Source organism: Streptomyces sp. SID12501, assembly GCF_010550245.1.
Classification (GTDB): domain Bacteria; phylum Actinomycetota; class Actinomycetes; order Streptomycetales; family Streptomycetaceae; genus Streptomyces.
In genome coordinates, this window is the sequence record NZ_JAAGLU010000029.1 from 1 (window position 1) to 57,671 (window position 57,671).

Here is a 57,671-nt window from a genome sequence, read left to right on the forward strand (position 1 = left end):
CAGGCCCTGATCGCCCTCGCCCGCCGACGGGTGAACGTCCTCTGGGCAATGCTGCGTGACGGACAGTGCTACCACGGGTCACTTCCCGTCACGGCAGCAGCTTGACTTCAGCATTGGGATGTTCCTTGGGCTTTACGGATTACTGGGTGCCGTACAGAAGTTGGGGGCTGGGGCTGGGGCCGGGGCGGAGGCTGGGGCCGGGGCGGAGGCTGGGGCCGGGGCGCGGCGCCGGGCGGTCCGGCGCCGCACCGCGCCCCCCCGCCGGGCTCAGCGGCGCCGGCCGCGCCGGACCTTGAGCTCCTGGAAGCGCGGGCCGTCGCCTTCGCGGACCCGCTGCCAGGCCCTGCGGTAGAGATCGGCGACGGGTTCGGTCGGCACGATCACCCCGAGCGCGGGGTGGTCGCCGCTGACCAGGTCGTACAGCGGCAGCTTCCACTGCTCCAGCGGAAGGCGCGGGGACTTGGGGTCCACCCAGCCGCCGGGCAGGAAGAGCGAACGCCCGGCCCGGGCGCGGCCGGCCTCGACGACCAGGCCGGAGGCGGCCAGTTCGGCGCGGGCGGCCTTGAGCCGGGCAGCCCCGCCTCGATGCTGCTGCCACCCCGTCCAGCGCGCGGTGTTGCGGTCGGTCGGGTCGGGCATCGCCAGCAGCATCAGGTAGAGCACGGCGGCGTCCTCCCCGACGCCGTACTCCTTCGCCGCCTCGCCGACCAGGTCCGGCACCGACCGGGCGGGGTCCTGCGGCCACCAGGTGCCGTCCTTGTCCCGCGCCCCCGCCTCCGGGTCACCGGGATCGGCCAGAAGGGCGGTGAAACGCGGGTCACCGGCGATGCGCAGCGCCACCTCGGCCGGGAAGGGCCGCTGGTCGCCGGTGCGCAGGACGGACAGGAACGGGTCGGTCCCGGCCTCGTCCAGCAGCGCCGTACGGATTCCGGGCGCGGGCTGGTCGTCCGCCGTGGCCATGATGACGGCGCCGTAGCGCTCGTAGCCCTCGCCGGTCTCGGTGGGGGCGCCGGCCACCTTGCGGAAGTCGGACAGGCTGACGTACTGGTCGAGGTCGAGCATCAGCCCGGGGTTGGCCAGCCGGTCCCGTACGGCGGTCAGCGCGGCCGGGAGGGCGGCCCTGATCGGGTCGCCCGCCGGGAGCCGGTGGGCCAGCCAGGCGGCCAGGGTGACGGTGCTTGTCAAAGTGCCGGAGGTGAAACCGGTGGCGTCCTTGTCGACCGGGTGGACCCGGTCCCCGCTGACGTGCCAGGTCAGATCGCGGCTCAACTGCGGTTCGGCGGCCGGGTCGAGGAGCGCGGGCAGCGCCCGGCTCGGCTCCCACGATGTCCGCACGGCGCGGACGGCCTCCGAGAGCAGCGCCTCGGGGACCGCGGCCCGTCGGCCCAGCCTGGCGTTCCAGACCTGCGCGGCGGCGGCCACGTCGGGGCCCTCCGTCCACAGCCGTGCGGGTTCGGCGGGCAGCAGCGCCCGGACGACGGCCCGCCGGAAGCCCGCGTCCAGGCCGCGCAACTCGTCCTTGGCCAGGGCGGCGTCGGCCACCTTCACCCCGAGCGTCGTACGGGCTCCGGCGGTCAGGAAGTTCCGCTCGTACCTGTCCACCTGCGGCAGTCCGGCCACGATCAGCCTGGCCGTGGTCGGAGTGACCCCGGTCAGGCGGGTGAACTCCTCGGCGGCCTCGGGGAACCAGGGCGCCGCACCGCGCCCGGCCAGCTCGGTCAGGAACGCCCCGAGCCACCCGGCCTCCCGGGTCTCGCCCACCGGGGACGAGGACGCCACCGTGTAGGGCGCGGGGACCTCGAACAGTCCGGCCGGGTCGTGGAAGAGCGCCGTGAACTCGCAGCTGCCGGTGTCCGGGCGCTCCACGTCGACGAACGCCAGGAACGCGCCGCCGCCCAACCGGAGCAGACCTCGCCAGGACCCGGACCGGAAAGTGCCGTCGGCCTTGGTGAACAGGCTGCTGTCGAGACGCAGTTCGAAACGGCGCCACCGGTCCGGGTCGACCACCGCCAGGCCCTGGGCGTCCACTTCGCGCAGGAGTTCCCCCAGCGCCTCCCGGTGCTCCGGCTCGGTGGTCGCGGCAGCGGCCCGGAAAGCCGCGGCGAAGGGCAGGTCGGGAAGGGACTCCCAGTCCAGCCGTGCCGACGGCAGTTCAGGACCGTCGAGGTGCAGGCGGACCGCCGGAGCCGGCTCGGGAGCGTCCCGCAACGCCTCGCCGACGAACCGCACTTGGCGGCAGACCTGGTCGGTGTCGTCGGAGCCGTACCAGGAGTGGACGAGGCCGAGGCCGCTGAGCGCGGCGTCGAGCAACCGGTCGGCCGGACCGGCGGGCCCCTCCTCCGGCTGCCCGCCCGCGAGTTCCAGGGCGAGCCGGGCAGCCGCCGCGTCCAGCGCGGCCTGCTGGGTGGCCGCGAACCGCACCACGGCGGCGATGCCCGTCACCAGCGCGTCATGACCGACCTGCGGCAGCAGCGTACGGATCAGCGCGGGCAGCTCGTCCGGGTCCGCGGCCTCGCGCTCCCGGGCGGCGTCGGTCAGCAGCGCCGCCGCCGTGTCGCGGTCGACGCGGCGCAGCGCCTCGGAGCCCTGCGGGTCGCGGGGCCGGAGGAAGTGCCAGAAGCGCAGCGGGGGCAGCACCAGGGTGCCGGCCGCGAACGTGCCGGGCTTGTTGTCCGTCTTGGCCGTGGCCGTGACGACGCCGTCCTGGTCGATCAGCCTGAGGCTGTACGAGCCCGTGACGACGGCCACCGGCCGGTCGGCGCCGGGGAAGAGCACCGCCCGCACCGGCCGTCCGGCGTCGGCGGGCAGGACTACGGCGTTCCCGGCCGGGTCCTCGCCGCGCAGCGAGCCGTCGGGCAGCTTCACCACGCGCCAGCCCAGCAGCCCGCCGTCCGGAGCGGGCAGCACCCAGCCGGACTCGAAGGTGGTTCCCGCCGGGGCGGTGCGGGTGGCGTCGGCGAGGAAGCCGGGCAGGCTCTGCCGTCCGCGCTCACCGGTGGCCGGGTCGTACTCGTACCACCCGGCGGTCTCGCGGTCCTGGCCGTCCCAGTCCCACACCCAGTTCGAGGTGCCGTCGCTGATCACCGACCGTTCCTCGGGCACAGCGGTGTCGCCCCGGTGCACGACACCGGTGCCCGTGGTCCGGCCCCCGCCGGGCAGCGGGAGGGTGACGGCGCCGAGGTTGCCCAGATAGTTCACCTGGGTGCCCCGGGGGCCAGCGCCCTGCACGGGCTGCCGGCGGTCGGCGGAGTGGTGCCAGTAGCCGCGCAGTTCGCCGTTGGCCTCGCGGGACCGCCAGTAGACGAGCAGTTCACCGTCCACGTAGTGGCAGCCCGGATCGCCGTAGCAGTCCTTGTCCGGTATCCGCAGGTCGTGGGTGAGTACGGCACCCTCGGCGCCGAGCACCCGGACCTGCGAGGAGCCGGAGGCGATCAGATGCGGCCAGGCGTCCGCGACGACCAGGTCGTCGATGTCCTTGGCGGGTACGAGGGCGGCAGCGGCCTCCTCCCAGGCGGGCCAGCCCAGCTCGTCGAGGAGCCCGGCCCGCAGGGTCCGTACGAGGACCGGGGCGAGGTCGGTGCCGACCGCGGCGCGCACCTCGTCCTCGGCGAGGGCCAGGGTCTCACCCGGCAGCCACGTCAACCGGCCCAGGGCGTCGGGCAGTTCCGGCAGACCGACGGCGGCGAACCGCCCGGCGACCGCGCGCACCCACTCCGTCAGCATCGGCCGCCCGCCGGGGGACCGGGCCAGTACCCGCAGGGCCCGCAGACCGTCCTTGTCGTTGCCGAACCGGTCGGCCCCGCGCCGGAACGCGGGCCGGAAGCGGGCATCGGCCTCCAGCGCCACCAGATCGCGCCGGTCCTCACCCGCCGCCCACTGCTCCAGGCTCAGCCCGGCGCGCTCCTCGGGGTCGGCGACCGGCACCTCCAGCGACAGCAGCAGGTCCAGCAGATCCACGTCATCGGCCGTGACCGGCAACGTCCCACCGGAACCGGCGAGTTCGGCACGCAGCCGGTCGGCCATCCGCTCCACCAGCGGGTACAGCCCCGGCAACCGGCCGCGCCGCCGCCACCCGGAGTCACGGAACGACAGGAACCGCCCGAGCCAGCCGGCGGCCCCGTCCGCCGGGCGCTCGGCCTGCGGCATCGAGTCGTCGCACAGCCCCGCCGTGGCGCCGGACTCCTCCAGCAACTCCAGCCACAGTCCCGGCAGTTCATTGTCGTTGCTCGAAGGCATCAGCTCCAGCAGCGTCCCGCGCACCTCCGGCTCCCGCCGGGCCAGTGCCGCCAGCGCCGGACGGTGGGCCTTCCACCAGCCCGCCGCCGCCCGCAACGTGGCGGGCAGCGCCAGCAGTTCGGCCAGATACGCACCCTCCTCCGCCACCGGGTCCAGTCCCGCCGCCTTGGCCAGCTTGCGCAGATCGCCCGCCATCTGCGCGGACGGGGCCAGCCCGCCCGCCGTACGCCGCACGCACAGCCGGCGGAACCGGTGGAACGCCTCCTGCGCCGGGACCCGCGCGACCAGCTCCTTCGCGTACCCCGACAGCACCTTCACCGGCAGCGCCCCGGCGAGCGCGAACTCCAGGAACACCGCGTCCAGGCGCTCCTCGTCGACCGTCAGACCGTGCTCGGCCTCGGACCTGCGGGCGCGGGTGAACATCTGCGCCGCGTACGTGGCGTTCTCGACGCCCAGGAAGACCCGGCCGGCCTGCTCGTAGAAGGTCGGCAGGAAGTGCGGTACGGCGGCGGCCAGTTGACCGGCGAGCACCTGGTACGCGTCCAGTGCCGCCTTCGGCTTGGTCCTGGCCTGCCGTGCCACCCGGTCCAGCTCCGGTACGACGCCCAGCGCGTGGTGGCCGTCCGCCGGGTGGTGCACCAGCACCCACTCCGGGAAGCCCAGCGACTGCCGCAGGCCGAGACCGACCTCGGACGGTTCGCCGTCCGGCTCCAGGCCGAGGAAACCGGCGGCCAGGTCCTCCGCCGCACCCAGCTCGGCCGCGACCAGCCGCACCACCACCCGGCCGTCAAGCCCCGGATGCCGGTACGCACGCGCGGTCAGCGGTACCCCCCGCTCGCCGGCCCCCTCCGTACCCGGCGGCAGCACCGCCCCGGCCGTCAGCAGTTCGGCGGCCTCCGTCTGCCCGACGGTCCCCGCGTGCCCGATGGTCCCCGTGCTCATGCGTCCTTGCCCTTCTCGATCTTGCGGCCGGCGTACAGCGCCGCCGCCATGCGCATCCCCTCGGACCAGGCGACCGGGCCGACCCGGGACGGCCGCACCGTGCGGCCCTCCTCGTCACTCCAGGTCAGGCCGCCGGTCTCGGTGTCCCCGTCCCAGTACGGCTCCCCGATCCACACCGACGCCTCGACGCCGCGTCCGGCGTCCCGCACCCGGCAGGTCGCGTAGCCGCCGGACACCCGGTAGCCCAGCGAGGTGGCCCGCGCGGCCAGCCCGAACCGCGAGTCGTACGTCCCGCCCGCGAACTCCCGTATCTCGGTGACCGTTTCCGCGAGGCCCTCCGGCCTGAGCCAGGTGGCCCGGTGGATCTGCTCCACCCGCTGCGTCACGCCCAGCTCCGCCGCGAACTCCCGCAGGTCCTCCAGGTCGGGCAGCAGCACCGGGTGCGGCAGCGTCACCGTACGGGGCGACAGCCGGACCGTCTCGCCGTCCAGGTTCACCACCCGCAGCTCACCGGCGTCCGTCGCGTCCCGCAGGAAGCCCACCTCGTCCGGGTCGTCCCCGACGACCGCGAGGTCACGCAGCGCCGACTGCCACGCCTCGTCCGGCCACAGCCGGGCCAGCAGCCCGGTGGGCACCGGCAGCGACGACACCATCCAGGTGTCCACCTGCGCCACGCACGCCACCGCGTGCCGGTCCAGCCACTCGCCGAACCGCCGCAGCCGCTCCGTCTCCGGATGCTCCCGCACCGCCTTCGGCAGCGACTTCAGCTGCCGCCCCGCCGCCCGTCCGGACGTGGCCCGCGCGGCCACCCGGCCCTCCACCAGGGCGACTTCGTACCCGTCGCCCGCCGACAACCAACCCATCGGTCTCCACCCCTGACACCGTCCGGAAAACAGCACGCTTGAGCCGGTGCGTCCCGGTCTTGCTGTGACGATGCGGCGAACGCTATCGGCACCCACTGACAACCCGTCCGGCGGAGCCTCCGGCGCGCAGCGGCGAGAACTCCTCCGGCTTCCGCGAGCCGCCGGCAGATGCGCCGTTATTTGATGGCGCCGCGGCCCCGGGTACCTCTAGGGTCGGGGATGTTCGAGCGGCAATCTGCGTTTGCCGCGGGTGATCTGTGCCTGGGAGGTGTGACCGATGGCTGTCGTTGAGATGGGCGCTGCCCGCATCCGGAAGTTCATCAAGTCCACTTCTGTGGCCTCCGGCTGACCACTCTTCTCCCGCGCCGGTGAGCGCGGTGCCGGGGCCACCCTTGTGAAGGGTCACCCCTTGTCTTTCTCCTCTCTCCTGGGTTCGTCCTCGGCTTCCTCCTCCATGCATCCGCTCGTGCCGTACGGCTGGGATGCGGACTGGGAAGCCGAGTTCGCCCCGTTTGCCGAGCAGGGTCTCCTGCCCGGTCGTGTCGTACGGGTCGACCGTGGCCTGTGCGATGTCGTCACCCCGGTCGGCACTGTCCGTGCCGACACCGAGTTCGTCGTTCCCCGTGACCCGATGAAGGTGGTGTGCACGGGCGACTGGGTCGCCGTCGACCCCGAGAGCAGTGATCCGCGGTATGTGCGGACGCTGCTGCCGCGTCGCACCGCGTTCGTGCGTTCGACGTCGTCGAAGCGTTCCGAGGGCCAGGTGCTGGCCACCAACATCGATCACGTCGTCATCTGTGTGTCGCTCGCGGTCGAATTCGACCTCGGGCGGATCGAGCGGTTCCTGGCACTCGCCATGTCCAGTTCGAGTGGGGAGGCCCTGCTGCAGACGTCGGCACTCTCCCGGGAATCGGCTGCGCAGCCCGTGGTGGTACTCACCAAGGCCGACCTCGTACCGGACGCGACGACCCTCTCGTATCTCGTCCAGGACGTGGAGGCCGCCGCCCCCGGGGTGCCGGTCCTCACCGTCAGCTCCACCGACGGGGACGGCATCGACGTCCTCGCGGCGGTGGTCGCCGACGGTACGGCCGTGCTGCTCGGGCAGTCCGGCGCGGGCAAGTCGACGCTCGCGAACGCGCTGCTCGGCGTGGACGTCATGGAGGTCCAGGCCACGCGTGACGCCGACGGCAAGGGCCGGCACACCACGACCACCCGCAATCTGCTCGCCATGCCCGGCGGGGGCGTCCTCATCGACACACCGGGGCTGCGCGGCGTCGGCCTCTGGGACGCCGGTACCGGCGTCGGGCAGGTCTTCGCCGAGATCGAGGAACTCGCCGCCGGGTGCCGCTTCCAGGACTGCGCCCACACGGCGGAGCCCGGGTGCGCGGTGCTGGAGGCGCTCGACTCGGGGGTGCTGGCTCAGCGGCGGCTCGAAAGCTACCGCAAGCTGCAGCGGGAGAACCAGTACATCGTCGCCAAGACCGATGCGCGGTTGCGGGCGGAGATCCGGAAGGACTGGAAGAAGAAGGGGGCGGAGGGCAAGGCGGCGATGGAGGCGAAGCGAGGTCGCCAGCGCTAACGCTGCCGGGGTGCGCGGGGGTTGTCTCGCCCCCGCCGCCTCCTGGGGGCTGTGCCCCCAGACCACCTTCGCGCTGAACGCGCTCGTCCTGAAGCTCCCCAGAGGGGGGACCCCCAGACGGGCTGGAGATGCCGGCCGGCGTCTGAGGGGCACCGCCAGCGGTTCGAGGGTGCCCGGCAAGCCGACTGAGACGGTGGGTGGGTGGGAGATGCCGTGTCCGATAGCCGCCAGCGGCAGCCTCTCCCCGTACCGCAGACTGGACAGCGTGACCGACCAAGACACCAGGTACGCCGCCGTGCGCAGCAGGGACTCCCGTTTCGACGGCGAGTTCTTCTTCGCCGTCGAGACCACCGGTATCTACTGCCGCCCCAGCTGCCCGGCCGTCACTCCGAAGCGGCACAACGTCCGGTTCTATCCGACGGCCGCCGCCGCGCACGGCGCCGGCTTCCGGGCCTGCCGTCGCTGCCGCCCGGACGCGGTCCCCGGCTCCGCCGAGTGGAACGTCCGCGCTGACGTCGTGGGGAGGGCGATGCGCCTGATCGGCGACGGAGTCGTGGACCGGGAGGGCGTCGCCGGGCTCGCCGTACGGCTCGGATACAGCGCACGGCAGGTGCAGCGCCAGCTCACCGCCGAACTCGGGGCGGGCCCCGTCGCCCTGGCCCGGGCCCAGCGGGCGCACACCGCACGCGTGCTCCTGCAGACCACCGAGCTGCCGGTCACGGAGATCGCGTTCGCCTCCGGGTTCGCCAGCGTGCGCCAGTTCAACGACACGATCCGAACCGTGTACGCGGCGACCCCGAGCGCCCTCCGGGCGACGGCACCCCGAGTCACCGCCGCACCGACGTCCACCCCGCCCGGCATCCCCCTGCGCCTCTCCCACCGCGGTACCTACCACTCCGCCGCCGTCTTCGACCTCCTCGCCCGGGAGGCCGTCCCCGGCGTCGAGGAGGTGAGCGGCAGCCCGGGCGGCCGTACGTACCGGCGGACGCTGCGCCTCCCGTACGGCGCCGGAGTCGCCGCCGTCGAGGAGCGCGGGGCCAGGCCCCGGGGCCGTTGGCTGGACGCCCGGCTGCACCTCACCGACCTGCGGGACCTGACGACCGCCGTGCAGCGGCTGCGTCGCCTGTTCGACCTCGACTCGGACCCGTACGCCGTCGACGAGCACCTCGGCACGGACCCCCGCCTCTCCCACCTGGTCGCGCTCCGGCCCGGCCTGCGTGTCCCCGGCGCCGCCGATCCGGCCGAGCTGGCCGTGCGGGCGCTGGTGGGCAGGGCGGCGGCGGAGCGGCTCGTGACGCGGTACGGCAAGCTGCTCGACGCCCCCTCGGGCACCCTCACGCATCTCTTCCCCGAGCCGGCGGCACTGGCCCAGGCGGCCAGGGCGGACGACAGTCCCCTCGGCGCCCTCAGCGCGGCCCTCGCCGACGGCACCCTGCGGCTCGACCCCGGCGCCGACCGCGACGAAGCCCGCCGCGCCCTGCATGCCCTGCCGGGACTCGACGCCCGTACCGTCGCCGTCATCAGGGCCCGCGCCCTCGGCGATCCCGACGTCGCGCCGCCCGGCGTGGACGTGCCCGACACCTGGCGCCCCTGGCGCTCGTACGCCCTCCATCACCTCATCGCCGCAGGCGAGTGGGAGCCCACATCATGACGACACACCCCGCTGTTTCCGCGACCGTGTCCGGGCCTGGTTCCGTGACCGTCCACTGGACCGTCATCGACAGCCCCCTCGGTCGACTTCTCCTCACCGCCGGCGAGTCGGGCGCGCTGACCTCCCTCTCCGTACCCGGCCAGAAGGGCGGCCGGAGCGTGCGGGGTCCCGAGGAGGGACGGCGGCAGGACCCCGGGCCCTTCCGGGCGGCGGAGGAACAGCTCGCCGCCTACTTCGCCGGTGAACTCACCGAGTTCCGGCTGGAGTTGCGAAGCACCGGGACGGAATTCCGGCAGCGGGTCTGGGACGCCCTCGACTCGGTGCCGTACGGGGAGACCACCACGTACGGGCAGATCGCCGCGCGGATCGGGGCCCCAAGGGCCGCCGTACGGGCCGTCGGTGGAGCGATCGGCGCCAATCCGCTGCTCGTCCTGAGGCCCTGCCACCGGGTGATCGGCGCGGACGGCTCCCTCACCGGATACGCGGGTGGCCTCGAGCGCAAGCGCCACCTGCTCGGTCTGGAAGGCATCCCGCCGACCCCGTGACGGCGGCTGTCCCTCAGTCCTCCTCCAGGCCCCAGCTGTGGATACGCCTCGGATGGACGCGGATCACTTCCTCGCTGAAGTGGGGGCCCAACTCGTGCGGGCCCGTGAGGAGTTCGGCCTCGCCCCGGATGTCGACGCCGCGCACCTTCCAGGGGCTCAGGCTCACCACGTCGTCGACGACCAGCGCCACTTTCGGGTTCTTCTCGAGGTTGCGCCACTTCTTGGTGGTGCCCATCGCGTAGCCGCCGATGAGGATAGTCCCGTCGTCCTGCGGGAAGAAGCCGACGGGGTTCGCCTGCGGCTGCCCTCGGGGGTCGACAGTGGCCAGCCGTCCCAGCCGCTGGGTCTGGAGATAAGCACGCTCGGCCGCACTGAATTCGGTCATGCCCGAAGCCAAACACGGCGGCCCCGGCAGGCGCAGCGGAACACGGGTGTACGTGCGAACATACGTGCGTGCCGCCATGGGTGTGACATTGCGTTGGCGCGGCTGACCGCTCGGGGAACCATGCGCACATGACCCGCGCGATCATGGTTCGGCACACCCTCGCGGCCCTGGTGACCGCCCTGGCGCTCGCCCCGCCCGCAGCGAGAGCCAACACGGGGAGCACCCCCGCACCGCCCCCGCTTCCCTCCCTCACCCTCTCCCCGTCGCCCGTCCGGGAAACCCCCGTTCCCCGCGTCTGGACCGGGACCTGGGAGGCCGCCGCCTCCGGAACCGTCGCCGCCAGGCCCGGCGCCTCCTACCGCAACGTCCTGCACGTCAGCGTCGGCGGCAGCGAGCTGCGCGTCCGCCTGACCAACCGGCTCGGCACCCAGCCCCTCCGCCTCGGCGCCGTCACCGTCGCCCTCCAGGAACCCGGCGAACCGAAGAGCCCGGACGCGGTGCCCGGCTCGATGCGTACGGCCACCTTCGCGGGCTCCTCCACGGTGACGATCCCGGCGGGCGAGGACCGGGTCACCGACGCCGTGAAGCTCGCCGTACCGGCCGACACCAATCTGCTCGTCACGGTCCACACGCCGGGGGACTCCGGCCCGGCGACCTACCACCGTACGGCCAAGCAGACCAACTTCCTTGCCCCGAGCGGTGATCGGGCCGCAGAGGAGGATGGCGACGCCTACACCAAGACCCTCAGCTCCTGGTACTACGTCAGCGGCGTGGACGTCCTCGACGCACCCGCCGTCGGCAGCGTGGTCGCCCTCGGCGACTCCCTCACCGACGGCGGCGGCACGACCACCGACGCCAACCGTCGCTGGCCCGACCGCCTGGCCGACCGGCTCGCCGCACTGCCCCCGACCCGCCGTCTCGGCGTCCTCAACGCGGGTATCTCCGGCAACCGCGTCCTCCTCGAAGGCGTCGGCCCGCGCGCCCTGACCCGCTTCGACGCCGACGTCCTCTCCCGGACCGGGGTGCGCGCGCTGATCGTGTTCGAGGGCATCAACGACATCAACGGCACCCCCGAGCAGACCGTCCCGCGCGCCTTCGTGGAGGCCTACAAGTCGCTCGTGAGCCGCGCCCACGCCCGCGGCATCCGCGTCATCGGCGCCACCATCACGCCGTACGGCGGCCACGGCCGGTGGAGCGAGGGCCGCGAGTCCGTACGCCGGGAGGTGAACACCTTCATCCGCACCGGCGGCATCTTCGACGCGGTCGTCGACTTCGACGCCGCCGTCCGCGACCCGGCGTTCCCGCACCGTATGCGCGCCGCCTACGACCCCGGCGACCACCTCCACTTCAACGACGCCGGTATGCGGGCCATGGCCGACCTGATCAACCTGGCGGACCTCAGGAGCCTGTGAGGCGTCAGGGGGCAGGCGCCAGGTGTCTGCGAGCAACGGCATGGCCCGGCGCCGGGCCCGCGCTTTCGGCCGGACCGGCGCGGTCGTCAGGTCCGGCCGGTCGCCCCGGGCCGTGACGATCGCCGACTCGCCCTTCCGCGGGGCGAGTTCGGCCGTTCCCTCGCCGAGGTCCCGGTACCGGGTGCGAGAGAGAACCGATGCGTCAGCCCCAGAGTGTGGCGCCCAGCCACGCACCCGCGATCAGCAGACAGGTGAAGAGTTCGATGAAGACGCTGGTGCCGCCTGCCCGCATCACCCGTCGTACGGCCACCACCGCCTCGCCGTGCCGACCGAGCCGCAGCCGCTCGTGGAGATAGGCGCCGCCCACGAACCCGGGGAACGTCCCGAGCACGGGCAGCAGGAAGAAGCCGAGAAGGGCGCCGACCCCGGCGTACACCGCCATTCGGGGGGTGGCGCCACCCGCGCGCAGTCGGCGTGGGGGCAGCTGCCAGCGGACCACCTGGGACAGGAACAGGACGCCGGTCGCGCTCACCAGCACCCACCAGGAGACCGCCTGTGGATCCTTCAGCGCCCACCACAGAACCGCGGCCCACACGAGCCACGACCCCGGCACCCCGGGCAACAGAACTCCGCACAGCCCGAACAGCATGACCAGGCCGATCAGCGTGAGATCCCACGCTCCCATCTGCCCAGGGTGCCGGAGAACGCGGGAAACCGCAGGTCAGGGGGAGAGGGGGGAACGGGCTGCGGCCGGGTCGCCGGATCCCCGGGGTCGGGCTGGTCCGGCGTACCCGAGTGAGCTCATCGGTCCCGCCCCGTTGCCGAGGTGTCGCCATCGGGAACCACAGCAGAACCCCAGGAAGACCCGTCACACTCGGTCGCAGCGGACCGGCACAGGTCACCCCGGCGTCGCCGGGCGGCTCTCCCGTGGGGGGTGGGGCTGCCCGGCGACTTGTTTCGTACGTTTGTTCGGCATGTCATCCGACACGCCGTCGAACACGCCGTTCATGACGGAACACCCCGCCGGATTTTCCGGATGCCCCGTTTTCAACCGGCCCATCCGGTGGACAATTGAGGTCATGAGCCAGCAGGGGGAGAGGTCCACCGGTCACGAGGACGACTGGTGGGGGCAGCTGTACGACGACTCCACCGAGGACACCGGGCCCACGGCCGCGGGCGACTCCCTGGACGACCGGTTCGCCTCGGCGTCGGGCACCGTCGACGCCACGAAGGCCGACGCGATTCCGGTGCGGGACGGCGGAGGCGGGGTGTTCGGGCGAGAGCCCGTGCCAGGGGATGCCTTGGGTGCCTCCGGGGGCTCCGGGGCCTTTGGCGAGTGGGACGAGCCGGTAGCGGGGGCTCCGCCACAGTTGCCGCCACCGCCCTCGCGGCCCGTGCCGCCTCCGGCACCCGCATCCCCTCCGGTTTCCTCACTTCCGCCGCAGCGCGGCGGTGTCTCCTACGGGGCGCGGGACGGGGCGCAGGACGTGGCGCGGAGCAGTGGGACCGGGCAGCCCCGCGCCCCCTGGGAGCCGCCGCCCGCCATGCCTCCGGGCCCCGCGTCCTTCCCGCCCGGCCCGAAGCCGCCGGGCTTCCAGGACCGTAGGCAGCCGCCCGCGCCCGACGCCGCGTTCGTGGACGGCGACGGGGGCGGGGGCGGCGGGACGGCCCGCGAGAGCGCCCAGGGGACAGGCGCCGACATCACGGGGGCCACGGACGCCGTGTGGGACGCACCGCCGCGCTCCGCCCCGCGCGACGCCGATCCCGCCCAGGACGGCTCCCCGGCCGACTCCTCCTTCCTCCGGGCCCCGGTCCGCCGTACCCCCACCCGCCGGGACGTCTCCGCGCTGCGGCCCGAGACGGCGGAGCCGGCGGAGAGCCCCGAGCTCCCCTCCTCCGCCCTCTCCTTCGACGAGCCTCCCGCCACCGTCGGTCACGTCGGCTCAGGTCCCCCCACCTACGCCCCCGAACCCACCGCGCTGCCGCCCGCCGACCCCGACGATCTGGGAGACCTCGTCGCGGACACCGTGCTCGACGGGGCGCAGTACGGCTCCTGCACGCTCCGGGCCGTGTCGCTGCGCGGGGACTCCGCGCGGTTCCGGGGTGAGCCCCGCCGCGACTCGCTCCTCACCGCCCGCTTCGGATCGGGCGACCACGCGCTCGTCCTCATCGCGATGGCGACCGGCGCCCGTGCCACGCCCGGCGCGCACCGGGCCGCCGCCGAGGCGTGCCAGTGGATCGGCCGCGCGGTGGGACGCAGCCATGTACGGCTCGCCGAGGATCTCCGCGCCGCCCGGCGCGGCGACCTCAAGTCGGGGCTGCACCGGCTCACCGACCGCAGCCTGGGCAAGCTCCGGGCGAGCGCCGCCGAGCAGGGCATCGAACCCGAGGAGTACACCGCGGGCCTGCGGTGCCTGCTGCTTCCCGCCGACCCCGACTGCCGTACGCGCGTCTTCTTCGGCGTCGGCGCGGGCGGACTGTTCCGGCTCCGGGACGGCGAGTGGCAGGACATCGAACCGCGGGTCTCCGAGCTCCCGGCCGGTGAGCCCGTCGTCGGATTCGGTTCGCTGCCCCACGAGACCCCGGACGGGGACCGGCTCACCATGGACCTCGGGATCACCACACCTCCGAGCCCGTACGAGCCCGCCCCCGAACCGCCCCGCGAACCCTTCCGTTTCCGTGCCTCCGTCAGCCGCCCGGGTGACACGCTCCTGCTGTGCACCGGCGGTCTCGCCGAGCCGTTGCGCGGTGAGCCCGAGCTGTGCGAACACCTCACGCGGCGATGGTCGGGCGGCACCCCGCCCGGCCTCGCCGCGTTCCTCGCGGACACCCAGGTACGGGTCAAGGGATACGCGGACGACCGTACGGCCGCCGCCGTCTGGGAGGCGTAGCGGGGAGTCGCTCAGTCGGTGCGCGGGACCCACTCGCGCATCGAGTACCAGTAGCGGGGCAGCCCCTTGATGCCGCTGGTCCTGAACGGGCGGCCGGCGTCGTCGATGCGGACGGTGCCGGTGCGGCCCTGGGAGGACCAGTCGAGCTCCAGGTACCAGCGGCAGTCGCAGGTCACGGTCCGGGCGGTGACCAGCAGCACCTCCGGGTCCTCGGCGGACACGCGGTAGGGGAAGCGCACTGCCGGGATCGGCGTGCCCACGTCGTTCCCGGGCGCCGAGCGGGCGATGGGCCGGTCCTTGTCGAGGTCGACGGAGAAGGACCGGGGAGTGATCGAGCCGCCGCAGCCCTGGTCCATGGAGTACGCGGTGCCCCCGGCGGGCGCGCTCCGCCCGACCACCCGGACCCGGAGCGCCTCCAGGACCACGGCCGTCGAGGTCCGCCCCTGCACCGAGATCTCGACGTTGGTGTCGCCTCCGTGCACCGCGTGCTGGGTCGCCGCCCAGGGACCGGCGTCCTGCGCGGCCGGTGGCGGCGGGACCTCCTCCGGTGACTTGCCGATGACGTAGTCGTGGCTGCAGCCGAGCAACCAGGCCTGGGAGTTCGCGGTCCAGGTGATCGGCGCGGGGGAGACCTCGGCCGGGACCGGGGCAGAGGCCGGCGTCGAGGAGGGGGTCGGGGACGCCTTGGGCGGGGAGCGGTCGGCGGACAGGGCCGACAGGGCGCCCAGTGTGCCCAGTGTGGCGAGGAGTGTCCCGGCCACGGCCGTGGTGACCGCGATCCGCCGGTGGCGGTACCAGGGGCGCAGGGCAGCGGGACGGCCGACGGGAGCGGACACGTCCGGGGCGGCGGGCTCCGCGGGGGCGCCGTCCTCCGCATCGGAGGACGTACCCGCATCGGCGAACGTGTCCGGTTTCGCGGGCGTACGCGGTTCCATGGGAGCGGGCGGTTGCGCGGATGCATCCGGCTCCGCGGGCGTACGTGCCCGTTGTCGTGCCGCCACCGCCTGGATCCACCGGCGGTGCAGTTCCACGCGTTCCTCCGGCGACGCCCCGCACAGCGCGGCGAACCGCTCCACCGGGGCGAAGTCCAGCGGGACCGTGTCGCCGGAGCAGTAGCGGTGCAGGGTGGAGGTGTTCATGCCCAGGCGCCGGGCCAGTGAGCCGTAACTGCGGTCCGTACGCCCCTTCAGCCGCGTCAGCAGCGCCGCGAACTCCGCCACGTCGTCGTACGTCGACACACCCTTCCCCCGTCCTCAACTGATCCTCGTGTCCCGGAACGGCGTCCCAGGCACTCCATATACCTGCACGTCAGAGGGGATGGGATGGTTCCACCGTCGAGGATCGCGTGTCGGCGGTTGCGGTTGCCCCGGGTGGCGGCCGATGCTTTGGACGTCGCACCGACCGCCGCCGGACCGACCACCCGGCGCGGCGACATCCGACATCACCCAGCCATGCAGACCCGTGCACAGTCGTGCACCCAGACACGGGGGACACCCATGCCCACTCGCGATGTACACGCCACCACCGCCACCACCACCGTCACCCGGGCCACCAGGGCCGGCCTGCTCACGGCGCTGTCCGTACTCACGGCCCTGGCCGCGGCCGGACTCGCCCTCGCGGCCCCGGCCGGTGCCACGGCGAAGGCGAGCGCCCCGACCCCGCCGAAGTTCCTCTCGGCAGCCGAACTGCCGCCGCACCCCAGCTCCGCCTGGACTGCGGACCGGGTCAAGGACGGGGTGCCGGACGAGCTGAGGTTCTGCCTCGACGCGGCGCTGCCCGGCTACGACTCCCGCTACCGCGCGTTCCGTACCGACCTGGACACCAGCGCCCGCCAGCTCACGATCGTCGTCAACGACGACGCCAAGGCGAAGGCCCTGGCCACACGGCTCAACAAGGAGATCCGCTCGTGCGCGACGCGGATCGAGCAGTCCGACCCCGAGGTCGAGGCCGAGTTCAAGGACTACGGCACGCTCGCCGTCGAGGAGGGCGCGCACGTCTACGGACTGCACACCACGACCTCCTTCGGCGCCACCGACATCCGTCTGCTGTCGGTCGGCCGGGACGGCCACGCGGTCACGGTCGTGGACTGGAGCCAGCTGGGCGACTTCGGGGACGCCCCGGTGCCGGCCTTCAAGAAGACGACGACCACGGCCGTCAAGAAGCTCTACTGACCGGCCGTACCGAGCCGGCTCCACCGGCCAACAGCTCAACAGCTCACCTGACCAACAGCTCAACTGATCGTCGACTGATCACTTACGGGGAGAACACCGATATGAACCGCCGCACCATCTCGTCGCGCAAGCCCGCCCGGCGTGCCGTCGCCCTCGCCCTCGGCATCGCGGCCGTCACCGCCCTTCCGCTGGGGCTGACCGCCTCGGCCGAGGCGACTCCGGCCAAGCCCGCCGCCTCGGCGCCCCGGACGGTGACCGGCAGCCCGTCGGACAACGTGACGCGTATCGCCGACTTCTACGGCGCCTACATCGACGCCCAGAGCGGTCCCGCCGACGGCGGAAAGCTCGCGGCGGAACTCCGCAAGTACTACATCCACCCCGCCTACCTGAAGAAGCTGGTCGCCTGGGAGGCGAAGAACCACGCGGACGGTGTCCTGCGCGCCCAGAACGTCCCCGTCCGCTGGACGGTCACCGACAACGGCACCGCCGACTACACGGAGGTCGGCATCACACTCACCTGGGGCTCGGGAAGCACCGCCACTACCACCAAGCTGGTCGTCGACATGACCCGCGACCACCGGATCATCAACATCGGCACGAAGGGCATCGGCGGGAAGTGACCTACGGCGGGATCGGCAGCCCGCACTGGACAGTTCGGCCGAGTCACCGCCCTCACGCGCCCGTCCACGACTGGACGGGCGCGTGAACTGCCGCAGCGCCCGCTCCAAACGCCCCTCCAGCAGCGTCCGTCGGGTGCGACCGACGTCCTGATCCGGCCAGAAATGGTCCAACCAGCCCCGTACAACCGGTCGTTGAGAATTCGACATGACTGCCGTGTTCAGGTCGGGGGCATGGATCCCGTGAACGCGTTCGATCAGGAGGGGACAGCGAACCGGAGTGCGGGCGGGGGTCATGAAGAGGCAGGCGCGAGGAGGCGGTCCCGTGGTCATCGGGGCCTTCTCGGCGAAAACAGCGGAGGAAACGACCGAGAACGACCACAACTACGGCAACAACGACTACGACGACGGCAACAACGACGGCAACGCCATCGGCGATGACGACGGCGTGCACCGGGGGGAGGCGCCGCAAATGAGGCGCAGGCTGGGCTGTTCGGATCTACGGGAGGTACCGGAGGCCCGCAGGGCACTGCGTGAGCTGTTGCGGCACTGGGGGAGGCCCGGCAGCTCGGAGATTGCGGAACTGCTCACGAGCGAGCTGGTCACCAACGCGCTGGTCCACACCGACCGCGACGCGGTGCTGACGGCCACGGTCTCGCCGCGCGGACTACGCGTGGAGGTACGGGACTTCGTGGGCCGCAGGCCGAGGCTGCGCGCACCGGAGACCAACAACAGCACGCATGGCAGAGGCCTGGTGCTGGTGGAGTCCCTCGCCGACGCGTGGGGAGTGCGGGCGCACGGCGTGGGCAAGGCGGTCTGGTTCGAACTGAACGGGGGCGCGGCCTGAACAGGCCACGCCCCCATGTCGGTAGCGCTCGGTTCGCGCTCAACCCGTGTTCAGCGGTGTTGCTCAGCCGTACTGCTGCTCGAGGTCCCGGAGCTTGCGCTCCAGGGAGTCCAGGCGGGGCAGGGCCATCGTGTCGTCCTCCGCCGTGAGGTCGACAGTGATCGAGTCGGTGCTGCCACGAACGGGCTGGAGGGAAGGACGGGCGCGCAGAGGCAACTGCTCCGCGGAAGCGGATATGGCAGGCTCCGAGGTGACCTGGGCGGGCGCCCGCTCCACCTCGACCTGCTGACCGCCACCGCCGCCACCGCCGCCGAACGGGCCGCGGTGGCCCCGGCTGATCGCCTTGAGGTGCGCGCGCTCGGCTCGCTCCTGCTCACGCCGGCGAAGACGCGTCTGCTCCTTCTGGCGCTTGTCCTCGCGCACCTCGTCGACCGCTTCGTCCAGGCTGCGTACACCCTCCAGGAGCATCAGCGACCAGGCCTTGTACGTCTCACGGGGCGCCCGCGCCCAGCGGACCATACGGATCTGCGGCAGCGGACGCGGCACCAGACCCTGCTCGCGCAGGGCGGCCCGGCGGGTCTGCTTCAGCGCGCGGTCGAAGAGCACCGCGGCGGACAGGGACATGCCGGCGAAGAACTGCGGAGCGCCCGCGTTGGCGAGGCCCCGAGGCGCGTGCACCCAGTTGAACCAGGCGGCCGCAGCCGCGAACATCCACACCAGTATCCGGGAGCCGAGGGCCGCGTCACCGTGGCTGGCCTCGCGCACCGCGAGCACGGAGCAGAACATCGCCGCTCCGTCCAGACCGAACGGGACGAGGTACTGCCAGCCGTCGGTGAGGTTCAGGTTCTCCTCACCGAAGCCGACGAGGCCGCGGAACGAGAGCGCTGCGGCGACCGCCGCACTGCAGAAGAGGAGCAGGTAGGACGCGGAGGCGAAGATGGCTTCCTTGCGCCTGCGGCGCTCTTCGGTGCGCTCCCACGAGTCGTCCTGGCTCGCTTTCGTCCCCGAGGAGCGCTTGCCGCGCGCCAGCACCGCCACCGCCGCCAGCACGCCCAGGAGCAGTACGGCGCCCGGAAGCAGCCAGTTAAGCGATATGTCGGTCAGTCTCATCTGGGGTCCCTTGCATTGGGATAGGGCGTAACGCCCGCCATAGTGGCCCAATCCCCTCAGCCCTCAGGGGGTTTCGGGGCAAGAGGCCGCCTAAGGAGGTGCAAGGGGATGCTCAGGGCGACATTCTGCTCGAACTGCCGCTTGAGGGGCGGGAGTTGAGTTCGAATAAGACTACCCGTACGGGTGGTTCCACGGAAAGTTCCTGCGACAAGTGAGGAACTTGTGAAGTGACCGTAACGTTGGGGAGCCCCAGTCGAACGTGATCTTACGGCGGCGATCCTACGGCACGCCGTGCCCGCCGTCCGGGGAGGGGGTCGATTGCTGAGGATGCCTCAACTCGCGGCGGTGGCCGTCAGCTTGGCCACGCGGGTGTTGTCGCAGGTCCGCGGGCAGTTGTCGCACATCTCGGCCGGGCGGATCGTGTAGAAGAAGCAGCAGCTCGCCCGGTCGCGGGTGGGCAGGTCCGTGCCGTCCGGCCCGGTCGTGTCCCGGAAGCCCGCCGACCCGACGAACGGCCGGGTGGAGCCGGAGCCCGGCAGCAGCAGCTCCAGCTCTCGCCGCGCGCGGTCCGCTTCGCCGACGACCTGCCCTATGTAGTGCAGGCCCTCCACGACGTCGTCGGTCACCACGCCCCACAGGGCCCGGCCGCGCCGTCGCATCCGCGGTCCGAAACCGCCGAGCAGGGGCTCCAGGTGCTCGGTGAGCGCCGCCCGCACCTCCCCGCGCAGTTCCTCCTCGTCACCGACGACCCGGGCGCCGGGCAGGGCCGCCGCCGGGTCGTCGGGCAGACAGGCGAACGTGCCGGTGCGGATGCCGAAACGCCCGTCGACGCGGTGGTAGGAGACGTCCTCGACGGGCAGTCGGGGCACCCGGCGCTGCAGGAACCAGGGCACCGTGATCAGCAGGCAGGCGGTCCAGGCGTACCGGTGCAGCCCGAAACTCGCGACGACGTCCGGGCGGCCCCGCTCCCCGTAGTCCCGCAGCACCTGCTCGTCGTCCCAGGCGAGGAAGGTGTCGAGGTCGCCGTCGCCGGCCGCGAGTCCGGCTGCCCGGACCCAGCCGGCATCGCGCGGATGCGCCTGTCCGGGGCCCAGCTCGATGACGGTGGCGTGCGGGTAGGCCTCGGCGAGCCGGTCGTACGAGTCCGCGACGGCGGACCGGGTCTGTACGGGAGCGGACATGTCGGGACCACCGCATCTCGATAGATCACTCAGAAGATAAAAGGTAAGGCTTACCTTACCCATGATGCCCGTGATGTGACCGGGATTTAACACCGGATCCGGCTGAGATTCGGCCTGGATCCGGCCGGGAACCGAACCTGGACTCGAATCGGGATTTGAACTGACGGAATGTGCGCCTATGGTGCTTGACGGGCGAGTAACAACCCGCCTCTATGACCCCATGTGCCGTCAAGGTGCCATCTAGCCCGAAGGAGGCCCCCGTGCAGCACGCCGGCCCACAGGGCGCGCACGGCTCGCCCGAGACGAGGGCCCCGGCTTCACACCCGGGTGCCGTACGCGTTCCACCGCAGGCCACGGCCGCGGACGTGGACCGTGGGTGGGGCCCAGGGGGGAGCGGCCCGACGGCTCGCGGGACCGCGGGTACGGGTGCGCCGGTCGACGGTGCCCGGGGTGAGCACACGCACAGTGAGCAGCCGATCCCGGTGCCTCATGCTGCACAGTCCCGCCCGGCACAGGCGCGTCCCGTCGTCCAGCGATCCTCCGTACGCGGCCAGATCCTCGACGCGCTGCGCGCCGCGCTCGTCGGGGGCGAGCTGGCACCCGGCGAGGTGTACTCGGCCCCCGCGCTGGGCGACCGCTTCGGGGTGTCCGCGACGCCCGTCCGCGAGGCCATGCAGCAGCTCGCGATGGAGGGCGCCGTCGAGGTCGTCCCCAACCGGGGCTTCCGCGTCGTGGAACGCGGCGCCCGTGAACTGGCCGAGCTGGCCGAGATCCGCGCCCTGATCGAACTTCCGGTACTGGTCCGCCTGGCCCGCACGGTGCCCGCCGAACGCCTGACAGAACTGCGCCCCCTCGCCGACGCGACGGCCCACGCGGCGTCCACCGGCTGCCGGGCCACCTATGCGGAGACCGACCGGGCCTTCCACCGGGCGGTCCTGTCCCTCGCCGGCAACGCCCAACTGGTCCGGATCGCCGACGACCTGCACCGCCGCGCCCAGTGGCCCCTGGTGGACGCGAAGGCCGACACGAGCCGATCGGCCCTCATGGCGGACGCGGCAGACCACGGCACTCTGCTGGACGCCCTGATCGCAAGAGACGTACAGCTGGTCCAATCACTGACACGGGACCATGTGACAGGCGCTCACTGACCCGACCTCAGGGGCGCGGGGCTGTATCTGATGTGCGGCTCCGCGGCGTGGGTGCGACAAGCCGCAGCGCACCCGCACTCGCCACACAACCGAACCACCCCACCCGGATGGCGCCACGCACCTACGCCGAAGCCGCCGGCCGAGCCAACTGCCGCGCCAGCCAGGTCGGTACGCCCCCGAGCAACCGGAACAGCCGCCCCGCCTCCGCTCGCAGCCGGGTGGCCTCCGGCTCGGACTCCGCATCGGCGAGCGACGCCAACGCGGGCGCCGTCCCGACCAGATACCCCAACTCCTCCCGAATCCGCAGCGATTCACTGAACCCGTGCCGCGCCTCCGCCAACTCCCCCTCACGGAGGGCGAGTCCGGCCAGATGACGCCACGTGAAGGACAGCAGCAGCGGATCGGCGTGCGCGGTGGCCCCCGCGTGTGCCCGCCGGTACGCGGCCCGCGCCGCCTGCGGAGAACGCGCCAGGTTCTCGGCCAGCAGCCCCCGCCGGAAGTCCAGCACCGCCCGCCCCGAAGCCCCCGGCGGAATCAGCGCCGCCGCCCGCCCCAGCGCGGCCCGCGCCTCGTCGGCCCGGTCCCGTACCCCGAGCAGGGTCGCCGCGTACGCCAGTTGGCCGCGCTCACACGCCGCCGCGCCCCGCTCGTCGTCGCTCTGGGCCACCGCCTCCGCCGTACGGAGCGCGTCCTCGGCCTCTCCCCACCCCTGCTCGGTGTAGAGGCACCGCTCCACGAGCAGCGCGGCCCGCTGGAGCGAGGCGTCGGCCGTGCTGGGGTCGAGCAGCGCCGCCGCGTCCGCCCAGCAGGCGCGTGAGCGCAGCCGCCATACCGCGGTCTGGAGCGGATCGTCCCCAGAGGTCGTTCCGGAACCAGCCATGGCGGTGTACGCCACGTTGCCCTCCCCAAGGTCCTGTCCTTCGGATCAGCTCGGGGTCGCGGGGCTTGGCACGCACATCTGCGGCGTTGTCGTCAGTCGCCGACGCTCCGCGTCGACTCCCTCCTCCGCCTTGCAGCTGCACGCACCAAGCCCCGCTCACCGGTGACGCAAGGCACCGCGCCTTTACACCGACCTGCTCCGAAGAACAGGCCCAGCACGCCATCGAGCTGTTGAGTGGTGGCGGCATCTCAGCACGAATCCTGGTGCCGGGCCAAGAGGGTAGGTGAAAGAATTCACAAAGTCGGGGAAGAACGCGTGTCCGGGTTGCCGCGCGACCGGTCCCACCCGGCGTGCGCCGAGGCCGCACGCCCCGGACGTCTGGCACCGCACATCTCCCTGGCCTCAGCTCATCCGCAAGGCCAGGAAGAAGTCCAGCTTGTCCTCCAGCCGCGACAGATCACGGCCCGTCAACTGCTCGATCCGCCCCACCCGGTACCGCAACGTGTTGACATGCAGGTGGAGCCGCGCGGCGCACCGCGTCCACGAGCCGTCGGACTCCAGGAACGCCTCCAGCGTCGGGATCAGCTCGGCCCGGTGCCGCCGGTCGTAGTCCCGCAGCGGGTCGAGGAGACGGGCCGTGAAGGCGCGGCGGACGTCGTCCGGGACGAACGGGAGCAGGAGCACGTGCGAGGCCAGTTCGTGGTGGCCCGCCGCGCACACCCGGCCGGGCCGCGCCCCGGCCACCCGGCGGGCGTGCCGTGCCTCCTCCAGCGCCCCACGCAGCCCCTCCGCCGAGTGCACGGCCGCGCTGACGCCGATGGTGAGCCGCCCGTCGTCGTCCAGACCCGCCGACAGCGGGTCCCGTACGGCGCTGAGCAGTTCCTCGGCCAGGATCCCCGCCTCCGAACCGTCGTGCTCCGACGACACCGCCGGCAGCGGTACGAGGGCGATCGCCTCGTCCCCCGTATGGGCCACGGCGATCCGGTCGGAGTGCTCCGGACCCGTCAGGAGCGGGTCGACGAGAATTTCCTCCAGCAACGCCTGGGCCACCGGGCCGCCCTCGATCTCGCCGCCGGCCCAGTCCACGCGGGCCACGACGACCTGCCAGTGCGGGGCCGCGCCGAGACCGGGCAGCAGGACCGGCGCGGCGACCCGCAGCCTGGCCGCGATCTCGGCGGGCACGGCGCCCGTCTGGACCAGTTCCAGGACCTCCTGGGCGAGCCGCCGCCGCACCACGCGTGCCGCGTCTCGCCGGTCGCGCTCGACCGCGATCAGCTGCGTGACGCCCTGGAGCAGATCGAGCCGCTCCGCCGGCCAGTCCCCGGCGTCCGCCTCGACGGCGAGCAGCCAGTCGGACAGCAGGGTCTCGCGTACGTCCCGCGAGCCGCCCGGCGCGGCGGTACGGCTGTTGCCGCGCACGGGGAAGAGGGAGTACGTCGTGCCGCCCACCGCCACCCGGTGGGGGCTGAGCACATGTCGGCTCCCGGTGCGGACCGCCGTCAGATGCTCGGCGGCCAGCGCCGCGCACACGTCGGGGGCCGGGGCGGGGCCGGAGACCTTCGAGCCCGCGATGAGCCGTCCGGCGGGGGAGAGGACCCAGGCGCCCAGGTCGAGGTCCGAGCCGAGCAGGTCCAGGACCACGTCGGGGCCGCCGCCCGCCGGACCCGAGGTCATCATCCGCCGGTGCCGCTCCACGACCGCCGCCAGATCTCCGGCGCGCTCACCGGACACCTGCCGGACGACGTGCTCGGTGATCGTTGCGAACGCGACCGACTCGTGCACCGCGAACAGCGGCAGCCGGTGCCGGGCACAGGCCGTGACCAGGTCGTCCGGAACGGCCCCCAGTTCGGCCTCGCCGGCGGCCAGGGCCGCGACCCCGGCCCCCGCCACGAGCCGTACGAACGCCTCGGAGTCCGCCGGGTCCCGGCGCCAGGCCAGGCCCGTGAGCACCAGCTCGCCGCCCGAGAGGTAACGGCTGGGGTCCCTGAGGTCGGTGGTCATCACCCCGCGTACGGTGCGGTCCAGCTCGTCCTCGCCGCCGAGCAGCGTGAGGCCCAGCGCGTCGGTGTCCAGCAGTGCGCGCAGCCGCATTCTCGTCGCCGCCGTTCTGTCTGCGAGCCGCGCTTTTCCGCCTGCGCGGCGATCACTGTTTCCAGGGAAAATCAGAGAGGTTACTGATGGCCTCTGTTCATACGAATCTACAAGACGATCGCCCTGGCCAGCCAACTCCTTCATGGTTTCCGTGACTGACCCAGGCGGAGTACAGCCCTGTGTACTGGCTACACCGCACGTGAACAGCACATGAACGAGCCATTCGCACGACCCGCGGGGACGATCCACGGGTACTGCCCACTGGTACTGCCTGCCCACGGGTAGGACTCACGCGACGAAGAGGAAAAGAGCCGGTCATGGACTTCCTTCGCCCCGCCAGCTGGGGGGAGGCGCTCGCCGCGAAGGCCGAGCACCCCACCGCTGTGCCGATCGCGGGCGGCACCGACGTGATGGTCGAGATCAACTTCGACCACCGCCGGCCCGAGTACCTGCTCGACCTGACCCGTATCGGAGATCTCTACGAGTGGGAGACCGGCGAGCGGAGCGTGCGGCTCGGCGCCTCGGTCCCGTACACCCGGATCATGGAGAACCTGCGCGGCGAGCTGCCGGGCCTGGCCCTCGCCTCGCACACGGTCGCCTCCCCGCAGATCCGTAACCGGGGCGGCGTAGGCGGCAACCTCGGCACCGCCTCCCCGGCCGGTGACGCCCACCCGGCGCTCCTCGCCGCGGGCGCGGAGGTCGAGGCCGAGTCGGTACGCGGGACCCGGCTCATCCCGATCGACGACTTCTACACCGGCGTGAAGCGCAACGCGCTCGCCCCCGACGAGCTGATCCGCGCCGTCCACATCAACAAGGCGGACGGGCCCCAGCAGTACTCCAAGGTCGGCACCCGCAACGCCATGGTCATCGCGGTCTGCGCCTTCGGGCTCGCGCTGCACCCCGAGACGCGGACCGTGCGTACGGGGATCGGTTCGGCGGCGCCGACACCCGTCCGGGCCAAGGCCGCCGAGGAGTTCCTTGCCGCGGCTCTCGAAGAGGGCGGCTTCTGGGACAACGGGAAGATCATCACGCCGTCGGTCGCCAAGCAGTTCGCCGCCCTGTGCACGGGCGCCTGCAACCCCATCGACGACGTCCGGGGCACCGCCAGCTACCGCCGCCACGCGGTGGGTGTGATGGCCCGGCGCACGCTGACGTGGACCTGGGAGTCGTACCGCGGCACGGACGGCCGGACCCACCAGAAGGGGAGTGTCGCCTGATGCGCGTCAATTTCACGGTCAACGGCCGTCCGCAGGAAGCGGACGACGTGTGGGAGGGCGAGTCCCTGCTGTACGTCCTGAGGGAGCGGCTCGGGCTGCCGGGCTCGAAGAACGCCTGTGAACAGGGCGAGTGCGGGTCCTGCACCGTCCGCCTCGACGGTGTGCCGGTGTGCTCCTGTCTCGTCGCGGCGGGCCAGGCGGAAGGGCGCGAGGTCGTCACGGTCGAAGGGCTCGCCGACTACGTCAAACAGCGTACGGAACACGCCAGTTGTGCAACAGGCGCCTGCGGTACGTCACTTGACGCGGCCAAACAGTGGCAGCCCAAGGGTTCCACCGACTCCCAGACCGGTGAGGGCACCGAACTGGCCCCCATCCAGCAGGCGTTCATCGACGCCGGCGCCGTCCAGTGCGGGTTCTGTACGCCCGGTCTGCTGGTCGCCGCCGACGAGATGCTGGAGCAGAACCCCAACCCGACCGACGCGGACATCCGCGAGGCACTGTCGGGCAACCTGTGCCGCTGCACGGGCTACGAGAAGATCATGGACGCGGTCCGGCTGGCTGCGGCCCGACAGGGAGAGGCGGTCTGACATGCCCGGCAGGAACACTCCCCTCGGGACCCCCACCAAGGTCACCCAGGGCTCGAAGACCAAGGGCGGCATCGGCGAGTCCACGCTCCGCCCCGACGGCACCCTCAAGGTCACCGGCGAGTTCGCGTACTCGTCCGACATGTGGCACGAGGACATGCTCTGGGGCCAGATCCTGCGCTCCCCGGTCGCCCACGCCGAGATCGTCTCCATCGACACGGCCGAGGCCCTCGCGCTGCCCGGCGTCCACGCCGTCATGACGTACGACGACCTCCCGACCGACGTGAGGAACTACGGCCTGGAGATCCAGGACACCCCCGTCCTCGCCCACGGCAAGGTCCGCCACCACGGCGAACCGGTGGCCATCGTCGCCGCCGACCACCCGGAGACCGCGCGCCGCGCGGCAGCGAAGATCAAGGTCGAGTACCGCGAACTGCCGGTCGTCACCGACGAGGCCTCCGCGACCGCGCCGGACGCGATCCTCCTCCACGAGAACCGCACCGACCACCACGTCGGTCACGTCGACCACCCGAACATCGTCCACCGCCAGCCGATCGTCCGGGGCGACGTCGAGGCCGCCCGTGCACGCGCCGACTTCATCGTCACCGGCGAATACACCTTCGGCATGCAGGACCAGGCGTTCCTGGGCCCGGAGTCGGGGTTGGCCGTCCCCGCCGAGGACGGCGGGGTCGACCTCTACATCGCCACCCAATGGCTGCACTCCGACCTGCGCCAGATCGCACCCGTGCTCGGCCTGCCCGAGGACAAGATCCGGATGACGCTGTCCGGTGTCGGCGGTGCGTTCGGCGGGCGCGAGGACCTGTCCATGCAGATCCACTCCTGTCTCCTCGCCCTGCGCACCGGCAAACCGGTGAAGATCGTCTACAACCGTTTCGAGTCCTTCTTCGGCCACGTCCACCGGCACCCCGCGAAGCTCACCTACGAGCACGGGGCCACCAAGGACGGCAAGCTGACCCACCTGAAGGCGCGGATCGTCCTCGACGGCGGCGCGTACGCCTCCGCCTCCCCGGCGGTCGTCGGCAACGCGGCCTCGCTCGGCGCCGGCCCGTACGTCATCGACGACGTCGACATCGACTGCATCGCCCTCTACACCAACAACCCGCCCTGCGGCGCGATGCGCGGCTTCGGCGCGGTCCAGGCCTGCTTCGCCTACGAGGCGCAGATGGACAAGCTCGCCGACGCCGTGGGCATGGACCGGGTCGAGTTCCGCCGCCTCAACGCCATGGAACAGGGCTCGCTGCTGCCGACCGGACAGGCCGTCGACTCCCCGGCCCCGGTCGCCGAACTCCTGCGCCGCGTCAAGGCGATGCCCCTCCCGCCGGAGCAGCAGTGGCTGGCGGCGGGCGAGGCGGCGGACGTACGCCAGCTGCCCGGCGGCCTCTCCAACACCACCCACGGCGAGGGTGTGGTCCGCGGTATCGGCTACGCGGTCGGCATCAAGAACGTCGGCTTCTCCGAGGGCTTCGACGACTACTCGACTGCCCGGGTACGTATGGAGGTTGTCGGCGGCGAGCCGGTGGCCACGGTCCACACGGCCATGGCGGAAGTGGGCCAGGGCGGGGTCACCGTCCACGCCCAGATCGCCCGCACCGAGCTGGGCGTCACCCAGGTGACGATCCACCCGGCCGACACCCAGGTGGGCTCGGCCGGTTCGACCTCGGCCTCCCGGCAGACGTACGTCACCGGCGGCGCCGTCAAGAACTCGTGCGAGCTGGTCCGGGAGAAGGTCCTGGAGGTGGGGCGCCGCAAGTTCGGTTCCTACCACCCCGCCTGGGCCACGGCCGAGCTGCTGCTGGAGGGCGGCAAGGTCGTCACGGACGCCGGCGAGGTCCTCGCCGACCTGGTGGACGTCCTGGGCGAGGAGTCCGTCGAGGTCGAGGCGGAGTGGCGGCACCGGCCGACCGAACCCTTCGACCTCCGCACCGGCCAGGGTTTCGGACACGTCCAGTACTCGTTCGCCGCGCACCGGGCGGTCGTCGAGGTCGACACCGAACTGGGCCTGGTCAAGGTCATCGAACTGGCCTGCGCGCAGGACGTCGGCAAGGCGCTCAACCCGCTGTCGGTCGTCGGCCAGATCCAGGGCGGCACGACCCAGGGCCTGGGCATCGCGGTGATGGAGGAGATCATCGTCGACCCCAAGACGGCCAAGGTGAGGAACCCGTCCTTCACGGACTACCTGATCCCCACCATCCTCGACACCCCGACCATCCCGGTCGACGTCCTCGAACTCGCCGACGAGCACGCCCCGTACGGGCTCCGAGGCGTCGGCGAGGCCCCCACCCTGTCGTCGACTCCGGCCGTTCTGGCGGCGATCCGGAACGCGACGGGCCTGGAGCTGACGAAGACTCCGGTACGGCCGGAGCACCTGACGGGTACGGCGTAGTCGGTTCGGTGCGTTGTCGGGTGCGGGTCCGGTGGGGCTTCTCGCGCAGTTCCCCGCGCCCCTGAAAAGCAGGGGCCGCGCCCCGTGCTTTCAGGCCCGCAGGGCCGGGTCTGTGTCTTTAGGGGCGCGGGGAACTGCGCGACCAGCCCCCACCGGGCCCGCACCCGACAACGAACCCCCACAAGTACCCCCCCGTTCGCCTCGGGCCGTCCCCCGGGTCGTGCACCTTCCCAACCCCCTATGAACCTTGGGAGACGGCACCATGACCCAGCAGTCGGTACAGCCCAGGACCACCGAGGCGGACAAGGACGTCCGGTCCACCCGCTCCGCACTCGACCGCTACTTCCACATCACCCACCGCGACTCCACCCTCGCCCGGGAGATCCGCGGCGGCGTCACCACCTTCATGGCGATGGCGTACATCCTGCTCCTCAACCCGCTGATCCTCTCGGGCAAGGACGCGGCCGGAAACACGCTCGGCCAGCACGCGCTGATCACCGCCACCGCCCTCGCCGCAGCCGTCACCACGCTCCTCATGGGCTTCCTGGGCAAGGTCCCCCTCGCCCTCGCGGCCGGCCTGTCCGTGTCGGGCGTCCTGTCCTCGCAGGTGGCGCCCGTCATGACCTGGCCGCAGGCGATGGGTATGTGCGTGCTGTACGGGGTGGTCATCATGCTGCTGGTCGTCACCGGCCTACGCGAGATGATCATGAACGCGATCCCGCTGGCACTGAAGCACGCGATCACCATGGGCATCGGCCTGTTCGTCGCACTGATCGGCCTGGTGAAGGCCGGCTTCGTCCACCAAGGCGCGGCAACTCCCCTCTCTCTGGGCCCGAACGGCGAACTCGCGGGCTGGCCCGTGCTGTTGTTCGCCGCGACCCTCCTCCTGATCGTCATGCTCCAGGCACGCGGCACCCCCGGCGCGATCCTCATCGGCATCGTCAGCGGTACCGTCCTTGCCGTCGTGCTCAACGCGGCGGGTGTGATCGACCCGAAGCAATGGGCGAGCGGAGCACCGGAGTTGCATGGCAGCGCGGTGTCGATGCCGGACTTCTCGCTCCTCGGGGACGTCGAGTTCGGCGGCTGGGGGGAGGTCGGCGCGATGACGGTCGGCATGATCGTGTTCACCCTCGTCCTCGTCGGCTTCTTCGACGCGATGGCGACGATCATCGGCGTCGGTACGGAGGCCGGGCTCGCCGACGACAAGGGCCGGATGCCGGGCCTGTCCAAGGCGCTGTTCATCGACGGCGCGGGCGGGGCGATCGGCGGTGTCGCCGGCGCGTCCGGCCAGACGGTGTTCGTGGAGTCGGCGACGGGTGTGGGGGAGGGCGCCCGTACGGGCCTGTCCTCCGTCGTCACCGGCCTGTTCTTCGCGGCCTGTCTGTTCTTCACCCCGCTGACGGCGATCGTGCCCGGAGAGGTCGCGGCGGCTGCCCTGGTGGTGATCGGCGCGATGATGATGTCGAACGCCCGGCACGTCGACTGGGCCGACCGCGCCACCGCCGTCCCCGTCTTCCTGACCGTCGTGATCATGCCGTTCACGTACTCGATCACGGCGGGCGTCGCGGCCGGCGTGATCTCGTACGTCGCCATCAAGGCCGCGCAGGGCAGGGCGCAGGAGATCGGCGCATTTATGTGGGCTCTGACAGGCATCTTCTTCGTCTATTTCGCCCTCCATCCCCTTGAGGGCTGGCTGGGCGTGCACTAGCCGAGCAGCCGAGCCCCGCAAGCCTTTCCGTACAACCGTTGTTGAGGAGACCGAGATGCTGGACATCGCCGAAGAACTGCACCGGTGGGTCGAGCAGGGCCGTGACTTCGCCGTGGCCACCGTGGTGGACGTGAGCGGCAGTGGCCCCCGCCAGCCCGGTGCCGCCCTCGCGGTGGACACCGACGGCACGGCGATCGGCTCGGTCTCCGGCGGCTGTGTGGAGGGCGCGGTGTACGAGCTGTGCCAACAGGCCCTGGCGGACGGCGAGTCGGTCCTCGAACGCTTCGGCTTCAGCGACGACGACGCCTTCGCCGTGGGCCTGACCTGCGGCGGCGTCATCGACATCCTGGTGACGCCGGTACGGGTGTCGGATCCCGTCCGTGAGGTGTTCGCCTCGGCTCTGGCCGCCGCCGCGAGCGGGGAGGCCGCGGCCGTGGCGCGGATCGTCTCCGGCCCGGGAGAGCTGCTGGGCCGCGCCCTGCTCGTCGGCCCGGACGGCTCGTACGAGGGCGGCTTCGGCGCCCACCCGGAGCTGGACCGCACGGTGGCCGCCGAGGCGCGCGCCTGTCTCGACGCGGGCCGCACCGGCACCCTGGAGATCGGAGAGCGGGGCTCTCGTTGCGGAGCGCCGATCTCGGTCCTGGTCGAGTCATCGGTACCGCCGCCCCGCATGATCGTGTTCGGCGCGATCGACTTCGCGTCGGCGCTGGTGCGCATGGGCAAGTTCCTCGGCTACCACGTGACGGTGTGCGACGCCCGCCCGGTCTTCACGACACCCGCCCGATTCCCCGAGGCCGACGAGATCGTCGTCGACTGGCCGCACCGGTACCTGGAGCGGACGGCCGTGGACGCCCGTACGGTCCTCTGCGTCCTCACCCACGACGCCAAGTTCGACGTACCCCTGCTCCGGCTCGCGCTGCGGCTGCCGGTGGCGTACGTCGGCGCGATGGGCTCCCGCCGGACCCACCTCGACCGCAACGAGCGGTTGCGTGAAGTCGGCGTCACCGAGCTGGAGTTGGCGCGGCTCAGGTCACCGATCGGGCTGGACCTCGGGGCTCGTACTCCCGAGGAGACCGCGTTGTCCATCGCGTCGGAGATCGTCGCCAACAGGCGTGGCGGGAGCGGGGTTTCGCTGACCGGGGCGCACACGCCGATCCATCACCACGTCACCTCAGCGTCCGAACCGGCGGGGCGGATCGGGTCGGTGGCCTGAGGTGGCCCAGAGGCCGGTTGGGACAAAAGGAACGATGTGGAGCGGACTTCGCCCAACAGATCGCCCAAAGCGTTCACGAGGCCCTGGAGCCCTTGATTCGCAGGGTGCTGTGGAAGCATCATGCTCAAAGTCGCCAACGGTCTCAGAAAGTTCCGCACATCGTTCGCCTTGTCCGCCACCGCGCGCAGCAACCGGAGGATTTCGTCCACTCCGCTCCGGGTGGTCTCGGTCGGCCGTAGCCTTCCGAGAGCTGTTCTGAACCCGAGAGCTCGCGCCCTGATGGACTGCATCTGCTCAGGCTTGACCTCGAGTGCACCTGCTGGTGCCAGTTGCTCCAGGGGGCGTTCGAACGTGTACCAGATCTCGTCCAGCAGATGCAGGAGCGGGTCGCCGTCGGCTGTCTCCGGTGTCTCGGACGTGGTGCTCGGTTGGTGAGGGACGGTCGTCCGGTGAGAAGGTGCAGCGGTTGCCGCAGCATTCACCGGCTCGTTCGAGTGAGCCGCTGGCACAGCCGCGGCTGTGCCAGCAGGCCGCGGCGTCAGAAGCGGCGCGTGGCTGGGCCGGGCGATCTTCATCGCGTCCAGGTAGGCTCCACATGCCTCCGCCGCAAGACAAAAGAACCACCAGCGGTCACGGTCCGAGTAGTGCTCGCGCGCGGTGAACATCAACGCGCAGGCCTGGAGGCTCAGATACCGCTGGCGCCCCCAGTCTCGATTGATGTGACGGCTCGCGCCCCAGCCGACCATCGCCTGGCTCACGGCGCCCGCCGCGTCGGCCAGCCCTTGGGGAATGAGCGGGCCGTCGCAGTCGGATCCGATCAGCCCGGTGAGCAGTTCAGCCCGGGCAAAGTCTGACATGTGGGGCAGATAGGTGTCGGCGGCCAGGCACAGCAGGAGATGAACGGGGTCGCGAGCCAGCAGCGCGCGCTCATGGAACCGGGACAGGTCGATGAGTGTGAAGTCCTCGGCCGGAGCGTTCTCCCGGACCGGGATCATGATGTTGCCCGGGTGCAGGTCGCCGTGGGCACGGCCGTACGCGGCGTTGACCGAGCATTCGCTCAGCGGGCAACTGGCTGTGAGGGAAAGGGGATTGGGTAGAGGGCGATTGTGGTCTGCTGTTCTGAACCACTGGAGTCTCTCCGCCTCGGGCCCGAGGCGCTCGCGGACCCACTCGTACAGCGGGGCATCGGTGTCGAGACGTCTACCGAGGAGATCCCTGACGAACTTCGCCGCCGGTATCGCGCTCATCGCCGGATCATCCGGATTCCATCCGCCGAGTACTCCCTTGACGATCTCACCCGCGAGCCCGGGCAGCCGCCGCGGGAGGCCCGCTCCGGCGAGTGTCTCCATCTCCTCCTTCCCGTCCCCGGCGGGGAGTTGGAACATCAGCCAGGAGTCACCCAGACGCCATGGTTTCTCAGCCAGCCCCACCAGATGCCGGTCAATGAACTCGCTGTTGGCCGGGACGCGGCTCAGCAGCGCCGACTTGTGATTGCGTGGCTCAGGGTCAGCCTCGCGCGACGGCGAGACCAGTTTGATGATCCTCCAGCCTCCGGCCCGCTCGGCGTCCGGGTAACGCACGAAGGCCGATACGAGTTTCCCCCCGCTGCCGCCGGTGTCCAGGGGCTCCGGCACGGACAGTTCCATGTGGTTCGTGTCGAGCCACTCGGCGAGCGCCGCATCCACGGTCTCGTCGCCGAACACGACGGGGAAATCGGCAGGGGAATGCTCCATGAGGTCAGTATGTACGGATGCCACCGCAACCGATTGCCAGAGCGAGGCGCGGTCCGAGCGCGGCATGCAGGGCAGGAACGAGAGGGGATCATCATGGTTCGCCGCAGCGGGAGTTGGCGTGCACGACGCGGCACCGGACTCTCCGGCACGGTCGACGCGGCTGCACTGCGCGCTGCGATCACCGCCCCCGAGCCCGGCACGGGGTCCGCAATCCGTTACGAGGGACTCTGTGTCACGGGCGTCCTCGACCTGAGTCACTGTCGGCTCGACGGTGCTGTCGCGCTCGTCGACTGTGTCTTCGAGGAACACGTCGAACTGACGCGACTCGTGGTACCCGCTCTGGACCTGTCTGGTTCGACGTTGCCGTCCCTGGGCGCCGACAGCATCGTGCTGGACGGTGAACTCCGGCTGTCCGGTGCACGGTTGGGGGCCGGAGGTGACGAGCGCCAGCCGCTGTTCGGCCCCGGGGAGACCGGCGGCGCACGTGCCCCGCGCCGTATCCAGGAGGGTTCAACCGCAGGCGTCGTGCAGCTGGCCGACGCGCAGATAGGGGGGAACCTCGTCGTCGAGCAGTTGACGGTGGCCGACGGCGGAGCGTGGTCCCTCCTCGCGCCCCGCCTGAGTGTGGGTGGCTCGGTGCACGCCCGCGGTCTGAAGGCGTCCGGGTCCCTCTATCTGAGGGACGCACGTGTCACGTATGCCGTCAATCTCCATGCCGCCGAGGTGGGGGGCATAGATGCAACCGGACTCGTCTGCAGCGGAGGCTTCTACGCGGACTGGGGCTTCCGCAGCACCGGCCAGGTGCTGCTGCGGGCAGCCGACATCGGAGGTGTGGTGACCTTTCACGACAGTGTCCTGACCGGGCCCGCGGGCTCGCTGCTGCTGAGCCGGTTGCGCGTGCCGCGACTCAGACTCGACCTGCGTGAACCGCCGGCCGGGCCGGTGGTGCTGCAGGACGCCACGGTCGACGTCCTCGTCGACTCCGCGGAGACTTGGCCGGCCGCCGGTGAACTCTTCCTGGAGGGCTTCACCTACAAGCGCCTCGAGTCCGCCCAGCAGGTCGACGTGCGCTCGCGCATCGGCTGGATCACCCGCGACGCACATATCGGGGCCAGCTCGTTCGAGCAACTGGCGAAAGCGTACGAATCCGGCGGTGACGAACGCGCGGCACGCACCGTGCGCCACGCCCGCGAACGGCAGCTGCGCCGCCACGACCGTCTCACCGGCCGTGCGTGGGGCGTGGTCCAGGACATGCTGTTCGGCTACGGATATGCGCCGCGCCGGGCCCTGGTGTGGCTGCTGTCCCTCGCGGCCGCGGGGTCCCTGTGGTTCGCCCACCACCAGCCGCGCCCGGTCGGCGGAAACGGCCAACGGGCCTGGGATCCCGTGCTGTACAGCCTGGATCTCCTGATCCCCGTCGCGAGTCTGGGATATCGGGGGAACTGGGATCCCGTGGGCGTCGACAAGGCGGTAGCGGTCGTGCTCGTGGTGTCCGGCTGGGTGCTGGCCACCGCGGTGATCGCCGGGGCCCGGCGTGTTCTGGGACGCGGGTGAGGAGGCGTCCGTGACTGTACGCTGCCTCAGGGCCGCCGGGAGTGACAGGCAGGGATGCCGTGCGGCGCCGGGAAGCGACGGACCAGAGGGAGTCGATGGGGCGCGAGGAATACTGGGTGGCCATCGCCCGGGACGGCCTTCTGCGTGGCGCCGGGTTCTTCGTCACGCGGCACTTCGTGGTGACCCTGGTCGGCTGCGTGCGGGAACTGGCCCTGGGCGGCGAGGTGGAGCTGACGACCGCGGGAGGCCTTGGGCTCGGCGGCGTCGTGGACGAGATCGTCGAGGACGTGGGGCTCGCACTGATCCACGTGATCGCGCCGGCGCGTGCCGACTATCCGACGCCACAGGCCGACCGTGCCGTCAAAGGGGACTCCTGGTGGGCCCCCTACCGGCCCGGCCCCCACCACCCGCCGCTCAGGGGCACGGTGGACGGCGTTCTGCCCGACTGCCGCCGCGCCGGCGCGGACCGCGCGCTGTCGGTCCTCGAACTCACCGTGGGCCCCCTTCAGATGATCGGGGCCGACTTCTACGCGGGTGGGCCCGTCGAGCGACGTGGATCCGGCATGGAGGACGCGGTGCTGGGCGTCCTCCTGGAAACCGAGTGCGCGCGAGGTCTGCGGGGCGACCGGCGAGACTCGCTCGCGGCCGGGGACATCGGCGGCGTCATCGACGCCTTCGACGCGCTCAACCCGCACCGCATGCTGGGGTTGCTCAGGGAGGGAGTGCCCGAAGGACCCGCGCAGGAGCCGTGCCTACGGCTCCTGCAGCCCCTGCCATCCGGGCTGCCCGTGCCGGTCGGCCAGTGCGAACTGCCTGAGTCGGTCGATCCGGCCCAGCTGCACGGGGTGCCGACGTCGACCGGTCCGGCGCGACGGCCCGGCCCGATCGAATCGGCCGAACCGCCGGGTCCTACAGGGGCGCCCGAGCCACCGGACGTGTCACAGCGGCCCTGGCCGCCCGACGCGCCGACCAGCGGATCCCGGCGGGCCAAAGTGGAAGCGGTGGCCGACGTCGTGGAGTTCGGGCTGCGCAAGCTCCAGGACTGGGCGGCGGCCGGCATCGTCGACCCGCGGGACCTGCCGCCCCATCAGATCGCCTTGCTCGACGAAGTGGTGCGAGCAGCCAAGGGGGAGGAAATGCATGGTTGACTCCCTGGACGAGGCCGTCCGATGTGCCGAGGACGCCCTGCGCGACCTCGATGGCACACGGTTCGAACGCGTGGCCAACCTGATGCGGTTTCTCGACGTGAGCGTGGAGGGCTGCCTGGCCGACGAGAGGTGGGGCCCGGGAGCGGGCGCGGCGGGAGTGCGTCTTGGCCGACTGCTGCTCGAACTGGGCCTGCGCCAGGAAGCGGAGCGGATGTTCCGGCTCCTGTCCGAGCGACTCCTCGCCCGCGGCGTACCCGAACCCGACTGGGGCGAACAGGGCGAGCCGTTCGTCAACTGCCTTGGTGTCCTGGGCATCTCCCTCGGACAACAGGCGGACGCCCGCGTGGTGCTCGACTGCGTGCAGTTGTACTGCGCTCCCCGCCTCTCGCCCGCTGCGGCGACCACACACGTCAACCTGGCCGCCGTCGAACTGGGGCTGGGCGACGTCGAATCCGCCGTCGATCACGCGCTTGCCGCACGCGCGCTGCTCGACCGGTTGCCCGAGCCTGACGCCCCGGCGCTGCAGACGCTGCACACCGTCCTGGACGCCGTCGAGCATCAACTTCTCGGCTTCGCGACGCAGTACGGTAACCACCCCGCTCGCGCCCTGTCCGCCCTCGCGGACCGCACGGGCCGCATGCTCGACAGCCTCGACTCCTCGGATCCGCGCGCGTTCCTGACCGTCGTGAGTTTCGCCATGGTGCGGGCCGCGGCGGCCGTCGAGGCCGGAGACACCGAATGCCTGGAGACCGTGGTGAAGGTCGTCGAGGTGGCCTCCCAGCGGCTTGCCACCCTGCTTGGCGCGGACCACCCCAAGGCGCTCGCCGTCCAGGCGGACCTGGCCGCCGTTCAGATCGAGGCCGCCCGCGCCGTGCGGTCGCCCGCTCGGATGGACCGAGCCGTGCGGCTGCTCGGTGCGACGGCGCAGCGCCTTGAGGTCCGACTGGGCCCAGCGCACCCGCGTACCGTGGGCACCCTGACCAACCTGGTCGCGGCCCAGGTGGAGGCCGTACGCGCGCTGCCCGAGCCCGGCAAGGCGCAGCGCACCGCCGACGACCTCGCCGAACGAGCCGAGCAGTTCAGCGAGTTACTGGGCGCGTGGCACCCCGTGACCCGCTTGGTGAGCGCCTCGGCCGCTACCTGCCGCCGGATGGCCATGGGCGACGAGAGCGGACGCGACTTCGGCGGTACGACACTGGTGCGGACGCTGGTGGACTCGCGGGCGGACTGGCGGGAGGACGGGGAGACATACCGATCGTTTCGGGACGCGGTGAGCGCGGTCGGCCAGCCGCCGACGCCGAGGGACGGGACGGCCTTGATCCAGTCGGGGACGTTCCACGGCCCTGTGGTGGAGGACGCGCCGAGAACCGAAGGCGTCGCCCTCGGCTCCCTCGTCCGATGCATCGTGTCCCGGGTCGACCAGCACGAGGTGGAGCTCGAGGTCGGCGACACCCACCAGGGCTTCGTCCCCGTCGGCGAACTGCCCATCGGCGTCATTGGGTACCTCGGCGAACTCGGGCGGGCCGGGTTCGTGGCGGAGGCTGTCGTCATCGGCCGCGAGCGGGGTGACGGGGGCCGGCTGCTTCTCTCCATGAGGGAACCACTGCTCGAGCAGGCCGCCCATCGCCGCGCCCTCGCGGAGTCCGCCGACCTGTCGTCGGACGGGGCGACGGTCTCCGGCCTGGTCGTCGGTGTCGTTGACGGAGGTCTCGCGGTAGAGGTCGCGGACGAGATCGCGTTCCTGCCGATGGCGGACATCGAGATGGAGCCGATCCAAGACCTCCACCAATACGTGGGACGGATCCTGGATGCCAAGGCGTGGATCCCTCCTTCCGGTTCCCTCGTCCTCTCCCGCCGGGCCTGGCTCGCGGAGGCGGATGTCCTGGGGCCCGAGGAGTGGCTGGCCCATGTGCAGGTGGGACATGTGCGCACGGGTATGGTGCTGCGCGTCCGGCCGGAGGACGTCGAGGTGGACCTGGGGAGCTTCCTGGGCTTCCTCGACCCCACCGACTTCGGGCCGGTCCTCCTCCAGGCCGGTGAAGTGGTGACTGTCCGGGTCGCTGCGGTCAACCGGAGGAGGGGCGTGGCGTTCGTCGTACTCCTCGACGACCGGGCGATGCCCTGGCACCGTTTCATGGAGACCCACAGTCCAGGGCGGATCGTACGGGGCAGTGTCATCAGGGTCGACCAGTCGGGGGTCTTCGTCCGGGTGGCGGCCGGCGTCGTAGGGCTGGTACGGATCGAGGAGTTGGCCGATGACCAGCTACTCGTAGGCGTGCCCACCGCCAGGCCTGACGAAGAGATCTTCGTCAGGATCGTTGCGATCGACGCAGACCGGTGCCGGGTCGAGCTCTCGTCCCGGCAGGCGGACGAGGCCCTCGGTGCCGACCCGCTAGCCGCCGATTTTGATCCGGAATTGTACGGCGGAGCAACCGAAGTTCAGTACGGCAGCCCAGGCGGCATCGCGCGCTCGCTCTTCGAACAGCACCAGCGGAGCGTCCTCCACCGGCGGCGACGCGCCCCAGACTGACTCACGCGCGAACCCGTGCCGACGTTGGTCAGGCCTGCCTCAGCAGCCGGTTCACCGCCCGCCCGAACACATACCGCGACGCCCCCGCCAGCGGGCGGTCGAACAGGGACGGCAGCGGACGTACGCGCAACTCCTCGCGCCAGATCACCCGCGAGCGGCCTCCCGGGCCCGGGCGCACCTCGATCTCCGCCCAGCCCAGCACAACCCGGCCGCGCTTCTCCAGGCGGCACAGCCCCGGGACATCGTCCGTCGGGGGCCGCCAGACGGTGACCTCCATACGGTCGTCGAAGGCGAGGGGGCCGAAACCCGAGCGGGCGACGAACACCGTGCCCTCCGAGGTCGGCGGGGCGGTGAGCACCGTGACGCGGGTCAGGGGGACCACGGAGGCGTGGCGGGGCCACTCCGTGAGCCGCCTCCAGGCCTCGTCGAGGGGGAGCGGCACCGTACGTTCGAGGAGGAAGTTGACCACGGCACGATCGTAGGGAACCCGACGGGCGACGCGGCACTTTCCGGGGTCCAGCGGCGCGTGTTCACAGTGGACTCACATACTGCGCCGTGGTGGAGCGGTGGGAGTGATGGACCCGAGGCGAGGATGCGCCCCGACGACCGCTTCCGCCACCGCACGGTGTACGGCACCATGGGCGCGACCCCATGACCCGTGACCCGTACCCCGGCCGGAGGGCACCGCGTGGACCGTCAACTGCACGACAGACTCGACGAGTTGCAGAGCGACCCCTATCCGCACTACGCCCGCGCCCGTGACGCCGAGGGGCTGACCTTCGTCGCCGAACTCGACGCCTGGCTGGTCGCCCGGGACGCCGACGTACGCGAAGTGCTGCGCCGCGCCGAGGACTTCTCGTCGGCCGGCGCGCTGCGTCCCGACGTCATGCCGGCGCCCGCCGCGCTCGCCGTGCTGGGCGGCGGCTTCGGCGGGCGGCCCGTCGTCGTCGGCGCGGACGGAACCCGGCACCAGGAACTGCGGGCCCCGATCGTCAAGGGCCTCTCGCCCGCCCGGGTCGCCGCCGTCGTGCCGTACGCCGCCGAGCGGGCCGCCGCCCTGGTCGACGCGTTCCTGGACGGTGACCCCGGTCAGGTCGGTGAACACAAGGGCGGGCACGTGGAGTTGATGTCGGCGTACGCCCGTCGTCTGCCCGGAGAGGTCATCGGCAGGATCGTCGGACTCGACCCCGCCGACATCCCGGCCGTCGTGCACGGCGGATACCGCGCCGAGGAACTCCTCTTCCGCCCCCTGCCGGAGGGCGAACAGGCAGCCGTCGCCCAGGACGTGGTGGCGACACAGCACATCCTCGACCGGTACGCCCTCGACCGGTACGCCGAACCCCGCGAGGACCTCTGCACGGACATCGTCACGTCAGTCACCGTCCCCGGCGCCGATGGCTGCGATGGCGGCGCTGGTGAAGGCAAATCCGAACTCACCCTCGATCAGCGCCACGAGGTCGTCTCCCACCTCCAGAACCTGCTGATCGCCGGACACCTCACCACCACCGCGCTCATCGGCACGACAGTCCTGCATCTGCTCCGGCACCCGGACCAGTGGGAGCTGCTGTGCGCGGAACCGGACCGCATCCCGGCCGCCGTGGAGGAGGCCGCCCGGTACGACACGGCGCTTCAGGGATTCCGCCGCGTCACCACCCGCCCGGTCACCCTCGCGGGCACCGAACTCCCCGCCGGGGCAACCCTGTTCGTCGCCTTCGGCGCCGCCAACCGGGACGGTGGGCGGTACCCGGGACCGGACGAGTTCGACATCACCCGCACCCCGGTCCGCCACCTCGCCTTCGGCTTCGGCGCCCACGCCTGCCCGGGCTCCCAGCTCGCCCGCGAACAACTCCGGCTCACGCTGCAGGAATTGACCAGCCGCCTGCCGGGCCTACGGCTGGCCGAGGACCACCCGGTCACCATGCGCCCGACGATGATCCACCGCTCTCCGCAGAGCCTGCGGCTGACCTGGTGACCTGGTGACCTGGTGACCTGGTGACCTGCTGATCGGTGAACGGGCCTGGTTCCGGCATCCCGGACCCACTCCTGGGTCGGCGGCCGAGGAGGGCGGAACTCCTTAGCCCGAGCGGCCTAGCCCGAGCCGCCCCGCCCCACCGAAGTGACGTATCTCTGGGAGGAGGACGCATGCCGGCCCGCTGAGGAGGCGCTGTGGCGAGTTCCCGAGTGACGATGTCGGCGGTGGCCGTGGGGTTCCTCCTGGGGGCGCTGGTGCCGACCGGAATCGCCACGGCCGTCGCCGCACCCACGCCCGAGGCCTGCACCGCCGGCACCGGCCCCTACCAGCAAGAGCTGGAGGAGCATCTGAAGCTGACCGCGGACGGCCGTCAGACGCCCGCCGACTGCGAGGCGATCCGCACCTTCCAGAGCCGTAACGGGGTGCGGCCCGCCGACGGCTACGCGGGTCTCACGACCTACCGCACGATGCTCGTCGTCGAGGCCCGCGCCAACCCGAACGCCGCCGGGAAGTGCCCGGTGCGCACCTACCGCGTCGCCTGTGTCGATCTGGCCCGGCAGCTGATGTGGGTGCAGACCGGGAGCCGGGTCGTGTACGCGCCCGTGCCCATCCGCTCGGGGCGCGACGGCAACGAGACCCGCACCGGCTGGTTCACCGTCTACTGGCGGGACCTCGACCACTACTCCGACCTGTACGACAACGCGCCCATGCCCTACTCCCAGTTCTTCAGCGAGGGCCAGGCCTTCCACGGCACCCCCGGCGACCTTTTCACCGGCGGCTCCCACGGCTGTGTCAACCTGCGCCTCGACGACGCCCAGCGGCTGTGGAACACCCTCGCCGAGGACGACGCCGTGTACGTCTGGGGCGTGAAGCCGGGTACGGAACGGAAGTTGAGGCCCCGGCCCGCGGAGTCCGTGGACGCGGTCACGCCAGCAGACGTGCCCCCAGGTCCTCGCCCGGAAGGGCACCCGGAAGGACGTACGCCACCGCCGAACCCCGGTGCTCGGTGAAGCGGCTCAGCTCGTCCGTCGCCGTCATCCGGTGCTGGACGCGCGCGAACAGCGCGGGATCCCGCATGAAGGCGAGGAACAGCAGGCCCCGGTCGTCCGGCCCGGCGTCGTAGCTGTAGCCCCGGCGCAGCATCCGGGCGCCCGCGTCCAGCCGAGGACTTGCCGCCCGTACGTGGGACCTCAGCGGGATCACGTACCGGCCCTGCGGTGTCTTCGCGAAGATGTCCACGTCGTCGTGCTCGTGCCGCCGTCCCAGGGGCGCCCCGCTCGCCCGGTGCCGCCCGATGATCCGCTCCTGCTGGTTCGTGCCGAGTTCCGCGAACCCGGCCACGTCGATGTGGACGCGCCGTACGACGAGGAACGTGGCGTCGTCGGACCACACCCAGCGCTCGCACTCCTCGGGTGTCGGGTTCTCCGTGCCGTCCTTGAAGCCGAGCAGGTTGCGCGGTGTCTGCCCGGCCGGGGTCGGCGGCAGGAAACCGGTCTGACGCCAGCGAGGGCGCAGCGTGTCGCCCGCCAGCCGGGTCAGCGCGCTCGCGGCGGCGGCCGTGACGCGCGGGTCGTCGGCGCAGAGCTGGAGCAGCAGATCGCCGCCGCCGTGCGCGGGGTCGAGCCGGTCGTCCGGGAACGGCGGCAGCTCACGCAGCGCGGGCGGCGCGGCGACGCACAGAACGCGGGGGAGCCGGGGACCGATCGCCACGGTCGCGGTGAGCCGGGACTTCCCGGCGCCCCCGATCTCCTTGATCTCCTTCGCCTGTACGGGACTTGGGGGCGGAAGTTCACCGTCCAGGGCTTCCGCCAGGGCCCGCGTCCAAAGCCCGAACACCTCCCGCAGAGCGCGTACGCCGCCCGCTCCCCGTACCGCCGGGGCGAGGTCGTACGCCGTGACGAGAGCGGCGGTCTGCTGGGGGGTCGTCACGCCGGCCTGGCGCGGGCCCCGGAATCGGAACGCCGGCGGGCCTGCGGCGGCGGGACGGGAGCGTGCGTCGCCGGAGCACGCGGAGGCGGACGCGGCAAGGGTGCCGAGGACTACGGCGCGGGTCAGGACATCACGGCGAGCGGGGGCCGACGCGCCGTCGGGCGTGGGAAAAGCGTCATGTGCTGTCATAAGAGTGAAAGGGACGATACATCTGCGATCGTGCCAAACATTCTCATTCTGCGAATCAGGCGATCCGTGTCCCGGCGAACCATCTCCCGGGGCCTGCTCGTCGCCGTCTGCCTCCTCACCGGCGCCACCGCCTGTACGGGTTCCTCGCCCCGGGGCTCCGGCGGGGCCGCGCCGGCCTCGGTCGTCCGGGTGCCGCAGGACACCAACTCCCTTCAGGACGCGGTCGACCGGGTCGGCGAGGGCGGTCTCGTACTGGTGTCACCAGGCGTCTACCGGGAGAGCGTGACCGTGTCGAAGGCACGGGTCGTGCTGCGCGGCCTCGACCGCTCCCGAGTGGTCGTCGACGGGGAGTTCGAGCGCGCCAACGGCATCACCGTGACCGGCGCCGGCTCCGTCGTGGAGAACCTGACCGTCCGCAACCACCTCGCCAACGGCGTCCTGTTCACCGGCGTGACCGACGAGTCCGCGCTGCGGGCGGGCCGCGCCGGCGGCTCGGCGTACGACCCGCTCGACACCGTCAAGTTCCCCCCGCTGAGGGGCTTTCGGGCCTCCTACGTCACCGCGTACAACAATGCGCTGTACGGCATCTACGCCTTCGACGCCCGCAGTGGGATCATCGAGCGCTCCTACGCCTCCGGACACGCCGACTCCGGGATCTACGTCGGCCAGTGCCGCCCCTGCGACACCGTCGTCAGGCACAACACCGTCGAGCACAACGCGGTGGGCCTGGAGGTCACCAACGCCTCCGAACGGCTCTATCTGCTGGGCAACCGGGCGAGCCGCAACCGGGTCGGCCTGACCCTCAACTCCAACGACCTGGAGGCGCTCGGCCCGCAGCACGGCGCGGTCGTCGCGGGCAACACGCTCACCGACAACAACGACGACGCCAGTCCCGAGCAGGCCGACGGCGGCTTCGGGATCGGCGTCGGGGCGGGCGGCGGTCGCGCCAACGTCCTGGAGCGCAACCTGATCAGCGGCAACAAGTCGGCCGGGGTGCTGCTGAGCGACGTACAGGGCTATCCGGCGCGTGCCAACACCGTGCGCGCCAACCGGGTCACCGGCAACGGCACCGACCTGGTCCTGGCCACCGGCACCCCGGCCGGCAACTGCTTCACCGGCAACGGTGAGTCACTCACGAGCCCGCCGCGACTCCCCCGGGACACACGCTGCGGAAAGGGCACACGGGGTGCCACACCGGCGGAGCCGGACACGGGGTTGGTACGTGATCCCCTGGGGCACCCGAGCCCGGTCCAGGCACCCCCGGGTGTCTCGTTCCAGGACGTGCCGGCGCCACCGAGCCAACAGCAGATGCCCGCGGCCACCACGACTCCGGCGCGAGCGGCGGTAGGCCTACCGGGCAAGGTAACCCCGGGGGAGTTCAAGTTGCCGGGTGCGAAGGGCGCCCCTTAAGGGGCGCGGGGAACTGCGCGACGAGCCACAGCGAACCCGCAGCCGCCGTACCGCGCTCAACGCTCCCCCCATGGCGCGCCTGGGAAAGTAACCCCCCGCACCCGAACCCCGCCCAGATCCAGAGTGACCGTCCGCCCCTCGCCGAGTTCCGCCCGAACGCGCCGCATACTCCCCTCCTCATCGATCCAGTACGACAGCGGGGACCGGTCCCCGCGAGGACCGGACGAGGACGCGGACGCGTTCGGACGGGGCCGCGGCCCCGAGAAGACGTCGTACCGCCGGCCGTCCACGCGCTCGTCGCGCAACCGCAACGGCCCCGACTGCGCGAGCAGCTGCGCGTTGTCGGGCCGGTCGGCGCCCAGCGACAGGGCCAGTTTCAGGGCGGTGTCGAGCGGCGCGGCGCCGAACGCGCGGTGCGTCCACGCGGTCGCCTTCAGCCGCCCCGCCGCGCGCAGCGCACCCTCGGCGGCAGCCGTGGGGGCCCCGTCGGCCACCGCCAGCCCGCTCTGGTCCCAGGCGAGCAGGCCGCCGTCCGGACGTCCGGTGCCCGTCACCTCGTACCACCCGACGGCCCGGTGCCGGCGGTGGTCGACGACGGCGCGCACCACGGCCGTGCCGTCGCCCGACGCCGCGTGGACGGTGATCTCCGAGGGGCTGATCCGGTACGTGCGGAAGCGGGCCAGGGCCAGGCGCTGGGCCTCGTCGGCGGACAGGGGCCGGGGGCCGGCATCGCCGCCGCCGGTGAGGAGAAGGCCGGCGCAGGCCGCCGCCGTGAGGACGCCCACCGCCCACCAGGTCCGCCGTACCCTTCGCGGCCTCGCCGTTCCTGGTGCCTTCTCGGTCGTGCCAATCCTGATGCGTCGCATGGGACGTCTCTACATGCGGACGGGCCGCGTACCGGTCGACACCGGTACGCGGCCCGCCCCGCGTCACCCTCCCGGGTGCGCGGCCGTCACCCCACTGGGCAGGGCGTCAGCACTTCTTGCCCTTGCAGGGCTCACCCCGCTTGTTGGCGATTTTCACGATCAGCCCTTCGGTGCCCGTGCCGTTCGCCAGGGTCAGCCGGTAGGGGCCGAAGACCGGGTTGTCCGGCAGGACGTAGCCCTCGGGGACGTCCTTCTCCACGAGGTAGTACGTGCCGATCCGGTTGTCGTCGAAGGAGCACTTGCCCGTCCGGCCGGTGACACAGTCGCCGACCATCCGGTCCTTGGTGGCGCCGGTCCGCTGGAGGCCGGACTTGCCGTTGCTGTCGATCCACAGCTGGAAGACCGCGCCACGCAGCGGCTTGCCGGTCTTCTTGTCGGTCTTGACGACCGTCAGCGCCAACTCCTTGACCAGGCCTGCGTCGAGGGTGAGGTCCTGGCGGTTGCCGGGGCCGAGGGTGACCACGGGGGAGCAGCCGCCGGTCGGGTCGACGACCGAGTCGTCACCGTTCGCGCCCGCGTTCTGCTTGGTCCACAGGTAGCCGCGCGGACCGCGGAAGCAGACCTTGTAGCGCCCGTCGGGCAGGTCCGCGAACAGGTACTTCCCGGCCGGGTCCGTCTTGGTGGTCTTGATCACGTCACCGGTGGCGGGGTCGATCAGCTCGACCGGAACATCCTTCGCACCGGGCTCACCCGGGTCCTGGATGCCGTTGCCGTCGGTGTCGTACCAGACGTAGTCGCCCAGTTTGTTGAGTTCGACGAGGCCTGCGTCGAGGGTGAGGTCCTGGCGGTTGCCGGGGCCGAGGGTGACGACGGGGGAGCAGCCGCCGGTCGGGTCGACGACCGAGTCGTCACCGTTCGCGCCCGCGTTCTGCTTGGTCCAGGCGTAGCCGGCGGGCTTCACGGAGCAGACCTTGTAGGTGCCGTCGGGCAGCTCGTCGAAGAGGTACTTGCCGCCTGCGTCGGTCTTGACGGTCTTCAGCGGGTCGCCGGTGCCGGTGCCGTTGTACAGGTTGACGGTGATGCCCGGCGCCGGCGGCTCGCCCCGGTCCTGGATGCCGTTGCCGTCGGTGTCGTACCAGACGAAGTCGCCCAGCTTGTTGACCGGACCGACCAGGCCCGCGTCGATCGTGTGGTTGACCTGTCCGGGATCGCCCACGGCCACCGTGGTCCGGCCCGCCGAGTCGACGTTCGAGTCGAGCGCGCGGTCGGAACCGGCGTCCTGCTGGGTCCACTTCAGCTGGGCGAGGGTCGGGGAGCCGGGCAGCGTCGACGGGTTGATCCCGCTGTAGTCGAAGGTGGTCTCGTACGACGTGTTCGGCGTCAGACCGTCCTTCGTGCCCAGGTAGTACTCGCCGTTCGCGTCCGTCGTGGCCGTCAGCTCACGGCCGTCCGTCGACGTCAGCTTGACGACGACGCCCGGTACGGGCGGCTCGGACGGGTCCTGGACGCCGTTGCCGTTCGAGTCGTACCAGACCCGGTTGCCGATCTGGACTGGCGCCTGGTCGCAGACGAGTTCCAGGTCGGCGAGACCGTTGGCCTTGCCGAAGAGGTTCTGGCGCAGAGAGGCTGTGCTGTTCCAGGTCGCCTCGACGAGGAGGTTGCCCTCCATCGTCCCGTTGTCCGTGGTCCAGCGGCGGACGCCCTGCTGATAGGCGTTGAACGGGTCGAAGGCCGTGCTCCACAGCTTGTTGCGGTACGGCTGGAGCACCGTGCCGCCCTCGGTGATCTGGTCGTGGACCGCGTCGAACACTGTGGAGCTGGGGCCCACACTGGTGGAGTCGTCGTAGAACTCGCCGCCGCCCGGGCCCTCGCCGTTGGTGGCCAGGGGCGGGTTGTTGGGCACCCCACCACAGGCACCGGCGCTTTCCAGCGTGTACGTCGTCCCCGACTTGCAGGCGCGCAGTACGTCACCGGCGGCGATGCCGGTGAGGAGCGGGGCCTCCGTGCTGTTGTAGGCGTACGTGGCGGAACCCGTCATGTCGCCGAAGCGGTCGCGGTAGCCGAGCACCAGGTCGCCGTTGTCGGCGATCTCGATGTTGGACAGCATCGGCTGCGGCGCCGAGATGAAGGAGTGCGACTCGCGGTTCGGGACGCGCTCGTTCCAGGCCTCCCACTCGGCGCTCATGACCTGGCCGACGGCGGAGGGCTTCTCGCAGCGGTAGGCCTCGGGCGGGTTGCCGGTGAACCGGTAGGCGCAGCCGCGCGGGTAGTTCAGCGCGTGCGTGAAGATCTCGCTGAACGTGCCGTCCTTGAACTCGTAGACGTGCGCGCTGAGTTGCGTCGGGTCGCCCCACGGGGCGGCCTCGGTGACGGTCTTCTCGGCGCCGCACACCCCGCCGACCAGCACGCGCTTGCCGCGCACACCGATGCCGTACGGGTGCCACTCGCCGACACAGGCCTGCGGCGTCGGGATGTCGTACGCCGTCTGCGTGCCGGGCCTGACGGAGTCGCCGGAGCCCGAGATGGCCACGCTGTACAGCTTGGAGTCGCTGAGGTTGACCGCGTACAGCGTCTTGCCGTCGCCGGAGACGTCGACGTCTCCGATGCCCTCGCGGCCGACCTTGCTGTAGACGGCGTTGTCGTGCAGCCAGTTGTCCGTGGTCTCGTGCGCGGTGAGCGTGCCGGGCAGCGTGACGAAGGTGTCGGCGGTGGTGCCGGTGCCGAACTGGCGGTAGATCGTGTTGGTGTTGCCCGCCGGGCCGTAGGCCGCGTGCCGCTTGACGAGCGTGCCCATGTACTTGTTGCCGGTGCGGTCCACACCGATACCGAACACGGCCTGCTGCTGCGTGTTGTCGGTCAGCTGGGTGACGGTCCCGCCGGGGGAGGTGTTCGTGAAGTCCCCGCCGAAGGACACCAGGCCCTTGTACGTGTTCGGGGCGTCGCCCTTGGTGAGGTTGCAGGTGACCAGGCTCGGGTTCTCCTGGCAGTAGACGCCGGGCTCCCAGAAACCGGTGGTGTACGTGACGTCCGTACTGCCGGAGACGTCGACGAAGCCGACGTTGCTGCGGATGACGTCGGCGCCCGAGCCCAGGCCCGCGACGGCGGGGGAGAGGGTGTCGGGGTCCGGGTTGGTGACCTGTACGCGGTACTTGCCGCCGGTGAGCTCGGCTGTGGCCGCGAAGGCGGCGGTGCCGTTGGTCCCGGTCGTCGCGGTCCTGACCTGGCCGGCGTCGTCCGTCAGGGTGACCTTGACGCCGCCGAGGCCCGGCTCCAGCACGCTGTCGTACGCGCCGTCCGCGTCCACCTCGGTGACGACCCGCACCGTCAGAGTGCCGTCGGTGGCGGCGGCCCGCGTGCTCGCGGCGAGCGGGCCGAGCCCGGTGGCCGCGAGCGCCGGTGAACCGGTCGCGACCAGCGCGAGACTCAGACCGGTCAGCCCGGCCAGCCGTCTCCGCCGTCCCGGCGGAGCGTCGTGCAGGCGCCGGCGCGAGGCGGCGGTACCTGATTCTGCTCTGAACACTGTGTCCTCGTCTCGTGGAGCGAACACCCCTATCAAGCTATGTATGGGATCTGTGAAGAAGATCGAATCGGCCCGTTCGGACGAACCGCACGATTATCGGACCGGCCGAGTGGGGTCATCCGGGGGACGGCGGACGTCCTCGTGGTGATCTCGCGGGTGCGTATGGGTTCCGTCAAGAGCGGGTGAGCGGCCGTATGGGAGCCGTCAACGGGGGCCGGATCCGGCGACGGAGGCGCTTTGCTCGGACTGTCCGAACCGATCCACACCTCACGTCTCGCTAGGAGCTCGCGATGGCCGATCTGGCCTTCGTCGTCATCACGATCGCGGTGTTCGCGCTGGTGGCTCTCGCCGCCAAGGGGGTGACGAAGCTGTGACCGCCGAGAACGTTGTCGGCCTCGTCGTGGCCGTCGCCCTGCTGGGCTATCTCGTCCTCGCCCTGATCTTCCCGGAGAGGTTCTGAGCCACGTCATGGGTCCCGTACTCGCCGGCGTGCTCCAGCTGCTCGCCCTCATAGCCGCACTGGCGCTCGCCTACGTCCCCCTCGGCAACTACATGGCCAGGGTCTACTCCTCCGACCGGCACTGGCGCGTCGAGAAGTGGATCTACAAGGGCATCGGCGCCAACCCGGACACGGAGATGCGCTGGCCCGCCTACCTGCGCGGTGTCCTTGCCTTCTCCGCCGTGGGTGTCCTGTTCCTCTACCTGCTCCAGCGGCTCCAGGGCGTCCTGCCCGGCTCGCTCGGCTTCTCCTCCATCGACCCGGACCAGGCGTTCAACACCGCCGTGTCCTTCGTGACCAACACCAACTGGCAGTCCTACTACGGCGAGCAGGCCATGGGCCACCTCGTGCAGACCGCCGGTCTTGCCGTCCAGAACTTCGTCTCCGCCGCCGTCGGCATCGCCGTCGCGGTGGCCCTCGTACGCGGGTTCGCGCGCTCGCGCACCGGTGAGCTGGGCAACTTCTGGTCCGACCTGGTGCGTGGTGTCGTACGCATCCTGCTGCCGTTCTCCGTCGTCGTCGCGGTCGTGCTGGTCGCGTGCGGCGTGATCCAGAACTTCTCCGGCATTCACGAGGTCGGCCAGTTCATGGGGGGCTCCCAGCAGTGGAACGGGGGCGCTGTCGCCTCGCAGGAGGCCATCAAGGAGATCGGCACCAACGGCGGCGGCTACTTCAACGCCAACTCCGCACACCCCTTCGAGAACCCGACGCCGTTCACCAACCTGCTGCAGATCTTCCTGCTGCTGGTCATCCCGTTCGCGCTGACCCGGACCTTCGGTGTCATGGTCGGCTCGGTCAGGCAGGGCTACGCGATCCTCGCGACCATGGCCACCATCTGGGTCGGCTTCGTCGCCCTGATGATGTGGAGCGAGTTCGCCCACCACGGGCCGGCGCTCCAGCTCGCCGGGGGTGCGATGGAGGGCAAGGAGACCCGGTTCGGGGTCGGAGCCTCGTCCATCTTCGCCGTGTCGACCACGCTGACGTCCACGGGGGCGGTGGACTCCTTCCACTCCTCGTTCACCGGGCTCGGCGGCGGCATCACCATGCTCGGCATGATGCTGGGCGAGATCGCGCCCGGCGGCACCGGCTCCGGCCTCTACGGCATGCTGATCATGGCGGTCATCGCGGTGTTCATCGCCGGGCTCATGGTCGGCCGCACGCCCGAGTACCTGGGCAAGAAGATCGGCACCCGCGAGATCAAGTTCGCGGCCTGCTACATCCTCATCACCCCGGCCCTGGTGCTCGTCTTCACCGCCGCCGCCATGGCGTTGCCGACGCCCGGCAACTCGATGACCAACAGCGGGGCGCACGGCTTCTCCGAGATCCTTTACGCCTACACCTCCGCGTCGAACAACAACGGCTCGGCCTTCGCCGGGCTGAACGCGGACACCCAGTGGTTCAACACCACGCTGGGGCTGGCCATGGTGCTGGGCCGCTTCCTGCCCATGGTGTTCGTCCTGGCGCTGGCCGGATCGCTGGCCGAGCAGCAGCCGGTGCCGGTCACCGCGGGCACCCTGCGGACCGAGAAGCCCCTGTTCACGGGTCTGCTGGTGGGCGCGATCCTCATCATCACCGGTCTGACCTACTTCCCGGCGCTGGCGCTCGGTCCGCTGGCCGAGGGGCTGGCGTCATGACAACCGGAACAACTGACCCAACCGGAACAACTGACCCGACCGAGCAAGAGGACGCGATGTCCACAGCCACTCCGACCCGGGCGCCGCACAGCGACGTACCCACCGGGCACAAGCTCGCCGAAAGCCGTGTCGGCGCGGGCCTCTTCGACCCCCGGCAGCTGCTGAGGTCGCTGCCGGACGCCTGCCGCAAGCTCGACCCGCGGGTGATGGTCAAGTCCCCCGTGATGTTCGTGGTGCTCGTCGGATCCGTGCTGACGACGGTCTTCTCCTTCAAGGACCCGGGCGACTGGTTCGGCTGGACCATCAGCGCCTGGCTCTGGCTGACCGTGATCTTCGCCAACCTGGCGGAGGCGGTCGCCGAGGGGCGCGGCAAGGCCCAGGCGGACACGCTGAGGAAGGCCAAGACCGACACGGTCGCGCGGCGCCTGACCGGAGACGGGAAGTCCGAGGAGCAGGTGCCCGGCACCGAGCTGCGCATCGGCGACCGTGTCGTCTGCGAGGCCGGTGACATCATTCCCGGCGACGGTGACGTCGTCGAGGGTGTGGCGTCCGTCGACGAGTCGGCCATCACCGGGGAGTCGGCGCCGGTCATCCGGGAGTCCGGCGGCGACCGGTCGGCCGTGACCGGCGGTACGAAGGTGCTGTCCGACCGGATCGTCATCAAGATCACGACGAAGCCCGGCGAGACCTTCATCGACCGCATGATCAGCCTGGTCGAGGGCGCCGCCCGGCAGAAGACGCCGAACGAGATCGCGCTGAACATCCTGCTCGCCTCGCTGACCATCGTCTTCCTGCTGGCCGTGGCGACCCTGCCGCCGCTCGCGGACTACGCGGGCACCCATCTGACGATGGTCGTGCTGGTGGCGCTGCTGGTCTGCCTCATCCCGACCACGATCGGCGCGCTGCTCTCCGCGATCGGCATCGCGGGCATGGACCGGCTGGTGCAGCGGAACGTGCTGGCGATGTCGGGCCGGGCAGTCGAGGCCGCCGGTGACGTCTCCACACTGCTGCTGGACAAGACGGGCACCATCACGCTCGGCAACCGGCAGGCCGCCGAGTTCGTCCCGGTGGCGGGGGCGACGGAGGCCGAGGTCGCGGACGCGGCCCAGCTGTCCTCGCTGGCCGACGAGACGCCCGAGGGGCGGTCCATCGTCGTCCTGGCGAAGGAGAAGTACGGGCTGCGCGAACGTCACCAGGGCGAGCTGGCCGGTGCCGAGTGGATCGTCTTCACCGCCCAGACCCGGATGTCGGGCGTGGACGTCGACGGCAGGAAGATCCGCAAGGGTGCCGCCGGTTCGGTCGTCGCCTGGGTGAAGGAGCAGGGGGGTGCGGTGTCCGAGGACGCCGGGGCGCTCACCGACCGGATCTCCGAGGCCGGAGGCACCCCGCTGCTCGTGGCCGTCGAGGACACCGACGGGGCACGGGTGTTGGGCGTCATCCACCTCAAGGACGTCGTCAAGGAGGGCATGCGGGAGCGGTTCGACGAGCTGCGCCGCATGGGCATCAGGACCGTCATGATCACGGGCGACAACCCGCTGACCGCCAAGGCGATCGCCGAGGAGGCGGGCGTCGACGACTTCCTCGCCGAGGCCACCCCCGAGGACAAGATGGCCCTCATCAAGCGGGAACAGGCGGGCGGCAAGCTGGTCGCGATGACCGGCGACGGGACGAACGACGCGCCCGCGCTCGCCCAGGCCGATGTCGGCGTGGCCATGAACACGGGCACGTCGGCGGCGAAGGAGGCCGGCAACATGGTCGACCTCGACTCGAACCCGACGAAGCTGATCGAGATCGTCGAGATCGGCAAGCAACTCCTCATCACCCGGGGCGCGTTGACGACGTTCTCCATCGCCAACGACGTCGCGAAGTACTTCGCGATCATCCCGGCGCTGTTCGCGGCCGTCTATCCGGGCCTCGACAAGCTCAACATCATGAACCTGTCCTCGCCCGACTCCGCGATCCTCTCCGCCGTCATCTTCAACGCGCTGATCATCATCGCGCTGGTGCCGCTCGCGCTGCGGGGTGTGCGGTACAAGCCGATGAGCGCCGACCGGATGCTCCGCCGCAACCTCGGGATCTACGGGATCGGCGGCCTGGTCGCCCCCTTCATCGGCATCAAGATCATCGACCTGCTGATCTCCCTCATCCCCGGCATTGGGTGACGTCATGAACAACTCGGTTACGAACACTGCCCGGTTGCTGGGAGCGGGCCTGCGCGCCCTGCTGGTGTTGACCGTGCTCACAGGTGTGATCTACCCGCTGGCCGTCACAGGTGTTGCCCAGGCGGTCTTCCCGGGCAAGGCGAACGGCTCGGAGATCAAGTCCGAGGGGAAGGTGGTGGGTTCCTCGCTGATCGGTCAACAGGGGTACAGCCTGGACTTCTTCCAGTCCCGCCCGGCCAACGGCCTGGGTGTGAACTCGGTCAACACGCGGTACAAGCTGATCCTGTCCGGCGCGACGAACCGCTCGGCCGACAACCCCGACCTGATCAAGTGGGTCAAGGAGGCCAAGGCCAAGGTCGTCAAGGACAACTCGACCGCCGACTACAAGGTCAGCCCGTCCGACGTACCCGCCGACGCGGTCACGTCCTCCGGCTCCGGCCTGGACCCGGACATCTCCCCGGCCTACGCCGACCTCCAGGTCCACCGGATCGCCGAGCGCGACGGTCTGTCCGTCGCCCGGGTGCGGAAACTGGTCGACGACCACACGGAGGGCCGTACCCTCGGGTTCATCGGTGAGCCCCGGGTCAACGTCCTCGAACTCAACATCGCGCTCAGGGAACTGATCAGGGGCCAGTGATTCCGTGATGACCCGGGTGCTGGTCGTGGAAGACGACCCCCAGCTCGTACGAGCACTCGTGATCAACATGCGGGCACGCCAGTACGGAGTGGACGCGGCGCCCGACGGCACCACGGCCCTCCGGCTGGCGGCGGCCCGTCGGCCGGACGTCGTGTTACTGGACCTGGGCCTGCCGGACATGGACGGCGTCGACGTCATCAGGGCACTGCGCGGCTGGACCCGGGTACCGATCCTGGTGCTGTCGGCGCGCCGGTCGTCCGACGAGAAGGCGGCGGCGCTGGACGCGGGCGCCGACGACTACCTCACCAAGCCGTTCGGCATGGACGAACTCCTGGCCAGGCTGCGGGCCGCCGTCCGCCGCACGGAGGAGGTTCCGCTCGCACCAGGGGCGACGGTCGTCATGACCGACGACTTCGTCATCGACCTGCGCGCCAAGAAGGCCACGCGGGCCGGCCGGGACATCCGTCTCACCCCCACCGAATGGCATCTGCTGGAGATCCTGGTGACCAACCCGGGGCGCCTCATCAGCCGGAATCACCTGCTCCAGGAGGTGTGGGGCGCCGCCCGGCACAGCGGGTCCAACCACCTGCGCGTCCACATGGCCCAACTCCGCCGAAAACTGGAGTCGGACCCGGCGCATCCGCGCTACCTGATCACCGAGCCGGGGACGGGGTACCGGTTCGAGGGATGACGGGTGTGGGCGGGTCTACGGGTGTGAGGGTGCGCGGGTGTGAACGGTACGGGCCTACGGACGTCGGGTCGCGGGCCGGGGCCCGCGACCCGCGGCCGATCACACCCGGACCCTCCACGCGACAGCCGTCTCCGCCCGGAGCGCCGCCTCGGGGTTCGCCACGTCGTCGAGCGTGACCTGCGGATCCAGGGCAGGCGCGCAGCGGCCGGTGGGCCCGGCCACGGACATTCGCGACGACCGCGGACGCGCCCGAGTTGGTGATGTGAACGGCTACCAACAGGGCGTGTTCGGCCCGCGGTTCGTGCCGCCGGGCGGGACGGCCCGCACACCCGCTGGTCGGCACGTGCTTCGACTCCGTCACTCAGCGGCTCGGCCGACACCGCCAACGCCCTTAGGTAACTGAGGTGTTGACGTGACGGACGGCGCTTTGCTTCAGCCCGTTCGTGCCGTTCGCCCCGGACATCAGCGTGCCCTCCACGACCCCGGGCGCGGCGCGTACGACGGGATCGAACACGCCTGTGGTGTCGGCGACGAGAGCCGCGGCCGGCCGGCCGTACTCGCGCGCGGGATCACCGGACCCACCGGTCGCCCGTGCCCACTCCGGCTCCCGGCCGTGGACGAAGCCGACCAGGTCGGCGTGCATCGCGGCGGCCAACTCCACGGGCGGGTACGGTCCGAGCGCCTGCGCGCTGCCCGGCGCGTCGAGCAGGTCGAAGAAGAACGGGATGTCGACGCAGTGCCCGGCGCCGCCGAGGACGGGGGAGGGCCACTCGAAGGAGTACAGCCAGGTACCGGCGCCGCCGTCGCGGCGCGCTGCCGCCACGCGTGGGCAGGCGGCCCGGAACAGGGTGTCCGTCACCCGGGTCCCCGCCGCGCGGGCGGCGGCGAGTTCGGCCGCGCTGTACGGGCTCGGATGCGGGTTCTCCGGCGCTGCACCGCAGTCGAACTCGTCACCCGTCGCCCCGAGCAGCAGAGGCACCTCCTGTCCGTGGCCGGAGAGTCCTTCGGCCACGGACACAGGCAGGACGTCGTCACCGATGACCGGCCCCAACGGGAGTATGTCGACGCCGAGTTGGCCCCGCAGGTCGATGACGGCCCGCTGGAGCTGCTCCACGGTACGACTGCCGAATCCGGCCCGCGCAGGCGGCACCCCGACCCGCTCCCCGAGCCGTTCGACGAACCGGCGGGCCGGCTCCCGCTCCCCTTCGACGAGGACGCCTGAGACGCTGACCGCGCGCTGGAAGAGGCCGTCGGCAGCCGGCGACGAGAGCAGCGCGAGCACCGCCGCGCCCCCGGCCGACTGACCGGCGAGGGTGACCCGGTCCGGATCACCGCCGAACGCGCCGATGTTCTCCCGGACCCAGTCGAGCGCGAGCAGAATGTCACGCAGCCCGAGGTTGGTGGGTACGTCGTCCAGCGAGGCGAATCCATCGACGCCGAGCCGGTAGCCGACGGTGACGCAGACGACGCCGCCCCGTGCGAAGGAACGGCCGTCGTACCACGGACTCGCCGGGCTGCCCGCCAGGAAGCCGCCGCCGTGGATCCACACCAGCACCGGGCAGGGCGCCGCGTGTCCGTCGGCCGGTGCGGGAGCGACGACGGAGAGGTTCAGGATGTCGTCGCCGGGCACCGACGGCTCCGGCACCGTGGTCGTGGCGAACAGGGGCACGCGTTGCGAGGTGGACCCGTGCCGGGACGCGTCGAACGGCCCCGGGAACCGGCCGCGTCGGACCGGCGCCGCGAACCGCCGTACACCGGTGGGTGGTTCGGCGTACGGGATGCCCAGGAAGCGCCGCACGGGGCCGATGCGCCGGCCGACGACCGGGCCGGCGGGGGCATGGACGGTGACAGGGATACCGGTGATGCCGTCGAGGTGGTCCATGGGGGTCACGCATTCCCGATCCGGAGATGCCCTGTACGAAAGATGCCCTGTACGAAGGAGTGCTGGAGAGAACCCCATGGGCGCGATGTCGCCGGTGAGGCTGGTGGCGAGAAAGCTACGAGCGGGGCATTTCGGCCGAGTGGCAGACCCGTCACGAATAATTTCGGAACTTGTAGCCAAATCGATTCGTCACGACTTACGTCATTTACGCATTGCGGCTCAGGGCTCAGGGCTCACGGCTGCGCTCGCGCCATAAATTGGGTGGCGGGTGAGGGGAGCGAGCGTTACCGTCTCGGACGATGACTACCGACTCCCTTCACAGATCGGGGGTCCCGTCCGTGCAAGGTGAGTGCTGATGCTCACTGAGAACGCGTACGGGGACACCCACCTCTCTTATTGGCCGCGCGTACGAGAGTTCGCCGTGCCGCCGTCCATGATCGCGACCGCGACGGCCCGCCGCCTGGCCGGGGACTGGGCGGGTGCGTGTGCCGCCGCAGGCATCGATGTCGATCTGAACCTACGGTCCGTGGCATGCGCCCACGGCCGGGAACTCGCGTCCCAACTCCGCGCCGATCTACGTCACTTGGTGCCCGACCTGCTGCGCTGGCACTTGCCGAGGATCGCCCCCGACGGGCTGCTGCGCCCGGGACTGACGATCGGCCTGGCCCGGTACGACGCCCCTGGACGGGCGGGCGCCCACCCGGTGCACCTCGTGGCCCGCACCGCACCGGCCTGGGCGGATGCCGGCCAGCGGATCAGCCTCACGCTGTGGGACGGCTCCCGCGCGGATGCGAGCGCTCACCGCTCCGCGCACCCTCACCCCAACCGACGGTTCCGCCTCGATCTGCACCGTCACCTGTGGGACGCCCGCAGAACCGATGAGCTGCGAGCCCGGTCCGGCGCGGACCGGCCGCCCGGCGGTGACTGTCCGGTCCCGTCGGCCCCGGATCTCCTGGCGCGGGTACTGCAGGGGCGTCGCTGTGCCGTGGATCGGTGGGCGGCCGAAGCACGGCTGCTGCTCGACGCCGACGGACGGCCGGTCGAAGCCGACGTGGGCACCGGAACCAAGACCGGCCCTGGCACCGGTACGGGCTCCGGCCCTGGCCTTGGCGCGGGCCCCGGCTCCGGCTCCGGCCTTGGCACGGGTTATGGCTTCGGTATGGGCTCCAGCCCTCCCCTCGGCTCCGGCGTCGGTACGGGCCCCGGCCCTGGTTGTGGCCCTGGCCCTGGCTCCGGCCCCGGCTTCGACGCAGGACCCGGCTCCGGCTCCGGTATTGGAACGGGCGCTGGAGCTGGAGCCGTCCCTGGCACGGGCATTGGGCCCGGCCCCGGAACCAGCACAGGCACCGTCGCCGTGCGGCTCGGGGCCCGGCAGCGGCTGCTCCTGGATCTCGTCGCGGCCCCGGACGGCAGCGGGCCGCCCACGCTGCGCATCTCGCAGGCGCCCAAGGGCGGCGACACCTCCGCACTGCCGGTCCTGCCCGACGCGGCGACCTGGGTGCTGCCCGACCTGGAACTCATCCGTGCGGGCGCGATCGGGGTGGACCGGCTGCACCCGCTGGTCGCCTCGGCACTCGCACCGGACCGTCCGCCGACCGGGCCACCCCGGAACCCGGACCGGGCAGGTGAGCCGCGCCTCG

General features: G+C 71.5%; 42 protein-coding genes (1 of these 42 running past the window's edge). 26 read left to right on the top strand and 16 right to left on the bottom strand.

What is annotated here, in order from left to right; translation table 11 throughout:
* Positions 1–267: 267 nt before the first annotated feature.
* Positions 268–5,178 (bottom strand): DNA-binding protein, encoded by a 4,911-nt coding sequence (locus tag G3I71_RS30625; protein ID WP_164319621.1) that lies wholly within the window; start codon positions 5,176–5,178, stop codon positions 268–270.
* Positions 5,175–6,041, bottom strand: a complete 867-nt coding sequence (locus G3I71_RS30630) for a DUF4132 domain-containing protein (RefSeq protein WP_164319623.1) — start codon at positions 6,039–6,041, stop codon at positions 5,175–5,177. Before G3I71_RS30630 ends, G3I71_RS30625 begins: the two co-directional genes overlap by 4 nt.
* A 454-nt stretch (positions 6,042–6,495) precedes the next feature.
* Between G3I71_RS30630 and rsgA the strand changes: the two genes are divergently transcribed.
* The 3 genes from rsgA to G3I71_RS30645 all read left to right on the top strand — a co-directional run bounded on the left by rsgA (position 6,496) and on the right by G3I71_RS30645 (position 9,816).
* Positions 6,496–7,620, top strand: coding sequence for a ribosome small subunit-dependent GTPase A (gene rsgA, locus G3I71_RS30635; RefSeq protein WP_164319798.1), 1,125 nt, complete (start codon positions 6,496–6,498; stop codon positions 7,618–7,620).
* 265 nt (positions 7,621–7,885) lie between these two features.
* Positions 7,886–9,271 carry a DNA-3-methyladenine glycosylase 2 family protein gene (locus G3I71_RS30640; protein WP_164319625.1) on the top strand — a complete coding sequence of 462 codons (1,386 nt, stop codon included), beginning with the start codon at positions 7,886–7,888 and terminating at the stop codon, positions 9,269–9,271.
* Positions 9,268–9,816 carry a methylated-DNA--[protein]-cysteine S-methyltransferase gene (locus G3I71_RS30645; RefSeq protein ID WP_164319628.1) on the top strand — a complete coding sequence of 183 codons (549 nt, stop codon included), beginning with the start codon at positions 9,268–9,270 and terminating at the stop codon, positions 9,814–9,816. Before G3I71_RS30640 ends, G3I71_RS30645 begins: the two co-directional genes overlap by 4 nt.
* A gap of 13 nt (positions 9,817–9,829) precedes the next feature.
* On the opposite strand, the gene G3I71_RS30650 is transcribed toward G3I71_RS30645, so the two are convergent.
* Positions 9,830–10,201, bottom strand: coding sequence for a PPOX class F420-dependent oxidoreductase (locus G3I71_RS30650; protein ID WP_164319630.1), 372 nt, complete (start codon positions 10,199–10,201; stop codon positions 9,830–9,832).
* Between the two features lie 128 nt (positions 10,202–10,329).
* On the opposite strand from G3I71_RS30650, the gene G3I71_RS30655 reads away from it, so the two are divergent.
* A complete protein-coding gene (locus G3I71_RS30655) occupies positions 10,330–11,613 on the top strand; it encodes an SGNH/GDSL hydrolase family protein (protein WP_164319633.1) in 1,284 nt (427 codons plus the stop codon).
* A gap of 202 nt (positions 11,614–11,815) precedes the next feature.
* Here G3I71_RS30655 and G3I71_RS30660 read toward each other — a convergent pair whose 3' ends face one another.
* Complete coding sequence (locus G3I71_RS30660) at positions 11,816–12,298, bottom strand: DUF456 domain-containing protein (RefSeq protein WP_164319635.1); 483 nt, start codon at positions 12,296–12,298, stop codon at positions 11,816–11,818.
* 394 nt (positions 12,299–12,692) lie between these two features.
* Here G3I71_RS30660 and G3I71_RS50420 point away from each other — a divergent pair, with 394 nt between their 5' ends.
* Positions 12,693–14,504, top strand: coding sequence for a protein phosphatase 2C domain-containing protein (locus G3I71_RS50420; RefSeq protein ID WP_203731812.1), 1,812 nt, complete (start codon positions 12,693–12,695; stop codon positions 14,502–14,504).
* Positions 14,505–14,515: 11 nt separating this feature from the next.
* Here G3I71_RS50420 and G3I71_RS30675 read toward each other — a convergent pair whose 3' ends face one another.
* Complete coding sequence (locus tag G3I71_RS30675; RefSeq protein ID WP_164319637.1) at positions 14,516–15,742, bottom strand: transcriptional regulator; 1,227 nt, start codon at positions 15,740–15,742, stop codon at positions 14,516–14,518.
* A gap of 258 nt (positions 15,743–16,000) precedes the next feature.
* Here G3I71_RS30675 and G3I71_RS30680 point away from each other — a divergent pair, with 258 nt between their 5' ends.
* From G3I71_RS30680 to G3I71_RS30690, 3 genes are all read left to right on the top strand, one after another.
* Positions 16,001–16,675 (top strand): hypothetical protein, encoded by a 675-nt coding sequence (locus tag G3I71_RS30680; RefSeq protein WP_164319639.1) that lies wholly within the window; start codon positions 16,001–16,003, stop codon positions 16,673–16,675.
* Between the two features lie 101 nt (positions 16,676–16,776).
* Positions 16,777–17,295, top strand: coding sequence for a hypothetical protein (locus tag G3I71_RS30685; protein WP_164319641.1), 519 nt, complete (start codon positions 16,777–16,779; stop codon positions 17,293–17,295).
* A gap of 469 nt (positions 17,296–17,764) precedes the next feature.
* Positions 17,765–18,139: an ATP-binding protein gene (locus tag G3I71_RS30690; protein WP_164319802.1), complete on the top strand. Its 375-nt coding sequence runs from the start codon at positions 17,765–17,767 to the stop codon at positions 18,137–18,139.
* Between the two features lie 63 nt (positions 18,140–18,202).
* Here the strand turns inward: G3I71_RS30690 and G3I71_RS30695 are convergent, their stop codons facing one another.
* Positions 18,203–19,249: a DUF2637 domain-containing protein gene (locus G3I71_RS30695; protein WP_164319643.1), complete on the bottom strand. Its 1,047-nt coding sequence runs from the start codon at positions 19,247–19,249 to the stop codon at positions 18,203–18,205.
* A gap of 332 nt (positions 19,250–19,581) precedes the next feature.
* Positions 19,582–20,430 carry a (2Fe-2S)-binding protein gene (locus G3I71_RS30700; protein ID WP_164319645.1) on the bottom strand — a complete coding sequence of 283 codons (849 nt, stop codon included), beginning with the start codon at positions 20,428–20,430 and terminating at the stop codon, positions 19,582–19,584.
* Between the two features lie 260 nt (positions 20,431–20,690).
* On the opposite strand from G3I71_RS30700, the gene G3I71_RS30705 reads away from it, so the two are divergent.
* The gene (locus G3I71_RS30705; RefSeq protein WP_343243120.1) at positions 20,691–21,578 is read left to right on the top strand and encodes a GntR family transcriptional regulator; all 888 of its coding nucleotides are present in this window, start codon (positions 20,691–20,693) and stop codon (positions 21,576–21,578) included.
* A gap of 121 nt (positions 21,579–21,699) precedes the next feature.
* On the opposite strand, the gene G3I71_RS30710 is transcribed toward G3I71_RS30705, so the two are convergent.
* The gene (locus G3I71_RS30710) at positions 21,700–22,473 is read right to left on the bottom strand and encodes a hypothetical protein (RefSeq protein WP_164319649.1); all 774 of its coding nucleotides are present in this window, start codon (positions 22,471–22,473) and stop codon (positions 21,700–21,702) included.
* Positions 22,474–22,860: 387 nt separating this feature from the next.
* Positions 22,861–24,549 (bottom strand): PucR family transcriptional regulator, encoded by a 1,689-nt coding sequence (locus G3I71_RS30715; protein ID WP_164319651.1) that lies wholly within the window; start codon positions 24,547–24,549, stop codon positions 22,861–22,863.
* A gap of 317 nt (positions 24,550–24,866) precedes the next feature.
* On the opposite strand from G3I71_RS30715, the gene G3I71_RS30720 reads away from it, so the two are divergent.
* The 5 genes from G3I71_RS30720 to G3I71_RS30740 all read left to right on the top strand — a co-directional run bounded on the left by G3I71_RS30720 (position 24,867) and on the right by G3I71_RS30740 (position 31,675).
* Complete coding sequence (locus tag G3I71_RS30720) at positions 24,867–25,766, top strand: xanthine dehydrogenase family protein subunit M (RefSeq protein WP_164319653.1); 900 nt, start codon at positions 24,867–24,869, stop codon at positions 25,764–25,766.
* The gene (locus tag G3I71_RS30725; RefSeq protein ID WP_164319655.1) at positions 25,766–26,353 is read left to right on the top strand and encodes a (2Fe-2S)-binding protein; all 588 of its coding nucleotides are present in this window, start codon (positions 25,766–25,768) and stop codon (positions 26,351–26,353) included. The genes G3I71_RS30720 and G3I71_RS30725 overlap by 1 nt, the downstream gene beginning before the upstream one ends.
* 1 nt (position 26,354) lies before the next feature.
* The gene (locus tag G3I71_RS30730; protein ID WP_164319657.1) at positions 26,355–28,754 is read left to right on the top strand and encodes a xanthine dehydrogenase family protein molybdopterin-binding subunit; all 2,400 of its coding nucleotides are present in this window, start codon (positions 26,355–26,357) and stop codon (positions 28,752–28,754) included.
* 262 nt (positions 28,755–29,016) lie between these two features.
* The gene (locus G3I71_RS30735; RefSeq protein WP_164319659.1) at positions 29,017–30,462 is read left to right on the top strand and encodes an NCS2 family permease; all 1,446 of its coding nucleotides are present in this window, start codon (positions 29,017–29,019) and stop codon (positions 30,460–30,462) included.
* 55 nt (positions 30,463–30,517) lie between these two features.
* The gene (locus G3I71_RS30740) at positions 30,518–31,675 is read left to right on the top strand and encodes an XdhC/CoxI family protein (protein ID WP_164319661.1); all 1,158 of its coding nucleotides are present in this window, start codon (positions 30,518–30,520) and stop codon (positions 31,673–31,675) included.
* On the opposite strand, the gene G3I71_RS30745 is transcribed toward G3I71_RS30740, so the two are convergent.
* Complete coding sequence (locus G3I71_RS30745) at positions 31,621–33,474, bottom strand: hypothetical protein (protein ID WP_164319663.1); 1,854 nt, start codon at positions 33,472–33,474, stop codon at positions 31,621–31,623. The two genes, G3I71_RS30740 and G3I71_RS30745, sit on opposite strands and share 55 nt — an antisense overlap.
* A 27-nt stretch (positions 33,475–33,501) precedes the next feature.
* Between G3I71_RS30745 and G3I71_RS30750 the strand changes: the two genes are divergently transcribed.
* The 3 genes from G3I71_RS30750 to G3I71_RS30760 all read left to right on the top strand — a co-directional run bounded on the left by G3I71_RS30750 (position 33,502) and on the right by G3I71_RS30760 (position 38,640).
* Entirely contained in the window at positions 33,502–34,962 is a 1,461-nt protein-coding gene (locus tag G3I71_RS30750; protein WP_164319665.1) for a hypothetical protein, read from the top strand.
* A gap of 95 nt (positions 34,963–35,057) precedes the next feature.
* Positions 35,058–36,110 carry a hypothetical protein gene (locus tag G3I71_RS30755; RefSeq protein ID WP_164319667.1) on the top strand — a complete coding sequence of 351 codons (1,053 nt, stop codon included), beginning with the start codon at positions 35,058–35,060 and terminating at the stop codon, positions 36,108–36,110.
* Positions 36,103–38,640, top strand: coding sequence for a S1 RNA-binding domain-containing protein (locus G3I71_RS30760; protein ID WP_164319669.1), 2,538 nt, complete (start codon positions 36,103–36,105; stop codon positions 38,638–38,640). The genes G3I71_RS30755 and G3I71_RS30760 overlap by 8 nt, the downstream gene beginning before the upstream one ends.
* Positions 38,641–38,668: 28 nt before the next feature.
* Here the strand turns inward: G3I71_RS30760 and G3I71_RS30765 are convergent, their stop codons facing one another.
* Positions 38,669–39,109, bottom strand: a complete 441-nt coding sequence (locus G3I71_RS30765) for an SRPBCC family protein (RefSeq protein ID WP_164319671.1) — start codon at positions 39,107–39,109, stop codon at positions 38,669–38,671.
* 219 nt (positions 39,110–39,328) lie between these two features.
* Between G3I71_RS30765 and G3I71_RS30770 the strand changes: the two genes are divergently transcribed.
* A complete protein-coding gene (locus G3I71_RS30770) occupies positions 39,329–40,612 on the top strand; it encodes a cytochrome P450 (protein ID WP_164319804.1) in 1,284 nt (427 codons plus the stop codon).
* Between the two features lie 194 nt (positions 40,613–40,806).
* The gene (locus G3I71_RS30775) at positions 40,807–41,622 is read left to right on the top strand and encodes a L,D-transpeptidase family protein (protein ID WP_343243121.1); all 816 of its coding nucleotides are present in this window, start codon (positions 40,807–40,809) and stop codon (positions 41,620–41,622) included.
* Here the strand turns inward: G3I71_RS30775 and G3I71_RS30780 are convergent.
* A complete protein-coding gene (locus G3I71_RS30780) occupies positions 41,537–42,730 on the bottom strand; it encodes a Dyp-type peroxidase (protein WP_164319673.1) in 1,194 nt (397 codons plus the stop codon). The genes G3I71_RS30775 and G3I71_RS30780 overlap by 86 nt on opposite strands.
* A 66-nt stretch (positions 42,731–42,796) precedes the next feature.
* Between G3I71_RS30780 and G3I71_RS30785 the strand changes: the two genes are divergently transcribed.
* Positions 42,797–44,140 (top strand): right-handed parallel beta-helix repeat-containing protein, encoded by a 1,344-nt coding sequence (locus tag G3I71_RS30785; protein ID WP_343243122.1) that lies wholly within the window; start codon positions 42,797–42,799, stop codon positions 44,138–44,140.
* A 56-nt stretch (positions 44,141–44,196) separates the two neighbouring features.
* On the opposite strand, the gene G3I71_RS30790 is transcribed toward G3I71_RS30785, so the two are convergent.
* On the bottom strand, positions 44,197–45,006 hold the full coding sequence (locus G3I71_RS30790; protein ID WP_164319675.1) for a hypothetical protein: 810 nt from the start codon (positions 45,004–45,006) through the stop codon (positions 44,197–44,199).
* Positions 45,007–45,112: 106 nt separating this feature from the next.
* Complete coding sequence (locus G3I71_RS30795) at positions 45,113–48,553, bottom strand: SdrD B-like domain-containing protein (RefSeq protein ID WP_164319677.1); 3,441 nt, start codon at positions 48,551–48,553, stop codon at positions 45,113–45,115.
* Between the two features lie 343 nt (positions 48,554–48,896).
* Here G3I71_RS30795 and kdpF point away from each other — a divergent pair, with 343 nt between their 5' ends.
* From kdpF to G3I71_RS30820, 5 genes are read left to right on the top strand one after another with little or no spacing between them, the layout of a single operon-like run.
* Positions 48,897–48,986 (top strand): K(+)-transporting ATPase subunit F, encoded by a 90-nt coding sequence (gene kdpF, locus G3I71_RS30800; RefSeq protein ID WP_009326374.1) that lies wholly within the window; start codon positions 48,897–48,899, stop codon positions 48,984–48,986.
* A gap of 8 nt (positions 48,987–48,994) precedes the next feature.
* A complete protein-coding gene (kdpA, locus tag G3I71_RS30805; RefSeq protein ID WP_164319679.1) occupies positions 48,995–50,659 on the top strand; it encodes a potassium-transporting ATPase subunit KdpA in 1,665 nt (554 codons plus the stop codon).
* Between the two features lie 56 nt (positions 50,660–50,715).
* Positions 50,716–52,821 (top strand): potassium-transporting ATPase subunit KdpB, encoded by a 2,106-nt coding sequence (gene kdpB / locus G3I71_RS30810; RefSeq protein WP_164319681.1) that lies wholly within the window; start codon positions 50,716–50,718, stop codon positions 52,819–52,821.
* A 4-nt stretch (positions 52,822–52,825) separates the two neighbouring features.
* Positions 52,826–53,458: a potassium-transporting ATPase subunit C gene (locus G3I71_RS30815; RefSeq protein WP_164319683.1), complete on the top strand. Its 633-nt coding sequence runs from the start codon at positions 52,826–52,828 to the stop codon at positions 53,456–53,458.
* 7 nt (positions 53,459–53,465) lie between these two features.
* Positions 53,466–54,149 (top strand): response regulator, encoded by a 684-nt coding sequence (locus tag G3I71_RS30820; RefSeq protein WP_164319810.1) that lies wholly within the window; start codon positions 53,466–53,468, stop codon positions 54,147–54,149.
* 99 nt (positions 54,150–54,248) lie between these two features.
* Here G3I71_RS30820 and G3I71_RS52375 read toward each other — a convergent pair whose 3' ends face one another.
* Positions 54,249–54,371: a hypothetical protein gene (locus tag G3I71_RS52375; RefSeq protein ID WP_275409303.1), complete on the bottom strand. Its 123-nt coding sequence runs from the start codon at positions 54,369–54,371 to the stop codon at positions 54,249–54,251.
* Positions 54,372–54,540: 169 nt separating this feature from the next.
* Complete coding sequence (locus tag G3I71_RS30830) at positions 54,541–56,031, bottom strand: carboxylesterase family protein (protein ID WP_239149442.1); 1,491 nt, start codon at positions 56,029–56,031, stop codon at positions 54,541–54,543.
* A 355-nt stretch (positions 56,032–56,386) separates the two neighbouring features.
* Between G3I71_RS30830 and G3I71_RS30835 the strand changes: the two genes are divergently transcribed.
* A protein-coding gene (locus G3I71_RS30835) for a hypothetical protein (RefSeq protein WP_164319687.1) crosses the window boundary here: on the top strand, positions 56,387–57,671 show its 5' portion. The gene runs 434 nt beyond the window's last position; 1,285 of the gene's 1,719 nt are visible here — the first part of the coding sequence; its start codon is at positions 56,387–56,389; the stop codon falls past the right edge of the window.

Excerpts from the sequence above, each read along its gene's own strand:
- G3I71_RS30625 (WP_164319621.1), bottom strand. The coding sequence starts at position 5,178 with ATGAGCACGGGGACCATCGGGCACGCGGGGACCGTCGGGCAGACGGAG.
- G3I71_RS30630 (WP_164319623.1), bottom strand. The coding sequence starts at position 6,041 with ATGGGTTGGTTGTCGGCGGGCGACGGGTACGAAGTCGCCCTGGTGGAG.
- rsgA (WP_164319798.1), top strand. The coding sequence starts at position 6,496 with ATGCATCCGCTCGTGCCGTACGGCTGGGATGCGGACTGGGAAGCCGAG.
- G3I71_RS30645 (WP_164319628.1), top strand. The coding sequence starts at position 9,268 with ATGACGACACACCCCGCTGTTTCCGCGACCGTGTCCGGGCCTGGTTCC.
- G3I71_RS30650 (WP_164319630.1), bottom strand. The coding sequence starts at position 10,201 with ATGACCGAATTCAGTGCGGCCGAGCGTGCTTATCTCCAGACCCAGCGG.
- G3I71_RS30655 (WP_164319633.1), top strand. The coding sequence starts at position 10,330 with ATGACCCGCGCGATCATGGTTCGGCACACCCTCGCGGCCCTGGTGACC.
- G3I71_RS30660 (WP_164319635.1), bottom strand. The coding sequence starts at position 12,298 with ATGGGAGCGTGGGATCTCACGCTGATCGGCCTGGTCATGCTGTTCGGG.
- G3I71_RS50420 (WP_203731812.1), top strand. The coding sequence starts at position 12,693 with ATGAGCCAGCAGGGGGAGAGGTCCACCGGTCACGAGGACGACTGGTGG.
- G3I71_RS30680 (WP_164319639.1), top strand. The coding sequence starts at position 16,001 with ATGCCCACTCGCGATGTACACGCCACCACCGCCACCACCACCGTCACC.
- G3I71_RS30685 (WP_164319641.1), top strand. The coding sequence starts at position 16,777 with ATGAACCGCCGCACCATCTCGTCGCGCAAGCCCGCCCGGCGTGCCGTC.
- G3I71_RS30690 (WP_164319802.1), top strand. The coding sequence starts at position 17,765 with ATGAGGCGCAGGCTGGGCTGTTCGGATCTACGGGAGGTACCGGAGGCC.
- G3I71_RS30695 (WP_164319643.1), bottom strand. The coding sequence starts at position 19,249 with ATGAGACTGACCGACATATCGCTTAACTGGCTGCTTCCGGGCGCCGTA.
- G3I71_RS30700 (WP_164319645.1), bottom strand. The coding sequence starts at position 20,430 with ATGTCCGCTCCCGTACAGACCCGGTCCGCCGTCGCGGACTCGTACGAC.
- G3I71_RS30715 (WP_164319651.1), bottom strand. The coding sequence starts at position 24,549 with ATGCGGCTGCGCGCACTGCTGGACACCGACGCGCTGGGCCTCACGCTG.
- G3I71_RS30720 (WP_164319653.1), top strand. The coding sequence starts at position 24,867 with ATGGACTTCCTTCGCCCCGCCAGCTGGGGGGAGGCGCTCGCCGCGAAG.
- G3I71_RS30725 (WP_164319655.1), top strand. The coding sequence starts at position 25,766 with ATGCGCGTCAATTTCACGGTCAACGGCCGTCCGCAGGAAGCGGACGAC.
- G3I71_RS30730 (WP_164319657.1), top strand. The coding sequence starts at position 26,355 with ATGCCCGGCAGGAACACTCCCCTCGGGACCCCCACCAAGGTCACCCAG.
- G3I71_RS30735 (WP_164319659.1), top strand. The coding sequence starts at position 29,017 with ATGACCCAGCAGTCGGTACAGCCCAGGACCACCGAGGCGGACAAGGAC.
- G3I71_RS30740 (WP_164319661.1), top strand. The coding sequence starts at position 30,518 with ATGCTGGACATCGCCGAAGAACTGCACCGGTGGGTCGAGCAGGGCCGT.
- G3I71_RS30745 (WP_164319663.1), bottom strand. The coding sequence starts at position 33,474 with ATGCCGCGCTCGGACCGCGCCTCGCTCTGGCAATCGGTTGCGGTGGCA.
- G3I71_RS30750 (WP_164319665.1), top strand. The coding sequence starts at position 33,502 with ATGGTTCGCCGCAGCGGGAGTTGGCGTGCACGACGCGGCACCGGACTC.
- G3I71_RS30755 (WP_164319667.1), top strand. The coding sequence starts at position 35,058 with ATGGGGCGCGAGGAATACTGGGTGGCCATCGCCCGGGACGGCCTTCTG.
- G3I71_RS30760 (WP_164319669.1), top strand. The coding sequence starts at position 36,103 with ATGGTTGACTCCCTGGACGAGGCCGTCCGATGTGCCGAGGACGCCCTG.
- G3I71_RS30780 (WP_164319673.1), bottom strand. The coding sequence starts at position 42,730 with ATGACAGCACATGACGCTTTTCCCACGCCCGACGGCGCGTCGGCCCCC.
- G3I71_RS30790 (WP_164319675.1), bottom strand. The coding sequence starts at position 45,006 with ATGCGACGCATCAGGATTGGCACGACCGAGAAGGCACCAGGAACGGCG.
- kdpA (WP_164319679.1), top strand. The coding sequence starts at position 48,995 with ATGGGTCCCGTACTCGCCGGCGTGCTCCAGCTGCTCGCCCTCATAGCC.
- kdpB (WP_164319681.1), top strand. The coding sequence starts at position 50,716 with ATGTCCACAGCCACTCCGACCCGGGCGCCGCACAGCGACGTACCCACC.
- G3I71_RS30815 (WP_164319683.1), top strand. The coding sequence starts at position 52,826 with ATGAACAACTCGGTTACGAACACTGCCCGGTTGCTGGGAGCGGGCCTG.
- G3I71_RS30820 (WP_164319810.1), top strand. The coding sequence starts at position 53,466 with ATGACCCGGGTGCTGGTCGTGGAAGACGACCCCCAGCTCGTACGAGCA.
- G3I71_RS30830 (WP_239149442.1), bottom strand. The coding sequence starts at position 56,031 with ATGGACCACCTCGACGGCATCACCGGTATCCCTGTCACCGTCCATGCC.